The organism is Leptothrix sp. (in: b-proteobacteria), from assembly GCF_965250675.1.
Classification (GTDB): domain Bacteria; phylum Pseudomonadota; class Gammaproteobacteria; order Burkholderiales; family Burkholderiaceae_C; genus Sphaerotilus.
In genome coordinates this window covers 57,349-115,019 of the sequence record NZ_CBDFPH010000006.1, presented here as the reverse complement: position 1 = coordinate 115,019, position 57,671 = coordinate 57,349, and the positions used below count along the sequence as shown (strand labels likewise).

49 protein-coding genes, 1 tRNA gene and 2 pseudogenes (2 of these 52 only partly in view) are annotated in these 57,671 nt (G+C 65.1%); 37 read left to right on the top strand and 15 right to left on the bottom strand.

What is annotated here, in order from left to right; translation table 11 throughout:
- From AC5IG3_RS08045 to uraH, 4 genes are all read right to left on the bottom strand, one after another.
- Positions 1-517 carry the 5' portion of an ABC transporter substrate-binding protein gene (locus tag AC5IG3_RS08045; protein ID WP_491905904.1) on the bottom strand. Its footprint begins 485 nt before the window's first position, so the window shows 517 of its 1,002 coding nt (coding positions 1-517); its start codon is at positions 515-517; its stop codon lies off the left edge, out of view.
- Between the two features lie 98 nt (positions 518-615).
- A complete protein-coding gene (locus tag AC5IG3_RS08040; RefSeq protein WP_491905775.1) occupies positions 616-1,464 on the bottom strand; it encodes a hypothetical protein in 849 nt (282 codons plus the stop codon).
- Positions 1,465-1,576: 112 nt separating this feature from the next.
- On the bottom strand, positions 1,577-2,791 hold the full coding sequence (locus AC5IG3_RS08035; protein WP_491905774.1) for a urate hydroxylase PuuD: 1,215 nt from the start codon (positions 2,789-2,791) through the stop codon (positions 1,577-1,579).
- 309 nt (positions 2,792-3,100) lie between these two features.
- Positions 3,101-3,457 carry a hydroxyisourate hydrolase gene (uraH, locus tag AC5IG3_RS08030; RefSeq protein ID WP_491905773.1) on the bottom strand — a complete coding sequence of 119 codons (357 nt, stop codon included), beginning with the start codon at positions 3,455-3,457 and terminating at the stop codon, positions 3,101-3,103.
- Between the two features lie 49 nt (positions 3,458-3,506).
- Between uraH and AC5IG3_RS08025 the strand changes: the two genes are divergently transcribed.
- The 4 genes from AC5IG3_RS08025 to AC5IG3_RS08010 are packed head-to-tail and all read left to right on the top strand — an operon-like array spanning position 3,507 to position 8,246.
- On the top strand, positions 3,507-4,274 hold the full coding sequence (locus tag AC5IG3_RS08025) for a GntR family transcriptional regulator (protein WP_491905772.1): 768 nt from the start codon (positions 3,507-3,509) through the stop codon (positions 4,272-4,274).
- Positions 4,271-5,209 (top strand): allantoinase PuuE, encoded by a 939-nt coding sequence (gene puuE, locus AC5IG3_RS08020; RefSeq protein ID WP_491905771.1) that lies wholly within the window; start codon positions 4,271-4,273, stop codon positions 5,207-5,209. Before AC5IG3_RS08025 ends, puuE begins: the two co-directional genes overlap by 4 nt.
- A 2-nt stretch (positions 5,210-5,211) precedes the next feature.
- The gene (uraD, locus tag AC5IG3_RS08015; RefSeq protein WP_491905770.1) at positions 5,212-6,975 is read left to right on the top strand and encodes a 2-oxo-4-hydroxy-4-carboxy-5-ureidoimidazoline decarboxylase; all 1,764 of its coding nucleotides are present in this window, start codon (positions 5,212-5,214) and stop codon (positions 6,973-6,975) included.
- A 23-nt stretch (positions 6,976-6,998) separates the two neighbouring features.
- Positions 6,999-8,246, top strand: a complete 1,248-nt coding sequence (locus AC5IG3_RS08010; protein ID WP_491905769.1) for a M20/M25/M40 family metallo-hydrolase — start codon at positions 6,999-7,001, stop codon at positions 8,244-8,246.
- A gap of 33 nt (positions 8,247-8,279) precedes the next feature.
- Here AC5IG3_RS08010 and AC5IG3_RS08005 read toward each other — a convergent pair whose 3' ends face one another.
- Genes AC5IG3_RS08005 through AC5IG3_RS07990 form a run of 4 tightly spaced genes read right to left on the bottom strand, consistent with a single transcriptional unit; the run spans position 8,280 to position 12,202 of the window.
- A complete protein-coding gene (locus AC5IG3_RS08005) occupies positions 8,280-9,038 on the bottom strand; it encodes an amino acid ABC transporter ATP-binding protein (RefSeq protein WP_491905768.1) in 759 nt (252 codons plus the stop codon).
- Between the two features lie 31 nt (positions 9,039-9,069).
- On the bottom strand, positions 9,070-10,143 hold the full coding sequence (locus AC5IG3_RS08000; protein ID WP_491905767.1) for an amino acid ABC transporter permease: 1,074 nt from the start codon (positions 10,141-10,143) through the stop codon (positions 9,070-9,072).
- Positions 10,143-11,180, bottom strand: a complete 1,038-nt coding sequence (locus AC5IG3_RS07995) for an amino acid ABC transporter permease (protein WP_491905766.1) — start codon at positions 11,178-11,180, stop codon at positions 10,143-10,145. The genes AC5IG3_RS08000 and AC5IG3_RS07995 overlap by 1 nt, the downstream gene beginning before the upstream one ends.
- Positions 11,180-12,202: an amino acid ABC transporter substrate-binding protein gene (locus AC5IG3_RS07990; protein WP_491905765.1), complete on the bottom strand. Its 1,023-nt coding sequence runs from the start codon at positions 12,200-12,202 to the stop codon at positions 11,180-11,182. Before AC5IG3_RS07990 ends, AC5IG3_RS07995 begins: the two co-directional genes overlap by 1 nt.
- A 247-nt stretch (positions 12,203-12,449) precedes the next feature.
- On the opposite strand from AC5IG3_RS07990, the gene AC5IG3_RS07985 reads away from it, so the two are divergent.
- Complete coding sequence (locus tag AC5IG3_RS07985; protein WP_491905764.1) at positions 12,450-13,307, top strand: class II glutamine amidotransferase; 858 nt, start codon at positions 12,450-12,452, stop codon at positions 13,305-13,307.
- Positions 13,308-13,339: 32 nt separating this feature from the next.
- Positions 13,340-14,269, top strand: coding sequence for a ribokinase (locus AC5IG3_RS07980; protein ID WP_491905763.1), 930 nt, complete (start codon positions 13,340-13,342; stop codon positions 14,267-14,269).
- A gap of 353 nt (positions 14,270-14,622) precedes the next feature.
- Here the strand turns inward: AC5IG3_RS07980 and AC5IG3_RS07975 are convergent, their stop codons facing one another.
- Complete coding sequence (locus AC5IG3_RS07975) at positions 14,623-15,666, bottom strand: LacI family DNA-binding transcriptional regulator (protein ID WP_491905762.1); 1,044 nt, start codon at positions 15,664-15,666, stop codon at positions 14,623-14,625.
- Positions 15,667-16,046: 380 nt separating this feature from the next.
- Between AC5IG3_RS07975 and AC5IG3_RS07970 the strand changes: the two genes are divergently transcribed.
- The 30 genes and pseudogenes from AC5IG3_RS07970 to brxL all read left to right on the top strand — a co-directional run bounded on the left by AC5IG3_RS07970 (position 16,047) and on the right by brxL (position 50,743).
- A complete protein-coding gene (locus tag AC5IG3_RS07970; protein WP_491905761.1) occupies positions 16,047-17,009 on the top strand; it encodes a substrate-binding domain-containing protein in 963 nt (320 codons plus the stop codon).
- 101 nt (positions 17,010-17,110) lie between these two features.
- The gene (locus tag AC5IG3_RS07965) at positions 17,111-18,103 is read left to right on the top strand and encodes an ABC transporter permease (RefSeq protein WP_491905760.1); all 993 of its coding nucleotides are present in this window, start codon (positions 17,111-17,113) and stop codon (positions 18,101-18,103) included.
- Positions 18,103-18,939 (top strand): ATP-binding cassette domain-containing protein, encoded by an 837-nt coding sequence (locus tag AC5IG3_RS07960; RefSeq protein ID WP_491905903.1) that lies wholly within the window; start codon positions 18,103-18,105, stop codon positions 18,937-18,939. The genes AC5IG3_RS07965 and AC5IG3_RS07960 overlap by 1 nt, the downstream gene beginning before the upstream one ends.
- A 124-nt stretch (positions 18,940-19,063) precedes the next feature.
- Positions 19,064-20,074 carry a sterol desaturase family protein gene (locus tag AC5IG3_RS07955; protein WP_491905759.1) on the top strand — a complete coding sequence of 337 codons (1,011 nt, stop codon included), beginning with the start codon at positions 19,064-19,066 and terminating at the stop codon, positions 20,072-20,074.
- Positions 20,075-20,118: 44 nt separating this feature from the next.
- Positions 20,119-21,126 carry a Gfo/Idh/MocA family protein gene (locus tag AC5IG3_RS07950; RefSeq protein ID WP_491905758.1) on the top strand — a complete coding sequence of 336 codons (1,008 nt, stop codon included), beginning with the start codon at positions 20,119-20,121 and terminating at the stop codon, positions 21,124-21,126.
- 19 nt (positions 21,127-21,145) lie between these two features.
- Complete coding sequence (locus tag AC5IG3_RS07945; RefSeq protein ID WP_491905757.1) at positions 21,146-22,120, top strand: aldo/keto reductase; 975 nt, start codon at positions 21,146-21,148, stop codon at positions 22,118-22,120.
- 8 nt (positions 22,121-22,128) lie between these two features.
- Positions 22,129-22,887 (top strand): creatininase family protein, encoded by a 759-nt coding sequence (locus AC5IG3_RS07940; protein ID WP_491905756.1) that lies wholly within the window; start codon positions 22,129-22,131, stop codon positions 22,885-22,887.
- A 55-nt stretch (positions 22,888-22,942) separates the two neighbouring features.
- A complete protein-coding gene (locus AC5IG3_RS07935; RefSeq protein WP_491905755.1) occupies positions 22,943-23,902 on the top strand; it encodes a sugar phosphate isomerase/epimerase family protein in 960 nt (319 codons plus the stop codon).
- A gap of 37 nt (positions 23,903-23,939) precedes the next feature.
- A complete protein-coding gene (locus AC5IG3_RS07930) occupies positions 23,940-24,728 on the top strand; it encodes a MurR/RpiR family transcriptional regulator (RefSeq protein WP_491905754.1) in 789 nt (262 codons plus the stop codon).
- Positions 24,729-24,774: 46 nt separating this feature from the next.
- Positions 24,775-25,263: a heme-degrading domain-containing protein gene (locus AC5IG3_RS07925; RefSeq protein ID WP_491905753.1), complete on the top strand. Its 489-nt coding sequence runs from the start codon at positions 24,775-24,777 to the stop codon at positions 25,261-25,263.
- Positions 25,264-25,322: 59 nt separating this feature from the next.
- Complete coding sequence (locus AC5IG3_RS07920; protein WP_491905752.1) at positions 25,323-26,501, top strand: Gfo/Idh/MocA family protein; 1,179 nt, start codon at positions 25,323-25,325, stop codon at positions 26,499-26,501.
- Positions 26,502-26,550: 49 nt separating this feature from the next.
- The gene (locus AC5IG3_RS07915; RefSeq protein ID WP_491905751.1) at positions 26,551-26,736 is read left to right on the top strand and encodes a hypothetical protein; all 186 of its coding nucleotides are present in this window, start codon (positions 26,551-26,553) and stop codon (positions 26,734-26,736) included.
- A 356-nt stretch (positions 26,737-27,092) separates the two neighbouring features.
- Positions 27,093-28,487: a tyrosine-type recombinase/integrase gene (locus AC5IG3_RS07910; RefSeq protein ID WP_491905750.1), complete on the top strand. Its 1,395-nt coding sequence runs from the start codon at positions 27,093-27,095 to the stop codon at positions 28,485-28,487.
- 433 nt (positions 28,488-28,920) lie between these two features.
- On the top strand, positions 28,921-29,157 hold the full coding sequence (locus AC5IG3_RS07905; RefSeq protein ID WP_491905749.1) for a helix-turn-helix transcriptional regulator: 237 nt from the start codon (positions 28,921-28,923) through the stop codon (positions 29,155-29,157).
- 12 nt (positions 29,158-29,169) lie between these two features.
- The gene (locus AC5IG3_RS07900; protein ID WP_491905748.1) at positions 29,170-29,424 is read left to right on the top strand and encodes a hypothetical protein; all 255 of its coding nucleotides are present in this window, start codon (positions 29,170-29,172) and stop codon (positions 29,422-29,424) included.
- Complete coding sequence (locus AC5IG3_RS07895) at positions 29,421-31,865, top strand: DUF3987 domain-containing protein (protein ID WP_491905747.1); 2,445 nt, start codon at positions 29,421-29,423, stop codon at positions 31,863-31,865. Before AC5IG3_RS07900 ends, AC5IG3_RS07895 begins: the two co-directional genes overlap by 4 nt.
- Positions 31,862-32,581 (top strand): hypothetical protein, encoded by a 720-nt coding sequence (locus AC5IG3_RS07890; protein ID WP_491905746.1) that lies wholly within the window; start codon positions 31,862-31,864, stop codon positions 32,579-32,581. The genes AC5IG3_RS07895 and AC5IG3_RS07890 overlap by 4 nt, the downstream gene beginning before the upstream one ends.
- 4 nt (positions 32,582-32,585) lie before the next feature.
- Positions 32,586-33,128 carry a hypothetical protein gene (locus AC5IG3_RS07885; protein ID WP_491905745.1) on the top strand — a complete coding sequence of 181 codons (543 nt, stop codon included), beginning with the start codon at positions 32,586-32,588 and terminating at the stop codon, positions 33,126-33,128.
- On the top strand, positions 33,125-33,679 hold the full coding sequence (locus AC5IG3_RS07880; protein ID WP_491905744.1) for a hypothetical protein: 555 nt from the start codon (positions 33,125-33,127) through the stop codon (positions 33,677-33,679). Before AC5IG3_RS07885 ends, AC5IG3_RS07880 begins: the two co-directional genes overlap by 4 nt.
- 450 nt (positions 33,680-34,129) lie before the next feature.
- Positions 34,130-34,723, top strand: a complete 594-nt coding sequence (locus AC5IG3_RS07875; RefSeq protein ID WP_491905743.1) for a DUF1819 family protein — start codon at positions 34,130-34,132, stop codon at positions 34,721-34,723.
- Complete coding sequence (locus tag AC5IG3_RS07870) at positions 34,720-35,298, top strand: DUF1788 domain-containing protein (RefSeq protein ID WP_491905742.1); 579 nt, start codon at positions 34,720-34,722, stop codon at positions 35,296-35,298. Before AC5IG3_RS07875 ends, AC5IG3_RS07870 begins: the two co-directional genes overlap by 4 nt.
- A 26-nt stretch (positions 35,299-35,324) precedes the next feature.
- Positions 35,325-38,996: a BREX system P-loop protein BrxC gene (gene brxC / locus AC5IG3_RS07865; protein WP_491905741.1), complete on the top strand. Its 3,672-nt coding sequence runs from the start codon at positions 35,325-35,327 to the stop codon at positions 38,994-38,996.
- 196 nt (positions 38,997-39,192) lie between these two features.
- Positions 39,193-42,774 carry a BREX-1 system adenine-specific DNA-methyltransferase PglX gene (gene pglX, locus AC5IG3_RS07860; RefSeq protein WP_491905740.1) on the top strand — a complete coding sequence of 1,194 codons (3,582 nt, stop codon included), beginning with the start codon at positions 39,193-39,195 and terminating at the stop codon, positions 42,772-42,774.
- Positions 42,775-42,800: 26 nt separating this feature from the next.
- Entirely contained in the window at positions 42,801-43,844 is a 1,044-nt protein-coding gene (locus AC5IG3_RS07855) for an AAA family ATPase (protein ID WP_491905739.1), read from the top strand.
- Complete coding sequence (locus AC5IG3_RS07850) at positions 43,831-44,646, top strand: hypothetical protein (protein WP_491905738.1); 816 nt, start codon at positions 43,831-43,833, stop codon at positions 44,644-44,646. The genes AC5IG3_RS07855 and AC5IG3_RS07850 overlap by 14 nt, the downstream gene beginning before the upstream one ends.
- 41 nt (positions 44,647-44,687) lie before the next feature.
- Positions 44,688-44,879, top strand: a pseudogene (locus tag AC5IG3_RS07845) (DUF1016 N-terminal domain-containing protein); the annotation flags it as partial.
- Positions 44,875-44,988 (top strand): annotated as a pseudogene (locus AC5IG3_RS07840) (PDDEXK nuclease domain-containing protein); the annotation flags it as partial. The pseudogenes AC5IG3_RS07845 and AC5IG3_RS07840, both read left to right, overlap by 5 nt.
- Positions 44,989-45,171: 183 nt before the next feature.
- On the top strand, positions 45,172-46,071 hold the full coding sequence (locus AC5IG3_RS07835; RefSeq protein WP_491905737.1) for a hypothetical protein: 900 nt from the start codon (positions 45,172-45,174) through the stop codon (positions 46,069-46,071).
- Between the two features lie 2 nt (positions 46,072-46,073).
- Entirely contained in the window at positions 46,074-48,683 is a 2,610-nt protein-coding gene (gene pglZ, locus AC5IG3_RS07830; RefSeq protein ID WP_491905736.1) for a BREX-1 system phosphatase PglZ type A, read from the top strand.
- 11 nt (positions 48,684-48,694) lie between these two features.
- Positions 48,695-50,743, top strand: a complete 2,049-nt coding sequence (brxL, locus tag AC5IG3_RS07825; protein ID WP_491905735.1) for a protease Lon-related BREX system protein BrxL — start codon at positions 48,695-48,697, stop codon at positions 50,741-50,743.
- A gap of 425 nt (positions 50,744-51,168) precedes the next feature.
- Here the strand turns inward: brxL and AC5IG3_RS07820 are convergent.
- The 6 genes from AC5IG3_RS07820 to AC5IG3_RS07795 form a co-directional block, all read right to left on the bottom strand.
- Positions 51,169-51,245: transfer RNA gene (locus tag AC5IG3_RS07820), tRNA-Arg, on the bottom strand.
- 43 nt (positions 51,246-51,288) lie between these two features.
- Positions 51,289-52,536 (bottom strand): heme biosynthesis HemY N-terminal domain-containing protein, encoded by a 1,248-nt coding sequence (locus AC5IG3_RS07815; RefSeq protein WP_491905734.1) that lies wholly within the window; start codon positions 52,534-52,536, stop codon positions 51,289-51,291.
- Between the two features lie 11 nt (positions 52,537-52,547).
- On the bottom strand, positions 52,548-53,756 hold the full coding sequence (locus AC5IG3_RS07810) for a uroporphyrinogen-III C-methyltransferase (RefSeq protein WP_491905733.1): 1,209 nt from the start codon (positions 53,754-53,756) through the stop codon (positions 52,548-52,550).
- Between the two features lie 83 nt (positions 53,757-53,839).
- Complete coding sequence (locus AC5IG3_RS07805; protein WP_491905732.1) at positions 53,840-54,649, bottom strand: uroporphyrinogen-III synthase; 810 nt, start codon at positions 54,647-54,649, stop codon at positions 53,840-53,842.
- The gene (gene hemC / locus AC5IG3_RS07800) at positions 54,642-55,619 is read right to left on the bottom strand and encodes a hydroxymethylbilane synthase (RefSeq protein ID WP_491905731.1); all 978 of its coding nucleotides are present in this window, start codon (positions 55,617-55,619) and stop codon (positions 54,642-54,644) included. The genes AC5IG3_RS07805 and hemC overlap by 8 nt, the downstream gene beginning before the upstream one ends.
- Before the next feature lie 120 nt (positions 55,620-55,739).
- Positions 55,740-55,904 carry a hypothetical protein gene (locus tag AC5IG3_RS07795; protein ID WP_491905730.1) on the bottom strand — a complete coding sequence of 55 codons (165 nt, stop codon included), beginning with the start codon at positions 55,902-55,904 and terminating at the stop codon, positions 55,740-55,742.
- On the opposite strand from AC5IG3_RS07795, the gene ppc reads away from it, so the two are divergent.
- Positions 55,894-57,671: the 5' portion of a phosphoenolpyruvate carboxylase gene (gene ppc / locus AC5IG3_RS07790; RefSeq protein ID WP_491905729.1), read on the top strand. 958 nt of this gene lie beyond the right edge of the window; only the first 1,778 of its 2,736 coding nucleotides appear in the window; its start codon is at positions 55,894-55,896; its stop codon lies beyond the right edge, outside the window. The genes AC5IG3_RS07795 and ppc overlap by 11 nt on opposite strands.

Here is a 57,671-nt window from a genome sequence, read left to right as displayed (position 1 = left end):
CGTCCACGTCGCCGCGCACCAGCATGGTTTCGCGCAGCGGCGGGTCCATGGCGGTCCAGGCGACGTTGCCGATGCCGTTCGCCTTGGCGAAGATCGGCCAGGCCTTGCGGCCGGCATCGAACACCGGCGCGCCGAGCTTCTTGCCGGCCAGATCAGCCGGGGTCTTGATGCCCGACTTCTTGAGCGCCAGCACCGCCGCCGGCGTGTTGTTGTAGACCATCATCACCGCCACCGGCTTGTTGGGCGCGGTGGGGTTGTTGGCGTGGAACTCCATCAGCGCCGCCAGATCCGCCAGACCCATGTCGTAGCTGCCCGAAGCCACCCGCGTGACCGTGCCGCCCGAGCCGTTGCCGGCGTCGATGCTGACGTTGAGCTTCTCGGCCTTGAAGTAGCCCTTGGCCGCTGGCGTCACGAACAACGCCGCCGGGCCTTCGAAGCGCCAGTCGAGCTGGAACTTGAGCGCAGTTTCCTGCGCCTGGGCAGGCAGCACGGCGCCCAGACTCAGGGTGGCCGCCATGACGGCAGACAGGGCAAGCGCGGCGCGGCGGGTGGTCAGGCAGGTAGGCATCGGACAGTCCTTGGAGGTGGGGGTGGGGGTGATGGAGCGTTCTTGACTCAGAAGTGGTATTCGAGCTGTGCCTGGGCCGCGTTGACCTTGGTGCCCGTGCCCGGCTGGTTGCCGAACTTGTTTTTCCAGTACTCGTAGCCGATGCCCGCCCACAGCGTGTTCTTCTTGTCGAAGGCGAGTTGGCCGACGTCAAGCATCACCGAGGTGCGCATCAGCGTCTCGGGCGCGGTCTTGACGTTCTGGTAGTCGAGGCCCTTCTCGGCGGTGTAGTTGATGAAGCCCTGGAACTTCATCGGCAGGCCGGCGGGCTGGAACGGAATGCCCCAGCTGGCGCTGAGCATGGTGGTGTCGTCGAAGCGGATGTCCGAGCGGATCGTGCCGGGAATGCCGCGGTGATTGCTCTCGCGGTAGTACAGCAGGCTCACGTCCAGGAAGCCGGGCACGTTGAACTTGAGGGTCGGGCCGAACACGGCAGCGCGCTTGCGCGGCGCGAAGGTGGTGTCCTTGCTATTGAGGTCCACGCCGGCCGTCAGCGCGACGTCCCGCAACGGACCGAAGGCGGTCGGCAGGCCGGTGGTCTTGCCCAGCGACACCTGGGTGCGGTAGAGCACGTAGATTTCCTGTGCACCGGCCGTGGAGTTGTGCGCACGATCCGCCTTGTCGGAGATCAGCGTGTCGACGTTGAAGTAGTTGCTGCCGTACTTGTAGCCGCTGACGTGCGTGAGCTGGAGGATGTTCTTTTCGATGTTGTTGGGGTTGTTCGGCTCGCGGAAGGTAGTGCCGTGGCGGTAGCCGATAAAGGTGTCGCTGAAGTCAGCAGCAGACGCGCCGCCGGCGCTGAACGCGGTCAGGAAAACGGCCGCCGTGGCGGTGAGTCGAAATGCGGTGGAAGTCATGAAGGGCTTGTCCTGAAAAGGTGAAGTCACGAAACGAGGGTAGGAACCGAACGGGTTATTGCAAACCGTATGCCACCCTGTATGCAATCCTGCAAAGTTCTTCAGAATGCCTTCAATTCAGTGCTGCACCGGCCTCGAACCAGCGCTTGATCAGCGCGCGCTCGGCCTCGGTGATGCCGGTGGCGTTGTTCATCGGCATGAGCTTGAGCACCACGGCCTGCTGGTAGACGGCCTGCGCGTGCTGGCCGATCAGCGCCGGCGTGTGCAGCGCAATGCCCTTGTTCTGCAGCTGCGCGTTGTGGCACATCACGCAACGCTGGTCGATGACGGCCTGCACCTGGGACAGGCTCACAGATTGAGCCATGCCGGCCTTCTCTTGCGCGGAGGGCGGTACCGGCGCCAGCCAGATCGCCAGACCCAGCAGCAGCAGCGTGCCGACCACCGCTGTCTCCCACGGCACGCGACGGCCCTGCACCAGCGCCTTGTGGCGGGCGACGAAGCTGTGGCGGATCAGCGCGCCGGCCAGCATCAGCAGCACCAGCACGGCCCAGTTGTTTGCCCCCTGATAGAGCCAGCCGTAGTGGTTGGACAGCATCGCGATCAACACCGGCAGCGTGAAGTAGGTGTTGTGCACGCTGCGCTGCTTGGCGCGCTGGCCGTGAATGGCCTCGACCGGCTGACCTGCCTTCATCTGCGCGATCACGGTCTTCTGGCCGGGAATGATCCAGAAGAACACGTTGCCGCTCATGGTGGTGGCGAGCATTGCGCCCACCAGCAGAAAGGCCGCGCGCCCAGCGAACAGCTGGCACGCCAGCCACGCGGCAAACACCACGAAGACCGTCACGCCACACGCCACGATCAGGTCGCCGTTCTTCTTCTGGCCGAAGCTGCGGCAGATGGCGTCGTAGACGATCCAGAACGCCGCCAGAAAGCCCAGCGCCGCGCCGATGGCCGCCGCAGGCGACCAGTCGAACACGCTCTTGTCGATCAGGAAGGTGCCGGCGTTGAAGAGGTAGAGCACCGTGAACAGCGCAAAACCGGTCAGCCAGGTGCTGTAGCTCTCCCAGTAGAACCAGTGCAGGTTCTCGGGCAGCGCGCGCGGCGCGACCATGTACTTCTGCGGGTGGTAGAAGCCGCCGCCGTGTACGGCCCACAGCTCGCCGTTGACCCCCTTGGCCTGCAGCGCCGGATCGACAGGCGGCGTCAGGCTGTTGTCCAGAAAGACGAAGTAGAACGACGAGCCGATCCAGGCGATCGCGACCACCACGTGCGCCCAGCGCAGCAGCAGGTTGGCCCAGTCCAGGGCATAGGGCAGAAACACTTCCATCACATCCTCCAAGCCAAGGGAAACCCCACCGACAGAATCCGGCTGGGTTTCCCCTCACCACAGCGGGCTCTGTGAGGAGTGAACGTCGCGACCGGATGCAGGCGATGAACCGGCACGCGGGCTCCGCGGCGACGTGAATGAACTGTATGCAGTTTGGTGCACGCCGATGATCCGGTTTTTCCCGAATCGGGGCATGGCACCCAAGTCTGGTGCATCAGGGATGCACCGGCCTCGACAACAAGTCAGACGGCAGTCACTAAGCAACCGTCATGCCTGGTGTCAGGCAGGCAGGCAAAGCGACGCAGCCGGTCAGGAACCACGGTAGGTCGAGTAGGCCCAGGGGCTGACCAGCAGCGGCACGTGATAGTGGCCGGCGGCGTCGGCGATGCCGAAATCGATCGGCACGGTATCGAGGAACGCCGGCTCCGGCAAGACCACGCCTCGGCTGGCGAAGTACGGCGCCACGTCGAACAGCAGCCGATAGCGGCCGGCGACCATCGCTGCCGCATCCAGCAGCGGGCCGCCATCGGTGCGGCCGTCATGGTTGAGCGTGAGGGTCTTGAGCGTCTCGACCTGCGCGCCGCCCAGGCGCTGCAGCGTGACCTTCATGCCGGCGGCCGGGCAGCCGTTCATGGTGTCGAGCACGTGGGTGCTGAGGTGTCCCATCGCTGTCTTTCTGGCTTGATTTGAAAATCAAAGTGTATACACTTATTCCATGAAATCAGCGCCTGAGAGTCATCCGCCGCACAAACCGCCGAGCACCCCGGAGAGCAGCACGCAGCGCATCGCGCTGGCCATCACCACCGCCATCGTCGAGCGCCGCCTGATGCCTGGCACCAAACTGGCCGAGCAGAAGATCGCCGACGTCTTCCAGGTCTCGCGCACCCTCGTGCGCCAGGCGCTCAACCAGCTGAGCCGCGACCACCTGGTGACGCTGGAGCCGGCGCGCGGCGCCTTCGTCGCCCAGCCCAGCGTCGACGAGGCGCAGCAGGTCTTCGCGGTACGCAGCATGCTGGAGTCGGCGATGGTCGAGCAGCTCTGCGCCGTCATCACGCCCGTGCAGATCGCGCAGCTGCGCCAGCACCTGAAGGCCGAAGTGGCGGCGGTGGCGCGCACCGATGTCTCGGGCCGCACCCGGCTGCTGGCCGACTTCCACGTGCTGCTGGCGCGCATGCTGGGCAACGAGGTGCTGGCGCAACTGCTGGCCGACTTGCTGCACCGCAGTTCGCTGATCGCGCTGATGTACCAGAGCGCCCATTCGGCTGAACACTCGCAGGACGAGCACCGCCAGATCGTCGACGCGCTGGAGCAGCGCGACGCGCCCGCCGCCGTGGGCCTGATGGCCGCGCACCTGGGCAATGTCGAGCGCAATCTGCGCCTGCACCCGCGCATGCCGGATCTGGCGAGCGTGTTGCTGCCCACCGAGCTGAAAGCCCCCGCCTCATCGCCCCAACCCAGAACCCGGAGCACGCGCAAGCCATGACCTACCCCCGCGACCTGATCGGCTACGGCCGCAACCCGCCGCAAGCGCAATGGCCGAACGGCGCGCGCATCGCCGTGCAGTTCGTCCTCAATTACGAGGAAGGCGGCGAGAACAGCGTGCTGCATGGCGACGCCGGCAGCGAGCAGTTCCTGTCCGAGATGTTCAGCCCGCCGGCTTTCCCGGATCGGCACCTGAGCATGGAGGGCATCTACGAATACGGCAGCCGCGTCGGCGTGTGGCGCCTGCTGCGGGAGTTCGAGCGGCGCGGTCTGCCGCTCACCGTCTTCGGCGTCAGCATGGCGCTGCAGCGGCATCCCGAGTTGACGGCCGCCTTCGGTGAACTCGGCCACGAGATCGCCTGCCACGGCTGGCGCTGGATCTCCTACCAGAACACGCCGCCCGAGGTCGAAGCTGAACACCTGCGCACCGGCCTGCAGATCATCCGCGACCTGACCGGCCACACGCCCACCGGCTGGTACACCGGCCGCGACAGCCCCCACACCCGCCGCCTGGTCGCCGACCACGGCGGCTTCGAGTACGACAGCGACTACTACGGCGACGACCTGCCCTTCTGGCTGCAGGTGAAGAAGAGCAATGGCGACCTGGCGCCGCACCTGGTCGTGCCCTACACGCTCGACTGCAACGACATGCGCTTTGCGCTGCCGCAGGGCTACAGCCATGGCGACGAGTTCTTCGAATACCTGCGCGATGCCTTTGACGTGCAGTACGCCGAAGGTCTGGAGCGGCCATCAATGATGTCGATCGGCATGCACTGCCGCCTGCTCGGCCGGCCCGGACGCATGAAGGCGCTGCAACGCTTTCTGGACCATGTGCAGGCACACGACAAGGTCTGGATCTGCCGCCGCATCGACATCGCGCGGCACTGGCGCGCGACGCACCCCTTCGATGCCAAAACCGCCTTCGTCTGGGAATGACCATGCTGACGCTCGACACGCTCAACGCACTGAACCAGGCCGCCTTCACTGCGGCGCTGGACGGCACCTACGAACACTCCCCCTGGATCGCCGAACGAGCCTGGCCGCGCCGGCCCTTTGCCAGCCTGTCCGCGCTCAAGCACGCGATGGTCGAGGTGCTGCGCGAGGCTGGCACCGACGCGCAACTCGCGCTGATCCGCGCCCACCCCGAGTTGGCTGGCAAGGCGATGGTCAGCCAGACGCTCACCGCTGAATCGACCAACGAGCAAGGCAAGGCCGGCCTGACCGACTGCACGCCAGAAGAGTTCGCCCACATCCAGCAGCTCAACGCGGCCTACAACGCCAAGTTCGGCTTTCCCTTCATCCTGGCGGTGCGCGGCCCGCGCGGTGTGGGGCTGAACCGGCAGCAGATCATCCGCACCTTCGAGCGCCGCCTGGCTCACCCGGTGGACTACGAGCGCGCCGAGTGCCTGCGCAACATCCACCGCATCGCCGAGATCCGCCTCAACGACAAGTTCGGCGTCACGCCCACGCTGGGCCAGCAGGTCTGGGACTGGGCCGAGCAGTTGGCCGAATACAGTGATGCCGCTCATGCCGAACAAGGTCATCTCACCGTCACCTACCTGACCGACGCCCACCGCGCCTGCGCTCAGCGACTGAGCCATTGGATGCGCGAGGACTGCGGCTTCGACCGCGTGGAGATCGACGCCGTCGGCAACGTCGTCGGTGTCTACGAAGGCAACAACCCGGGCGCGCCACGCCTGCTCACTGGCAGCCACTACGACACCGTACGCAATGGCGGCAAGTACGACGGCCGGCTCGGCATCCTGGTGCCGATGGCCTGCGTGCGCGAGTTGCACCGCGCCGGGCGGCGCCTGCCGTTTGGCATTGAGGTGGTGGGCTTTGCCGAGGAAGAAGGCCAGCGCTACAAGGCGACTTTCCTGGGCTCGGGTGCGCTGGTCGGGCAGTTCGACCCGGCGTGGCTGGAGCAGACCGATGCCGATGGCATCACGATGCGCCAGGCCATGCAGCACGCCGGCCTGTGCGTCGACGACATCGCCGCGCTGAAGCGCGACCCGGCGCGCTACCAGGGCTTTGTCGAGGTGCACATCGAGCAAGGCCCGGTGCTCAACGAGCTGGACCTGCCACTGGGCGTGGTCACGTCGATCAACGGCAGCGTGCGCTTTTTAGGCGAGGTCATCGGCATGGCCAGCCACGCGGGTACCACGCCGATGGACCGCCGCCGCGATGCTGCGCTCGCCGTGGCCGAACTGGCGCTGTACGTGGAGCGCCGCGCGGCAGCGGTGCCTGATGTGGTCGGCACCGTCGGCATGCTGGAAGTGCCCAACGGCTCGATCAACGTCGTGCCTGGTCGCTGCCGCTTCAGCCTCGATCTGCGCGCCACCACCGATGCGGCGCGCGATGCGCTGGAAGCCGATGTGCGCGCCGAACTGGCCGCCATCTGCAAGCGTCGCGGTGTGAGCTACACGCTGGACGAAACGATGCGCGCCAGCGCCGCGCCCAGCAACGACGCCTTGCAGCAGCGCTGGGAAGCGGCTGTGCAAGCCTCAGGTTTGCCCATCCATCGCCTGCCCAGCGGCGCCGGTCATGACGCGATGAAGCTGCACGAAGTCATGCCGCAGGCGATGCTGTTCGTGCGCGGCGAGAACGCCGGCATCAGCCATAACCCGCTCGAATCGAGCACCTGCGACGACATGCAGCTGGCGGTGGAGGCCTTCAGCCATCTGCTGCAACAGCTCGCCTGAATCGACGCCCACAAGCTCAAGGAATGACCGTGACCCCTTACGCCCAACTCGACGCCTGGATCGCAAGCCATTTCGACGAACAGGTCCGCACCCTGCAGGCGCTGGTGCAGGTGCCGACCGACACGCCGCCCGGCAACAACGCGCCGCATGCCGAGCGCACCGCGCAGATCCTGGCCGACTTCGGCCTGACCGCTGAAAAGCACCCGGTGCCGGCGCAGGAAGTGCACGACTACGGCCTGGAATCGATCACCAACCTGATCGTGCGCCGCGCGTATGCGCCCGGCGGCCCGACGCTGGCGCTCAACGCCCATGGCGACGTGGTGCCGCCCGGCGAAGGCTGGACGCACGACCCGTACGGCGGCGAGGTGGTCGACGGCCAGCTCTACGGCCGCGCCAGCGCGGTCAGCAAGAGCGATTTCACGACCTTCATCTTTGCGCTGCGGGCGCTGGAGGCTGTGAAGGATCAGCTCGCCCTGCCGCTCAGGGGCGCGCTGGAACTGCACTTCACCTACGACGAAGAATTCGGCGGCGAACTCGGCCCCGGCTGGTTGCTGAAACACGGCCTGACCCAGCCCGACTACCTGATCGCTGCCGGCTTCAGCTACCAGGTGGTGACCGCGCACAACGGCTGCCTGCAGCTGGAAGTCACGGTGCACGGCCTGGCCTCGCACGCAGCCTACCCGCACACCGGCGTCGACGCGCTGCAGGCCACGACGAAGCTGCTGACCGCGCTCTACGCCCACAACGAGGTGCTGAAGACGCGCCTGTCAGCAGTCGAAGGCATCACGCATCCCTACCTGAACGTGGGCCGCATCGAAGGCGGCAGCAACACCAATGTGGTGCCGGGCAAGGTGGTGCTGAAGCTGGATCGCCGCATGATCCCTGAGGAGGATGCAGCGGCAGTCGAGGCTGAAGTGCGCGCACTCATCACCGACACGCTGGCTGGCTGCCCCGGCATCCACGTCGACATCCGGCGCCTGCTGCTGGCCAAGTCGCTGCAGCCGCAGACCGCCAACCAGCCGCTGGTGGACGCGATCCAGCGCCATGGCAAAGAAATTTTCGGCGAGCCGATCCCGACGTCCGGCACGCCGCTATACACCGACGTGCGGCTCTATGGCGAGTACGGCGTCGCGGCGGTGATCTACGGCGCCGGCCCGCGCACCGTGCTGGAGAGCAACGCCAAGCGCGCCGATGAACACGTCGCGCTGGCCGACCTGCAGCGCGCCACGCAGGTGGTGGCGCGCACGCTCTACGACCTGCTCAAGGCATGAGCCTGCCACCGCACACCGTCAACCCCCGCGCATTCAATGCGCGAGCAGCTGCGCCAGGAAGCTGCGCGTGCGCTCGTGCTGCGGCGCGTTGAAGAAGGCCTCGGGCGCGGCCTGCTCGACGATCTGGCCCTGGTCCATGAACACCACCCGGTCGGCCACCTGACGGGCAAAGCCCATCTCGTGCGTGACACAGACCATGGTGATGCCTTGACTAGCCAGCTCGGTCATGACATCGAGCACCTCGCGGATCATTTCGGGGTCGAGCGCCGAGGTCGGCTCGTCGAACAGCAGCACGTGCGGTCGCAGGCACAGCGCACGCGCAATCGCCACGCGCTGCTGCTGACCGCCCGAGAGTTGCAGCGGGTATTTGTGCGCCTGCTCGGCGATGTGCACACGTTCCAGTTGTGCCAGCGCGCGGGCCTCGGCTTCCGGTTTGGCGATGCGCTCGACGTTCAGCGGCCCGAGCGTCAGGTTCTCCAGCACTGTGAGGTGCGGAAACAGGTTGAACTGCTGGAACACCATGCCGACCTGGCGGCGCACCTGCTGCACGGCGCGGCTGTTCTCGCGCCCTTCGACACCCAGCTCGATGCCGTCGACCACGATGCGGCCTTCCTGGTAGCCCTCCAGCGCGTTGATGCAGCGGATCAGCGTCGATTTGCCCGAACCGGACGGCCCGCAGATGACGATGCGCTCGCCGCGCGCCACGTCCAGATCAATGTCGCGCAGCACATGGAACGCATCGCCGTACCACTTGTTGACGCGCTCAAAGCGGAGGATGGAGTCGTTGTTCATGCAGGGGTTCAGCGGAAATTTCAGCGGCACTTCAGCGCGCATGGCTGCGGTGGAGTTGCGCCTCGATCCACAGGCTGTAGCGCGACATCGCAAAGCAGACGGCGAAGTAGATCGCGGTGATGAAGAGGTAGCCTTCGATCAGGTAAGGCCGCCAGAGCGGATCGCCGTTGAGGGCGAGTCCGAGCGAGCCGGTCAGCTCGTAGAGGCTGACGATGGTGATCAGTGAGGTGTCCTTGAAGATCGAGATGAAGCTGTTCATCAGCGCCGGCACCACCGCCGCCAGCGCCTGCGGCAGCAGCACGCGGCGCTGGGCCTGCCACCACGTCAGGCCGATGGCGGCAGCGGCTTCCTGCTGGCCGGCGGGCAGCGATTGCAGGCCGCCGCGCACGATCTCGGCCAGGTAGGCGGCGGCGAACAGCGTGATGCCGACCAGCACGCGCAGCAGCACGTCGGGCGAGGTGCCGCTGGGCAGCAGCAGCGGGAACATGAAGCTGGCCATGAACAGCACCGAGATCAGCGGCACGCCCCGGATCAGCTCCACGTACAGCCCGCACAACGCGCGGATCAGCGGCAGCTGCGAGCGCCGGCCCAGCGCCAGCGCCACCGCCAGCGGAAACGCCAGCACGATGGCGAGCGTGGACAGCATCAGCGTCAGCGGCAGGCCACCCCACAGCTCGGTCGGCACGGGTGCCAGGCCCAGGCCGCCGCCCATCAGCACGAAGAACGCCAGCAGCACCGCGCCCCAGGCCGGCAGCAGCCAGGCGCGCCAGGCCCGGCGAATGCAGCTCAGCACCAGCATGGCGGCCATCAGCACGGTGGCGGCGATCGGGCGCCATTGCGCCTCGAACGGATAGCGGCCGAGCAGGATCAGGCGGTGCTTCTCGGTCACCACGCCCCAGCAGGCGCCCGTGCCACGCGCGGCCTGGCAGGCGTCGGCATCGGCCGCCCAGACGGCGTGCGCCACCGCCCATTGCCACAGCAGCGGCGCGGCCCAGATCAGGCCGGCCAGCAGCGCCAGCGTGGCGGCGCTGCTGGGCACGCCATCGAACAGGTGGCGGCGTGCCCAGGTCCAGGCGCTGGGGTGGCGTCGGGGTGCGGCACGCATCAACGCTCCCGGATCGCCACGCGGCGGTTGTAGAGGTGCATCAGCGCGGCGGTGGTGAGCGAGGTGGTCAGGTAGACCGCCATGATGAGTGCGATGCATTCGACCGCGCGACCGGTCTGGTTGAGCGTGGTGTTGGCGATCGACACCACGTCCGGGTAGCCGATGGCCACCGCCAGCGAGGAGTTCTTGGTCAGGTTCAGGTATTGATTGGTCAGCGGCGGCACGATCACGCGCAGCGCCTGCGGCAGCACCACCAGACGCATCGTCTGGCGCCGGCTCAGGCCGATGCTCTGCGCCGCCTCGACCTGGCCGCGCGGCACGGCGGCGATACCGCCGCGCACGATCTCGGCCACGAAGGCGGCGGTGTAGCAGCTCAGGCCCAGCAGCAGCGCCAGGAATTCGGGCGTCAGCGTCACACCACCTTCGGGCGAGAAGTCGCCCTGCACCGGCAGGCTCAGGTGCCAGCCGGCTTCAGCCGTGTGCGCCAGCCAGGGCAGCACCAGGCCGGCCTTGCTGAGCAGCACGGAGGCGCCAAGGTGCAGCGGCTCGGCCGGGTCGGGCAGAAACTCCACCAGCAGCACGTACCAGATCAGCAGTTGCACCAGCACCGGCACGTTGCGGAACAGCTCGACATAGACCTGGCACAGCCCGCGCACCAGCGTGTTGCGCGCCGAGCGGCCCACGCCCAGCGCCACGCCCGCGAGCGTGACCAACACAATGCCGATCACCGCCACGCGCAGCGTGTTGAGCACGCCGACCACGAAGGCCTTCCAGTACGGATCGATCGACTCGAAGGCGATCAGCGACTCGCCGATGTCAAAGCCGGCCGTATCCGCCAGAAAGCCCCAGCCGCTCTGGATGCCGCGTGCGGCCATGTTGGTGCGCAGGTTGTGCACCAGCACCACCAGCAACCCGACCAGCACACCCAGCGCCAGCGCCTGCCAGACCCGCGCCCGGGTGGTCGGGTTGGACCACGACCAGGCGCTGCCACGCGGCGCTGCGGGCCGGCGCCGGCCCGCCGATGCGCCTGGCGCCATCAGCGCACCGGCCAGGCGTAATGCAGGCCGCCGTTGGTCCACAGCGCGTTCTTGCCGCGCACCAGACCGACAGGGGTTTTCTCGCCGACGTTGCGCTCGTAGATCTCGCCGTAGTTGCCGCCCGCCTTGATGGCGCGTGCCAGCCAGTCACGGTCGAGGCCCAGCAGCTTGCCGATGTCGTCGCCCTTGCCGAGCAGGCGCTGCACCACCGGGTCGGTGCTGTCGGCCTTGAGCTGGTCGACGTTGGCCTGGGTAATGCCGTTCTCTTCGGCTTCCAGCAGGCCGTAGACCACCCACTTGACGATGGTGAACCACTCGTCGTCGCCACGGCGCACCAGCGGGCCGAGCGGCTCCTTGCTGATCAGCTCGGGCAGGATGACGTGCTCTTTGGCGTCCTTGGCTTCCTTGGCGCGCACCGAGGCGAGGCCCGAGGTGTCGGTGGTGTAGGCCTGGCAGCGGCCGGCGAAGTAGGCGGCGTTGGCGGCCTCGAACTTCTCGAACACCACCGGCTTGATGTTGAGCTTGTTGGCGCGCGAGAAATCGGTCAGGTTCTTCTCGGTCGTGGTGCCGGACTGCACGCAGACCGTGGCGCCCTTCAACTGCTTGGCGCTCTTGATCTTGCTCCTGGCCGGCACCATGAAGCCCTGGCCGTCGTAGAACACCACGGCGGTCTGCACCAGGCCCAGCGACGCATCGCGCGTCAACGTGAAGGTGGTGTTGCGCGACAGCACGTCCACTTCGCCCGACTGCAGCGCGGTGAAGCGCTGGGCCGAGCTCAGCGGCACCCAGCGCACCTTGTCGGCGTCGCTCAGCACGGCGGCGGCAATCGCCCGGGCCACGTCCACATCCAGCCCGGCCCACTTGCCCTGGCTGTCGGCGGCCGAGAAGCCGGCCACGCCGGTGCTCACGCCCACGGCGATCTGGTCACGCTGCCGGATGGTGTCGAGCGTCTTGCCGGCCAGCGCCGGGACAGCGGCGAGCGCCAGCGCAGCGGCCAGCACGGAGGTTTGAATGCGGTTCATGCGAGAGTCCTCAGGGTGAGTCGAATCGGATTTCTGGCGCGATCGTAAGAGCAAAACGAGACCAGCCGCCCGACCGTCCGCGCACAACCGCGCATAAGCAAATTCGGTGCATCCACCACGCCAGCCGGCGGGGCTGCGCACAAAGCCACATCAGGGCAGTTTTCATACGGTTTATATGAAGAAGGCATGAAGCCTGCATGGGCAGGATACGGACAACCCCTCTCGCCTTCCGGACGTTGACTCCAACATGTGTCAGTTGTTTGCGCTCAGCGCCAATGTGCCCACCGCCGTGAACTTCGCCTTCACCGGCTTCTCGGCGCGCGGCGGCCAGACCGGCGAGCATGCCGACGGCTTCGGCCTGGCCTTCCACGATGACAGCGGCTGCCGCGTCTTCGTCGACCCGGCCCGGGCCTGCGATTCACCCTTGGCCGAATTCCTGCGCCGCCAGCCGATCCGCGCCCGCCAGGTGCTGGCCCATGTGCGCCGCGCCACGCAGGGGCAGGTGCAGCTCTCCAATTGCCACCCCTTCGTGCGCGAATGGGGCGGCCGGCACTGGTCGTTCTGCCACAACGGCGACCTGCAGGACTTTCATCCCGACCTGCACGGCAGCGACCTGCCGGTGGGCAGCACCGACAGCGAACGCGCCTTCTGCTGGATGCTGCAGGAGTTGCGCAGCCGCTTCGGCCTGCGTCAGCCACCGCACTGGCAGCAGCTCGCGCCGGAGGTGGCCGAACTGGCCGACCGGATCGCCCGGCACGGCCGCTTCAACTTCCTGCTCTGCGACGGCGAGGCGCTCTACGCCCACGCCTCCACGCAGCTGTGCTGGACCCAGCGCGCCTACCCCTTCGCCACCGCCCACCTGGTGGATCACGACCTGAGCCTGGACCTGAGCGTGGCCAACGGCCGCAGCGACCGCATGGTGCTGATCGCCACCGAGCCCCTCACCCGCAACGAAGTCTGGACGCCTTTTGCCGCCGGCGAGTTGCAGGTGTTTGTCGACGGGGCATCGGTGTGGCAGCACCACCGCGTGCCGGCGCCGACAATGGCGCGGCCCGACACTGGATTCAGCCGGCAGCACTGGCCTGCCAGCCTCGCGGCACGCTGAGCCGGCACAAAGCAAAACTTGACGGAAAACCCATGCCTGAAGTCGTCTGCATCGCCAGCTGGAACGCTGACCTGGTCGTTCACGTCCCGCGCCCGCCAGGCCGGGGCGAAACCGCGCTGGGCGCGGGCTTCATCGTTCAACCCGGCGGCAAAGGCAGCAACGCAGCGGTCGCGTGCGCCCGGCAAGGCACCCAGGTGGCGGTGGTTGCGCGCATCGGGGATGACGACTTCGGCCGCCGTGCGCTGGCGCTCTGGCGCGACGAAGGCATCGACGCCCACTGCGTGGCCATCGCGCCCGGCGAGCCCAGCGGCATCGCCCAGATCTGGGTCTACGAGGATGGCGACAACAGCATCGTCGTGGCACCCGGTGCGGGCGCGGGACTCGGCGCCGATGAGGTAGCGCGGGCCGATGCGCTGATCACCGCCGCGTCAGTGGTCATGGCGTCATGCGAAGTGCCGCTGGCGGCCACGCAGGCGGCCTTCGAGCGGGCGCGCCAGGCCGGCGCCATCACGATCCTGAACCCGGCGCCATTCATGACCCTGCCGCCCGGCCTGCTGGCCTTGTGCACCTGCGTGACGCCCAACGAAGGCGAACTGCGGGCCCTGGCCGGACTCGCGCCCGATGCGCCGCTGGAGGCCGCCGCCCAGGTGGTGCTGGCACAAGGCGCCGGGGCGGTGGCCGTCACGGTGGGCGCGGCAGGCGCCCTCCTCTTCCGGCCCGGCCACGCGCCCTTCGTGTGCACCGGCCACGCCGTCGACGTGGCAGACACCATCGGCGCGGGCGACACCTTCACCGGCGCGCTGGCGGCGGCGCTGGCACGGGGTCAATCGCTGCCGGACGGCGTCCGGCAGGCCAACGCCGCTGCGGCGCTGTCCGTGACCAGCGCCGGGGCTATCGCAGGCATGCCGACGCGAGAGGATCTGGATGCTTTTCTGAAAGAAGGCCGGATTGAGCTGAACTGAGCATGGCGACGACCAAGCCCAGGCTCTGCGCCATGCAAGCAACCGAAGCAACGGCCAGCGGATCCGTTCCTGTGCATGCGGAAGAAAGCCAACCTCACTCGATTGAACCATCAGGAACGGTGCATCCGCCTTGCCGAGGGCGACCGCAGCATGTGGACGCAGAGGGTTCGCCTTAAAACTTGGTCTGGACACCGTCATCACCGCACACAACACCGCTTCTGGCACAACAAAGAACTCGCGTCCTGGCGTGATGCGGGAATCTTCCAGCAACCTGAATAGATAGGTCTTCAGCTGCACGCACACGGGCGCTCCCATTGGCTTTCAGGGTGGGGGATCGTCAGTCAATTGGGATGTCAAACCGTCTGCGGCAGCGCGATTTCCATTGGCACGATGGTCTGCCGCAGCTTGTGGTCGTCGGGATAGGCCAGCACGTCGGCCATCTGTGCAACCAGGCCGCCGCACAGCGCCGGCAGCGGGTGGGACAGCACCGCATGGAAATGACCGGAAAGCATGCCCGAGCGCGTGATGCTGGTCAGTTCATTGCCGACGCCGATCAGCCGGCGCCGGGGCCGGTGAGCCCGCAGCGCGCGCAGCATGCCTTCGATGCCGCTGCCGCCCATGTAGAAGCCGCACAGGTCAGGGTGCTTCTGGAGCAGGTCGTAGGTGTGTTCCTCGCCGAACTCCTCGCTCTCCAGCGTCGTGATGGTTTCGAGCAGCTCGAACTCGGGCGCGTGCTCGCGCATGTAGCTGCGAAACGAGATCTCGCTCATCTCCTGGCACTGGAAGCGCGGGCTGCCGACGTACATCACGACCTGGCCGGGCTCACGTGCCAGCTCGGTGATCAGCCAGGCGGCGGTGCGCCCCAGCTTGCGGTTGTCCATGCCCGCATAGCCGGCGCGTTGCGAGGCACTCAGGTCCGAGATCAGCGCGAAAACCGGCACGCCACGCACCTTGAGCTGGTCGATCGCCTCGGTCACCAGCGGGTGGTCGGCCACCACCACGGCCAGCGCGTCGACCTGGCTGCCCAGGCGCACGATGCTCTCGGCCGCATGGTCGGGCGACTGGCTGTGCAGGTAATCGACCACCGCCTTGCCGCGGAGGTCGGTCGACGCGGCCGTGGCACGCTGCAGTTCGTCGGTCAGGCCCTTGTAGAACACGGCATCCGGGCGCTGCAGCAAAAAGCCCAGCGTGCGCGGCTGGCGCACATCGCGCAGACGCTCGCGGATCACGCCGGCGGCGAAATAGCCCAGCGACTCGGCTGCATCGCGAATGTGTTCGGCCGTGCTCGAGCGAACGCTGGCCCGCCCATTGAGCACCCGGTCGACCGTGGAGACGCTGTGCCCTGACGCCCGGGCGACGTCTTCCATCGTGGCACGTACCGCTTTTTTTCCTGCCATTTTTATGTCAGATTTTGATTTATTGATTGTCAATAAATGTCAATGATGACACAGCTTATACGGCTTGGACAAGATCATTTTCAGCGACGAGTTGTGGGTTTCTGGAAGCCTCATCGCCTCATTCGGGAGAACCCTTCCTAGGGAAAATTCTTATTTCTCTCCTGCTATTCAGGCGTAGCGGTGATCACTTCATAGCTTGACATGAAAATGCCATATGACATTTATTGCAAGATAGTTTTTGATAGGTAATTGACAACGCCACTCAACAGAATCCCCGTGATTCAGTAAAGTTATTCCACGCACAAAGCGAAATGAAAACGCAGTGCGAAACGATCGCCTGGCCCCCGGGTGATTGCCATCCCAGAAACGAGGAGACAGACATGAAGACCTTCAAGAAGATCGCCATCGCAGCCGCCATCACCGCCGCAACGCTCGCCAGCGGTGCCGCCATGGCCGCCAACATCGCCGTGATCGCCGGCTCGGAGCAGGACGGCTTCTTCAACCTGATCAAGAAGGGTGTGGACGACGCCACCCTGGTGGTCAAGGCCAACGGGGGCAAGGTCAACTACATGCGGACGAAGAACTACGACAACTTCGGTCCCGACCTGGCTCAACTGATCAACACCGCAGTCAGCCAGGGCGTGCAGGGCATCGCCATTCCCGTCTGGGTGGCCGAGTCCCAGGTGCCGGCTCTGCAGGCCGCCGCCAAGAAGGGCATCAAGATCATGATGTACAACTCGGGCGCCGACCAAAAGAACGCCGTCAGCGGCCTGAACTACTTCGGCTCCGACGAGTTCGTCGCGGGCGTGGCGGCCGGTGACTACATGGCCAAGAACGGCGCCAAGCATGTGCTTTGCCACATCCAGCTGCCCGGTGCGGTGAACCTGGAGACCCGCTGCAAGGGCGTGGCTGAAGGTGCACAGAAGAAGGGTGCCAAGGTCACCATCCTGCGTGTGCCGGCCAACCTGGACGGCAACCAAGCGGCCACGGCCGAAGCCATCAAGGCCGAGATGATCAAGGACGGCAGCATCGATGCCGTCATCAATCTGGCGGCTTGGGCTTCCGATGCCGCAGCCACCGCAGCCAAGCAGGCGGGCAAGAAGGTCAAGCTCGGCACCTTCGATCTGAGCCCCGCCGTGGCCAACCGCATCAAGAGCGGTGAGCTCACGATGGCGATCGACCAGCAGCCCTACCTGCAGGGCTTCCTGGCGACGTCGATGCTGGCTGCCCACATCGACTTCGGCACGGACATCGCCACCGATCCGGTGCTGACCGGCCCGAACATCGTCGACGCCGCCAACATCGAGACGGTGCTGGCGGGCATCAAGAAGGGCGCTCGCTGAGCTGAAGTCGCGGGCCGATGAGTCGGCTCGCTTCTCGGCCTCGCCGCCACGGCACTGGGTTGCCGTGGCACGCCAGGCAGGTGCTGCACAAGGACTTCCTCATGTTTGCCAATCTCTTCCGGCGGCCCGAAGCGGGCGCCATCTTGGGGATGGTGTTCGTCACCGTCTTCTTCGCCGCCTTCGGTGGCGTCAACTTCCTGTCGCTGGGTGGCATCGCCAGTTGGCTGAATGTGGCGGCAAGCCTGGGCATCATCGCCATCCCCATCGGCTTCCTGATGATTGCCGGCGAGCTCGATATCTCGATTGGCGCGATGGTGCCGGCCGCTTCGATGACGATCGGCGTGACCTCTGGCTACTTCGAGCTGCCCATCGTCGCCGGCATGGCCATCACGATGGTGATGTCCTTGTTGGTCGGACTGCTCAATGGCTACCTGGTGATCAGGACCAATGTGCCTTCTTTGATCGTCACCATGGGCACGCTGTTCGGCACCCTCGGCCTGACCCTGTTCGGCTCGCTGCTGCTCACGGGCAACACCGCAGTCGCGCTGCAGGCGCCGACCTGGGCCAAGGCGGCGCTGGGTGATTTCGTGCTCGGCGATGTGTTCCAGGTCACCATCTTGTGGTGGCTGGGCTTCGCAGCGCTGTGCTACTACCTGCTGCACCTGTCACCGTGGGGCAACTGGGTGTTCGCGCTGGGCGGTGACCGAGTCAGCGCACGCAATGCCGGCATTCCGACGGACAAGCTGACCGTTGGCCTGTTCGTGCTGTCGTCCATGAGTGCAGGCTTCGTCGGCATGTGCCAGACGCTCTTGTACAACTCGGCGCAAGTGTCGTCGGGCATGTCCTTCATCTTCAACTCGATCATCTCGGCGGTGATCGGTGGCGTGCTGCTGACGGGGGGCTTTGGCTCGGTGCTGGGGATCTTCTTCGGCACGATCACCTTCGCCATCGTCAATCAGGGCATCTATTTCACCGACTTCGACCGCAACCTCTCCAGCCTCATCATCGGCGTGATGCTGCTTGCTGCCGTGATGCTCAACAACACCTTTCGGCGCGCAGCCCTGAGCTACCGCCCCAAGAAGGACGGGAAGTGATCATGACCGCCACCCCAAAAGCGCCCATCTTTGAACTGCGCAACGTCAACAAGTCCTTCGGTCCGGTCGACGTCCTGCACGACATCTCACTGAAGGTCCATGCCGGAGAAGTCCTGTGCCTGCTGGGCGACAACGGCGCCGGTAAGTCCACCTTGATCAAGACGCTCTCGGGCGTGCACCAGCCGACCTCGGGCGAGATCCTGATGGACGGCCAGAACGTGGTCTTCGACGTCCCGCGCGACGCGGTGGACCGTGGCATCGCCACCGTGCACCAGTTCGGCGGCACCTTCCCGCTGATGACGATCGGCCGCTCCTTCTTCGTCGGCATGGAGCCGTACAAGTACATCGGCCCGTTCAAGGTCTTCGACAGGAAGAAGGCCAACGCCATCGCGGTGGAGGCGGTGCGGCAGTTCGGCATCACGCGCATCGACGACGGCGACCGGTTGATTGGCGGCCTCTCCGGCGGCGAGCGCCAGTCGCTGGCGATTGCCCGCGCGCTGCACTTCGGCGCCCGCGTGCTGATCCTGGACGAACCGACCGCGGCCCTGGGCGTCAAGGAAGCCACCCATGTGCTGCGGGTGGTGCTCGAGGCCAAGAAGCGCGGCCTGGCCGTCATCTTCATCACCCACAACGTGACGCACGCAATGACAGTCGGCGACCACTTTGCGGTGCTGATCCACGGCGCCAAGGCGGCCGACTTCCGCCGCGGCGAGAAGACCCGCGAGCAGATCACCGACCTGATGGCCGGTGGCGAGGCGATGGCCGAACTGGAGGCCGAGATCGAAAGCCACATGCAGGTTCACGACGGCCATCCGCCCGCGGTAGAAGCCCGCTGATACCGGCGCGCCGGCTGCGGCGCTGTCCATCCATACCGCGAGCACCTGACGCGGTGCGGCTCCGGCCGCGCCGTGCGGGCCAACTCATCTCCACGCCCGGGAAGGGCCTACGCAGAGCAGCACCATGAACGACCTCGACTACGGCACCCGCAACAAGCGGGGCGACTTCCGGCCCAAGCAGGCCATCGCCCTGCCGCCCTTCGCCAACAGCGCCCACAAAGTCAGCTGGTTGGGCTGGCTCAAAGGCCTGCTGTGGCCGTGGAATGCCCTCATCATCGGCATCAGCGTGTTCTGGTGGTTCGTCGTGGTGCCCGACTTCGAGACCATGAAGACGCTGCAGCTCGGCTGGATCGCCCGGCTGTTCGTGGCCAAGTGGGTCGCGCTGTTCCTATGGACAGGGGTCTTCGAGTGGCGGCTGTTCGTGCAGCGCAAGCAGGCCAACCGCTTCAAGTACAACGGCAAGTTCCCGGCCGACCAGCCCTCCGAATACTTCTGGTTCAAGAACCAGAACCTGGACAACTTCCTGCGCTCGATGTTCGTCACGGTGCCCATCTGTGTGGCCTTCGAGGTGCTGATTTTCTGGACCTTCGCCAACGGCCATGCGAACTGGATCGACGCCTCGGCGCACCCTGTCTACATCGCTGCCATCGTCGTCTTGACGGCGGTGTTCCACGAAGGCTATTTCTTCTTCGTCCACCGGGGCATGCACTGGAAGCCGTTCTACGACTGGTGCCACAAGATCCACCACAACTCGATCAACGTGTCACCGTGGACCGCCATGTCCAACCACCCGCTGGAAAGTGCGCTGCAGTTCGCCCCGGCCTTCCTCTACCTGCTGCTGCCGGCCACGCCCTTCCTGGCCATGCACCACCTGAACTTCGTCGCCTTCAGCGCGCTGATCGGCCACATCGGCTTCGAGAAGATCGAGCTGGGCGAGCACACCGCCGTCGACAGCTCCTGCTACTCGCACTACCTGCACCACAAGCACTTCGAGGTGAACTACTGCGACAACGGCTCGCTGCCTTGGGACCAGTGGTTCGGCAGCTTCCATGACGGCACGGCCGAAGGCGACCGCCTGATGGGCGAGCGCTACCAGCGCAAGGTCGAGAAGATGAATGCCAACAAGGCCGGCTGACCCCGCCGGACACCCACCTTCCTCCCTTTTTGAAAGACAACCACATGAGCATCCGCATCGCCCTGATCGGCACCGGTGTCATGGGCATGGACCATGCCCGCCTGTTCGCCGAGGAACTACCTGGCGCTGAACTCGCCGTCATCTGCGACGTCTCGAAGGATCGTGCCGAACAGGTCGCCCGCCAGTTCAGCGTGCCGCACGTGATGACCGACGCGGTTGAGGCTGCGACCAGCGACCTGGTCGACGCCGTCGTCATCGCCAGCCCCGACGAGACCCACGCGCCGCTGACCCTGGCCGCGCTCAGGGCTGGCAAGCAGGTGCTGTGCGAGAAGCCGCTGTCGCCGTCTTCCGCCGAATGCCTGCAGGTCATGGCGCTGGAGGAAAGCCTGGGCCGGCAGCGCGTGCAGATCGGCTTCATGCGCCGCTTTGACCCCGCCTACACCGAGATGAAGGCCGCACTGGCGCGTGGCGATATCGGCCGTGCGGTGATGCTGCACTGCTTCCACCGCAACGTCACCGCGCCGGCCAACTTCACCGGCCAGATGGCGATCTCCAACTCGGCGCCACACGAGTTCGATGCTGCGCGCTTCCTGCTGGACGACGAGATGACCGCGATCTCGGTGTTCCAGCCCAAGGCCGTGGACGCCAGCCGCACCGGCGCGCCGGTGGTGATGGTGCTGGAGTCGCGCGGTGGCCGTCTGGTGACCATCGAGGTCAACAACAACGCCGGCTATGGCTACGACGTGCGTGGCGAGCTGGTGGGCGAGTCCGGCAGCGTCTTCCTGCGCGCGCCGGTGCATGTGGAGGTGCATGCCCAGCTGCGCGCCAGCGAGGCCTACGCGCCCGACTGGCGGCCGCGTTTTGCCGAGGCCTACCGGCTGCAGAACCTGGCCTGGCTGCGCAGCATCGTCAGCGGCGTGCCGTCGCCGATCGCCTCCAACGCCTGGGACGCCTACTGCGCCACCCGCGTCGCCGAAACCGGCGTGCAGGCGCTGGCCAGCGGCTCGCGCCAGGCCATCGACTTGATCGACAAGCCAGCGCTCTATCGCTGAGCAGTAGAAAGGAATCCCCATGCAGTACCGACCCTTTGGCCGCACAGGCTGGCAGGTCAGCGAGATCGCCTTCGGCGGCTGGCAGATCGGCGGCGACTGGGGCGCGGTGGACGACGACGCGTCCATCCGCACCCTGCTGCACGCCTATGAGCGCGGCATCAATTTCGTCGACACCGCCGAGCTCTACGGCAAGGGCCACAGCGAGGCGGTGATCGGCCGTTCGCTCAAGGCGTGGCGCGGCGCCAAGGTCTACGTCGCCACCAAGGCCCAGCCGGTGCCCTGGCCGGACAAGACCGACGAGAACCCGTCGATGCGCCAGCGCTACCCGGACGCCTACCTGCGCGAGCAGGTCGACGGCTCGCTCCAACGCCTGGGCGTCGAGCGCCTGGACCTGTTCCAGCTGCACTGCTGGGTGCCGCGCGGCACGGTCGAACTCGACTGGCTGGAAACGCTCAACGACCTGCGACAGCAGGGCAAGATCGACCAGATCGGCGTCTCCATTCGCGACTACCGCGCCGACGAGGGCGTGGACCTGGCCCGGCTGGGCCTGGTCGCCTCGCAGCAGGTGATCTTCAACGCCTTTGAGCAGACGCCGGCCCAGCGCCTGTTCCCGGCCGGCGCGGACACGGGCCAGGCCTACATCGCCCGCGTGCCGCTGGACTCCGGCGCGCTGACCGGCGCCTGGACGTCCGACACCTATGCCAGCTGGGCGCCGGGCTCCATTCCCCATTGGCTGTACCGCGGTGAGCGCTTCATGGCCACCTATGCGCGGGTGGAGAAGCTCAAGGCGCTGTGCGCGCCTTACTACGCCACGCTGGCCGAGGCAGCCATGCGCTACGCGCTGAGCGAGCCGCAGGTCTCCACGCTCATCCCCGGCATGAAGAACCCGGCCGAGGTGGACATGAACGTCGCCTATTCGGACGGCCAGCCCTTCCCGGCCGAGCTGAAGGCGCAACTGGCCGAGCACCTGTGGGTGCGGGACTACTACCAATGAACGCGGTGATGAACGACGCCACGGTGCAGATCGAGCTGCTGCGACCCAGCCAGATCCGTGCCGCGCTGGCCGCCTGCCCGGTGGTCTACCAGCCGCTGGGCACGCTGGAGTACCACCAGGAACACCTGCCCATCGGCCTGGACGCGCTGACCGCCCAAGGCCTGTGCCGCAAGGCCGCCGAGCAGGTCGGCGGCCTAGTCTGCCCACCGCTGTACTACGGCACCGGCGGCGACCACGGCGACATGCCTTTCACGGTGATGATGCCCGGCGCCGCCGAGATCGAAGGTCTGCTGCGGCTGAGCTTCCGGCGCTTCGCCGCCAGCGGCGCCCAGTTGCTGGTGCTGCTGAGCGGCCACTTTGCCGACGAGCAGATCGCCATGATCCAGCAGCTGGCCGCCGAGTGGAATGCTGGCAATGCCGGCGAATCTGGCATGCAGGTGCTGGCCCTGGCCATGAACATGGGCGAGGCCATCCCGATGAAGCCCGACCATGCGGGGCTGTTCGAGACCACGCTGCTGGCGTCGTTCTGGCCGCAGACGGTGGACATCGCCGCGCTGGCGCCGCTCGACCCGTCGCAGGACGTGGACGCCGGCCGCAGCCCCTACGGCCGCCAGCGCCTCGACCCGGCGCATCCGCTGTGGAGCATCTTCGGCGCCGACCCACGGCCTTTCGACGCGGCGCAATGCGGCCCGCTGCAAGCCGCCATGACCGGCTGGTTCAACGCCCGCGTGCGCGCCGCGCTGGCCGAGGCCACGGCTGGTGGCTGACCCGGCTCCGCGCCCATCACACCGTTCCACCCATCGAACCCCTGGAGACCTCACCATGAAACTCGGCTTTGTATCCGACAGCCTCGGCGGCCTGCCGCTGGACACCCTGCTTGACCACGCCGCCCGCCTGGGCGTGCAAGGCATCGAGGTCAACACCGGTGGCTGGTCCACCGCACCGCACTTCGACCTGGCCGAGATGAAGGCCAGCCCGGCGGCGCGCGCAGCGTTTGCGAAGAAGTTCAGCGACCGCGGCCTGGAGGTCATCAGCCTCAACGCCAACGGCAACCCGCTGCATCCGACCGACCGCAAGCAAAGCGATTGCCTGAAGGACACGATCCGCGTCGCCGGCGAGATGGGCATCAAGACCGTCTGCACCATGTCCGGCCTGCCGGCCGGCGGGCCCGGCGACAGCCTGCCGAACTGGGTGGTGGCCTCCTGGCCGCCCGAGACCCAGACCATCCTGAAGTACCAGTGGAACGAGGTGCTGCTGCCCTACTGGGACGAGGTCGTCACGCTGGCCAAGTCCTGCGGCGTCGAGCGCATCGCGCTGGAACTGCACGGCAACCAGTGCGTCTACAACGTGCCCAGCCTGCTGAAGCTGCGCGCAGCGGTCGGCCCGGTGGTGGGTGCGAACCTGGACCCGTCCCACCTGTTCTGGATGGGCGCCGACCCGCTGGCCGCCATCGACGCGCTGGGTTCAGCGCTGTACCACGTGCACGCCAAAGACACGATGCTGAACGCGCCCGTGCAGGCGGTCACCAGCCTGCTGGAAAACGGCAGCCTGACCGACATCCCCGCCCGCGCCTGGTCCTACATCACCTTGGGCCATGGCCACGGCGAGACTTGGTGGCGGCAGTTCTGCTACCGCCTGCTGATGGTGGGCTACGGAGGCTGGCTGAGCATTGAGCACGAGGACGTGCTGCTCAACTCGCTGGAAGGGCTGGAGAAGTCGGTCGCGCTGCTGCAGAGCGTCATGCCGTCGCGACCAGCCGACTTCAAGCCGCAGGCGATCTGAGAATCCGGGCGCGGCGACCCGCCAACGGTGATCGATCATGGACACCTGCACCGCGCCGACCGCCGCGCCCGTAGGCCAGGAATTGATCGGGCAGATCCAGGCCCGGCTGCCCAGGCTCAGCCCGACCATGCGGTCCATCGGCGGCTACTGCGTGCGCACCCACGCGTGGCTGCACGAGAGATCGATCGACGACGTGGCTGAGCACTGCGGCACCGTACCGTCCAGCGTGGTGCGCTTTGCGCGCCTGTTCGGCCACAAGGGCTTTCACGACCTGAAGCAGGCCTTCCTGGATCCAGGCGCGACGCCGTTCGCCTTGGGTAAGGACGGCCTGGCAGGCTCACGTTCAAGACTGTTGAGCCGCCTGGACGAGGACGTCTACCAGCTGTCAGAGCTTCAGACCCTGATCCAGGACGGTGCCTTCCCCATGGCGCTGGCCTGGATTCGCGAACAACCCAAGCTGTCCCTGACCTTCCACGGCGAGCTCGACCGCATGGCGGCCATGCACCTGGGTGACGCGCTGCAGCGAGTGGGCAAGTGCGTGCTGTTGGCCGACCAGTTGCAGTTGCGCGCGCATCGGGCTGATGCGTCAGTCACCTGCATCCATCTGGATCTGGAACGACCCGGTCTGCAGGCCGACCCGTCGATCGAGACACGCTGCCTGGCAGGCTTCGTCGGCCACCAGATCCACCTGTTGGGCACCGACCGGCTGCGCGGCTCGAACGTGCACCACCACCAACTGACGCTGCCAGTGTTCGGCAGCACGCTGGGCCGGCGCCTGCAGAAGGCGCTGTCGATCGCCGACATGATCGAGACGGCGCTGCATTGAGCCGCTTGACTACACACCACGGCACTTGGCCGAAAGGGAACACCTCTTGACCCCCAACGAACTCATCCTCGCGATCGAACAGCAGGAGTTGGCGCTCGTGCTGCCTGGCTTCGACGAGACGACCGCCTTTGAGATCGGCTCTGCCTTGCGGGCCGCCGCGCTGGCCCGTAACGCGCCGGTGGCGATCGACGTACGCACTGCGTCGCGCCGTATGTATTTCACGGCACTGCCCGGCTCGACGCCCGACAACGAGGACTGGGCACGCCGCAAGGGCAACCTGGTGCTGCGCTGCCATGCGTCGTCGATGCGAGTCGGCCTGATGCTGCAGGAGCAAGGTCGCTCGACCTGGCCAGATGCCGTGCTGAAAACTGAGGAGTACGCCGCGCACGGCGGTGGCTTCCCGGTCCGCGTGCAGGGCACGGGTATCGTCGGCTGCATCGCCGTGTCCGGGCTACCGTCGCAAGAGGATCATGAGCTGATCGTTTCCGTTCTGGCCGCACGACTGGACATGTCCGGCCTGGCGCTGCCTGGCTGAGCGGTGCGAAGTACGGCACCTCCCCCATCGACATGCCACGCCCCGCATAAGGAATCTCCATGAACACGTACAAGATCGGTGTCATCGGTATCGGCGACATCAGCGACGTCTACATCGCCAACCTGAGGCAGTACGGCGACATCGTCGAGGTGGTGGCCTGCGCCGGCCGCAGCCTGGAGAAAGCGCAGAGCAAGGCCGCCCAGCACGGCATTCCGAAGGCCTATGCCGATGCGGCCGGGCTGATCGCGGACCCTGAAGTACAGATCGTGCTGAACCTTGCCGTACCGGCCGCGCACGCAGAAATCAACCTGGCCGCGCTGAGGGCCGGCAAGCACGTCTACACCGAGAAGCCGCTGGCTGCAACGGTGGCCGAAGGCGCACAAATCCTGGCACTGGCGCGTGAGCGAGGCCTGTACGTCGGCTGCGCGCCCGACACCATCCTCGGTGGCCGGCTACAGACCTGCAGGCGCCTCATCGACGACGGCACGATTGGCGATATCGTCGGCGCCAGCGCCTTCGTCGTCAGCCATGGCCACGAGTCGTTTCACCCGAATCCGGATTTTTTCTACCAGCCCGGCGGCGGACCGCTGCTGGACATCGGGCCGTACTACATGGTGGCGCTACTGTCGCTGCTGGGTCCGGCCAGGCGCTGCTGCGGCATGGCACGGCGCACTTTCCCGACCCGTACGATTGGCAGCCAGCCACGGCGCGGCGAGGTGATCGACGTGACGATGGACACGCATGTCAGCGGCAACATCGAGTTCGCCAGCGGCGCCATCGGCGCCTTCATCGCCAGCTTTGACGTCTGGGACTCCGAGCTGCCGCGGCTGGAGATCTACGGCACCAAGGGCACGCTGTGCCTGCGCGATATCGACCCGCTGTCGGGCCCCAACCTGTTCGGCGGCGAGGTGCTGCTGCGCACGGCCGCAGAGTACCGCTGGGCTGACATGCCACGTCCGGCAGAACTGCCTGGCTGGGTATCGGTGCCGATCGCACACCGTTTCAACGAGACCAGCCACCGCGTCAACAGCCGTGGCATCGGCCTGGTCGACATGGCTTACGCCATCCGCGACCAGCGTCCCGAGCGCGCGAGCGGCCAGATGGCCTACCACTGCCTGGAGCTGATGGAAGGCCTGCTGGCCTCGGCGGCGCAGGGGCGCTTCGTCGACGTCGCCAGCACCTGTGCCCGGCCGGAGCCGATGCCGGTGGACTTTCCAGGTGTGCTGCGTTCAGCATGAAGGCTGGATGCGTCTTGCGGCAGGCCCGAAGGTCTGTTTTCGCACAACTGTGGCTCGCCGGGTCCCCTCACAGGCCAGCGAGTGGGTCGGTGACACCGAGATCCTGACGCTGGCCGGCACGCTCGGGCCGGGCCTGTCGCACCTGCACGCGACCATCGCCCTGGCCGACTGCCGCGTCATCGGCGACTACCTCGGACCAGAACGACTTCGAGACCCACAAAGCCAAACGGGTTAGCTCTTTGTGAGAGCTAACCCGTTGATTTATATGGTGCGGCTGGCAGGATTCGAACCCACTACCCCTTGGTTCGTAGGCAACAAAAGATATGTTTTCCTAAGTCCACAGAATACCAACGCCAAGAAAATAATCATTAAAAATCAATAGCTTGAAGCAATTCATTGTCCAGAGCAGTCCAGCCCAGTACACTAAGTGCCACATCAAGTGTGGGGGCAAATGTGGGGGCAAAAACTCAAGCTGAAGGTGCGAAGCCGGTCACGACTCTGGAGCTCAAGGCTCTGGGAGTCAATGACGACGGGCGAACGATCCGGTTCGGGCATTCGATGACAGGAGCCGTCCGCGTAGGTCGAGACGGCATGGTGAGCGTGCATGCAACATGGCGCTATCGCATCGACGGCAAGGTGCGAGAAATTCGCATTGGCACTTGGCGCGATAAGGATGGGATGTCACTCAAGGCGCTGCGTGATGAGCGCGACCGGCTGGAAGCGGAGTTGCGGGCGGGTGTTGATCCCATCGAACGCAAAGCCGCCGATAAGCTCAAAGCCGAGTTTGAGCAAGCAGAGCAGGTGCGCCAGCATCGCGAGCACATAGAAGCCACTCAGGCCGCAGAACTGGCCCAGGCCCGGCGCTTGACAGTACGTCACCTGTTCGATGACTGGCGTGCCACTGATCTTCAGCCTCGCACCCGAGCCGATGGCAAGCGCTCAGGTCGAGTAGACGGTGGGCAGTATGTCTTCGAGCAGTTCGCCCGGTATGTGTTTCCAGTCATCGGCGCCGTGGCCTTAGAGGATGTACGCAAGGCGGATCTGATGGCGCTGCTGGATGCCCAGAAGTCAGCCGACAAGATGAGAACAGCGAACGTGCTTTTGGCTGAACTCAAGCAGATGTTCGACTTTGCTTTGGAGCGCGAGTTGATCCCGGGCAACCCACTGGCAACCGTCAAGAAGTCCAAAGTAGGTGGCGCCGATGTGGCGCGGGATCGGGCCCTGAGCGATGAGGAAATCAGTCTCTTGGTGCAGGCCATCGCATCGGCCCGGATGCATCCCCGCAACGCGACGGCCATCTGGCTGACGCTTGCCACGGGTGTGCGTGCGGGCGAACTGATGGGCGCGGTGTGGGTTGATGCGCTCCCGAACACTTCAGAGCCGGCCTACAGGGCGCGTGAGGCCGCACTGCGGGCCACTGCTGACACACAGGGCATCAAGTACGGAGTGATCGACACTCGCGACCACACTTGGTACTTGCCCGACACCAAGAACCAGCGCGACCACACCATCCATCTGTCGGCCTTCGCGCTGGCTCAGTTGGAGGTGCTGCGCTCATACCGTGAGGTGCTGACCGACTCGACCACGGGCGAGTTGTCGCCTTGGGTATTCCCAGCCACCGACAACAGCCGGCCCGTGTGCGTCAAGTCGTTCGGCAAGCAGTTGGCGGATCGACAGCGAACGCCCGAAGAACGTATGAGCAACCGCACCAAGGCAGTGACATCGCTGATGCTGCCGGGCGGCCGATGGACCGCCCATGATCTGCGTCGTACGGCCGCCACCGTCATGGCTCGCATGGGTTTTCCCAGCGACACGATCAACGAATGTCTGAACCATGTCCAGTCCGACAAGATGGCCCGGGTCTACATCCAAGACCGGCGCGAGGCCGACCAGATGCGGGCCTTCGATGCGCTGGGCAAACGCCTGGAGGAACTGCAAACCGGGGAGGCGGGCGAATCGAATGTCATGATGATCAAATCGTCATGATAAATATTTATCAACGATTAAATTTTCATAGCCCTACCGAATCGAAGCTATGAATTCAAGCTAGATTGAACTCAATGGCACTTATTGTGCCAGACCATGGACGGTGGGGCGACGCTGCGTGCAGCGTTGAAAGTCAACCGCGACGCCGAACTATTCAACTCTGCGATGGAGAACGCTACAGTCCTATAGCGCTTGGAGAACACCTCTGAACGCAACAACTAGTTGCCCAAAACGAAAAGAACCCAACGCTACCAACGATGGGTTTTTTCGGTGAACTGAACTACGTAATCTTGAAGTTAATCACGAGAGAGTTGGAAGCCCTCGGTTCCCAATGTAGCGACTTAAATGTGCTACAGGAGAAATAACCTTAATTTTGATGTGGTTTTGTTCGCCAGTTTTGAGCTTTCCTGATCACCACTGAGAAAGCATCACCATGTCCGAACAACAGCCTCGAACACGAATCCAGCCAGACCAGACCATCCGCTACCTGCTGCGCATTGAGTCAGTGAAAGCCCGCACGGGCATGGCGCGATCCTCGATCTACGCAGCCATCAAGACCGGCGACTTCCCCGCAAGCATCCCGCTCTATGGGCGCGTGGTGGCTTGGGACAGTTTGGCCGTTGACGCCTGGATTCACGCTCGCATCAACGCCGCTGCAGCGTCGGCCTGACCGGAGGCCACCATGCAAATCAACGACCTGTTCACCGGGTCGGGCGGCAGCCTGCCCACCAAAAACGAAACCCCCGGCGCTGGCGGCACCGAGGGCTTGAATCAACGTACGAACGAGACCGACTTTAAGGCGCAGCGGCACCTCGCGCACCGCGTCATCACGGCGCTGGAGCCGGCGCTGCGCGTGCTGTGGGACGCCAGCATGGGCGCACTCTGCATGGCGGTGTTCATCATCAGCATGCAGGAACTGGTGGAGGTGCTGCTGTGATCGCCACCCACACCCTCGACGCCTTCCGCGACGCCATCGCGGCAGCGGGCCTGACGCCCCCCGACGACATCGTGGCCGATGGCAAGCTGCACCGCTTCAGCCCCACCGGCAAGCGCGGTGACGACGCAGGCTGGTACGTGCTGCACGAAGACGGCGTGGCCGCTGGTTCAATCGGCTGCTGGAGCACGGGCCTGCACTCGACCTGGTGCAGCAAGTCACCCGACAAGATGACCCAGGCAGAAAAAGACGCCCACCAGCAGCGCGTCAAGGCCATGCAGGCGCAGCGCGAGGCCGACACCCTGCAGCGCCAGCAGCAGGCCAGAGAGTCCGTCGCGGCACTGTGGCAGCAGGCCGACCCGGCAGGCGACCACCCGTATCTCGGCAGCAAGGGGGTGAAGGCCTACGGGCTGAAGTCATTCGGCGGTCGGCTGTTGGTCCCGCTTCGGGACTCAACCGGTACGCTGCAGAGCCTGCAGACCATCAGCGCCGACGGAACCAAGCTATTTCACCCTGGCGGCAAGGTCTCGGGTTGCTATTACGCCATCGGTAAGCCCATCGACACCCTGGTGGTGTGCGAGGGCTTCGCGACCGGCGCCAGCATCCATGAAGCCACCGGCCACGCTGTCGCCATCGCCTTCAACGCCGGCAACCTGCAGGCCGTGGCCGTGGCGCTGCGGGCGAAGCTGCCCACCGCAAAGATCATCCTGGCCGGTGACGATGACCACCAGACCGAGGGCAACCCAGGCCGCACCAAGGCGACGTCGGCAGCTCAGGCCATCGGTGCGCTGCTGGCGCTGCCGGTGTTCCCTGCCGGCAGGCCCGACAAGGCGACCGACTTCAACGACCTGCACCAGATCGCGGGCTTGGAGGCGGTGCGCCAGGGCATCGGCGCGGCTGTGGCCGTCGGCCAGCAGGCGGCAGCACAGACCGATGACAGGTGGCCCGACCCGATGCCGCTGCCCGACGCCCTGCCACCTGTGCAACCCTTCGACCCCGACTTGATGCCCTACGCCTTGCGCGCCTGGATCATGGACATCAGCCACCGGATGCAATGCCCCCCGGACTTCTCGGCAGTGGCTGCCGTGGCGGCGCTCTCGAGCCTGATCGGTGCTCGGGCTGTGGTGGCACCGAAGGCCCGCGACGACTGGCAAGTGGTACCGAACCTGTGGGGGCTGGCCGTCGGAAGGCCCGGCGTCATGAAGTCGCCAGCCATCGGCGAGGCGCTCCGCCCGCTGTCACGCCTGCAGACCGCAGAGCGTGAGCAGTGGCAGCAAGCGGTGAAGGACTGGAAACTCGACGCCAAGGTGGCTGAGCTGGTCAGCGAACAGCGCGAAAAGCAAGCCCGCAAGCTGGCCGACACCGACCCCGACAAGGCCCGAGCGCTGCTCGACACGGACGACTCCAGCGATGCACCTACCCAGCGGCGCTTCATCGTCAACGACACCACCGTGGAGGCTCTGGGCGTCATTCTGGCCGACAACGAGTGGGGCACACTGGCCTTCCGCGACGAGCTGTATGGACTGCTGACCAGCCTGGATAAGCCCGGCCAGGAAGGATCGCGGGCCTTCTACCTGACTGGCTATGACGGCGACAAGGGCCACCAGTTCGACCGCATCATCCGGGGCGAGACTTACCTGCCCCGCGTGTGCATCGCCATGCTGGGGGGCATTCAGCCGGGTCGCGTCCAAGAGTACGTGCGCGGTGCCGTGGCGGGCGGTGCGGGCGACGATGGCCTGATGCAACGCTTCGGGCTGACCGTGTGGCCCGACATCAGCGGCGACTTCCGGTACGTCGACCAGTGGCCCGACACGCCGGCCAAACAGACCGCATGGGCGGTGTTCGAACGGCTGGCCGCCCTGCAGCCTGCCAACGACGACGAGCCTGTGGTGTGGCGCTTTTCGCCTGCGGCGCAAGAGCTGTTCATCGAGTGGTACGCCCCGAGCCGGGCCGAACTCAAGCGCGGCGAGCTGCACCCGGCGCTTGAGTCGCACCTGAGCAAGTACGCCAAGCTGATCCCGGCGCTGGCGCTGATCTTCGCCCTGGTGGACACCCCCGAGGCCGACGGCGTGATCCATGAGGCCGAACTGATCCGGGCGTTGGCCTGGGGCGACTACCTGCGCAGCCATGCCGAACGTCTGTACTCGGCAGCCACCACCCCGGAAACCGGCGCGGCGCAGACGCTGCTGAACAAGCTCAAGACGGGCAAGCTGGCCGACGGCGACGGCGTGATCCAGCAGTCGTTCAAGCCCAGCGAGATCGCACGTAAGGGATGGACTGGACTCGCCAGCCCCGAGGCCGTGCGCAAGGCGGCCGACCTGCTGGTGGACTTCGACTGGCTGAGGCGGGAATCGGTCAAGTCGACTGACGAGCGCGGACGCGGCAGGCCGAGCGACCGCTACCTCATCAGCCCGGCGCTGCTGGGCAAGGTGGGCGCACCATGAGCAAGTGGCTTGAGCGACTGAAACGCCAGAAAGGCCCGGACGCCGACCCTACGAAAACGACGAAAACCGTTTCTGTCGTTTCTGTAGGGGGCCTGCCGGGCACTTCTGAGATTTTCGAGCGGGCCGCAGCGCCTGCCGTCACGGTGCAGGACAGGCAGACCCTGCCGGCCAATGACCCGGCCACGGCGGCGCCAGCAGCGACGAGTCCAGCGCCATCAACCTCATGCGCCACCTGCTCCCACGTTACCAAGGCTCGCACTTGCGGCGAGCCTGAAGCGGCGGGCCTATGTACGCCGGGGCGCTTCACCGTCAACTTCATCGACATGCTGGGCAACCACGGCGCCACCTGCCCGGCGCACCAGCAGCGCCCGACTCGACCACTCCCGGCTGACGACCTGCCCAGACTGACCCCGGACGAGTTGCGCCAGGTGATCGGCTGGAACGATGCCGAGATCGCCAGGGCGGGTAGCTACATGCAGCAAGCCGATCGCCACGGCTTCGATGTTGATGTGGCCGAACGCATCACCGACCGGCTGATCCTGCGCGACCGCCAAGGCGATGACCGGCGCTTTTGCATCGAGTGTCGGCACCTGAACCCGGCAGGCCAATGCAACGCCGCCCGGTCGGGTCGGCTGCCCGGCGCTGACCGTGATCTGGAGCCGGTCAAGGTCACGCTGCACCGCTGCCCGAGCTTTCACTCTAATTCGAGGACCTGATGCTATGAACTCTCTCTTGATCGAAGCGCTCTGCGAAGAGCTCAGCGTTTTCCCCCTCGACTGTGATGTCGCTGCCGCGAATCTGGCAGCGCTCCCAACCGGTGCGAAGGTGGCGGCCTACGAAGCAGCCGTACTGGCAGCGCTGCCGCCCGGCACCGCGCTCGCGCCCGCCGAGCTCGAGTCGCTGCAGTCGTTGCTGAAATTTGTTCACTCCATGGACAAATCCGAGCGCCGGCGCAGCCAGAAGATGTTCGCCAAGGTCAGGCGCCTGATGGACCTCTACGGTGAGGATGATCCTCATGCGAGGTTGGCTTTCATGGCCGCCATCGCCAGGGCGGACCCCGACCGCAAGCATCAGGTGCTGGTGTCATGCGGCGTCCGCCTGCCAGCACCGTCCCACCAAACGAAACATGGATCGGGGTTGACCCGCGTCTCCGATGTCGCTCGAATGCTGCGCGTGAGCCAGGAGGACGTGCTCGCCATCCTCGACAAGCTGGGTGACATTGGCCTGTCCCTGCATTACGGACCGGTGGAGCGGCGCTCATGAACAACAAGCTCACACCCCCTGCAGACGTGGATAAGGCCACCGCCGTCGTGCCTGCAACGGCCTCGGCCGAGATGGTCAGCGCGCGAGCCCTCACCGGCGGGCTGATCAGCAGCACGGTCGTTCGAACCTACCTGCCCGCCAGCAGCGGACCCGATGAAGTCGCGCTTGCCGCTGCGGTAAAAGAGCAGGCTGCCGCAGTCGGCGCTGGCGACATGAGCCCGATTGAAGAGTTGCTCCTGGCCCAGAGCGCGGCGCTGACGGCGATGTTTGTCGACCTGGCCAACCGCGCTCGAAAGCAAAGCCAGCCCACCAGCGCTCAGGCCATGACGGCGCTGGCCCTCAAGGCCGCTGCCGGTGCCCGCCAGGCTCTCGTGGCGGCTGCTGAACTGCGGGTGCCCCGAATGACGGTGATCGCGAAACAGGCAAACATGACTTCAGCGGCCCTGCAGGTCAACAACAACCCGCCGCTGCCAGCAGCGGTCGATCACGTCAGCGACGATGCGCTCCCGCGCCCGCGAGAAAAACAACGGCAAACCCGCCGATCAAACTGAAAGCGCAATCAACCCATGGCAGCACGTCAATGGACACCCGAGCAGCGTCGTGCCCAGGCTGAACGGATCCGTCACCATCAGCCTTGGAGGTGCTCAACCGGGCCGAAGAGCGCAGCGGGCAAGCAGAGGGTGGCCCAGAACGCGAAGCGCCCGTGCTCACGTGCTGAACTGCGTCGGCTCGCGGCTGAAATCAGAGCCTTGCTCGAAGGGGTCGCAGTTTTGACCGGGAAGTGACGGGTGTATTGCGGATTTTCCAAATCCACGATTTGTTGCACTGAGCGAATCTTGTGTTCCGTCAATACTTCCGCATTGGCGGAACCTGCAGTCTGGCGACGAAGTAGAGCTCACGCTTCTGGCTAAGATCCAGCCCCGATATGGGGCTGGTATCGCAGGGAGATGACTGCGCAGCCGACAGCAACCAGCCACCCCACCCCCTCAAGCGGAGATGAGATGAGCCGCTACAGCGCCACCCTGACCGGTGGCCCCTTGATGCTGCCGGAGAGCAGACGTATTGCAGCTCTGTTGCTGGGATCGCCTTCGCGCGAGGTCTGGCTGCACGCCATCCGCGTCGAGAACCTGCTGCAGAAAAACACACCGGCCACGGCGATGCGCCAGGCCCGGCTCATTCGAGATCGGCTTGAACTGATGCCGCCTGCCGCGCTGCAGTTGGTTGCCACCGGCTCGCAAGAAGCGGCGGTGCAGACATTGCTGGCTGCAGCCGTGCGCCACAGTGCGCTGTTGGCCGACTTTCTGCACGACGTGGTCGCGGCACACCATCGCAGGCTCGATACCGCCCTGACACCGCGCGCATGGGAGCCTTTCCTGGCCGACTGCGCTGCGCGTGACCCTGGTGTTCAGGCCTGGACCGCCTCGACACGCACCAAGCTCTGGCAGGTCATCGTGCGCATGCTCATCGAGGCGCGTTATCTGGAGTCCGCCAGAACCCGCAAGCTGCTCGTGCCTCACCTTCACCCCGACGTGCTGCGCCTGCTCAAGACTCTGGGAGACACCCATTTGATCAACACCTTGGAACTGCGTTCATGAGCCTGAGTTTTGAAGAGCGGCTCAACCGCATCCTGCCCCGGATCACCTCGGACGATTTCCTGCAGAGCAAGGGCATCGGCAACGAGATCGGCTTCTGGCTATTCGACTACCCGCCCGAGCGTGAATTGGAGATGCGCGCCTTCATTGCTGATGTACTGCTGCCGGCGCTCCAAAAACGCACGCCACCGATCCGTGTCGCCAACGTCAACCTGTTCGAGCTGGTGATCGGCTTGCTCACGGAGCGTGGGCTGCTCGACAAGGTGCTGCAGATGCAGGCCGACAAGGGCAATGACGCGGTGGCCGCGCCGCTGCGCTCGGTGCTCAAGGAAGACAAGCTCGCCCAGCGCATCGTCGACCAGATCGACCTCGGTCAGCTGGACCTGCTCATGCTCACGGGCGTGGGTGCCGCCTACCCGATGCTGCGCACGCACACGCTGCTGTCGGCCCTGCACCCTGTCATGAACAACACCCCCTTGCTGATGTTCTACCCCGGCCGCTACGACGGCTACTCGCTTAGCCTGTTCAACCAGCTGGCCGACGATCACTACTACCGCGCCTTCCGACTCGTCGAATAAGAAAACAGATTCAGGGACCACCCGTCATGCAGATCAAAGACCTTTTCACCAAGTCCATCAACCGCCCGATCAACGGCGTCATCAAGGCCGACCAGCGCGATGCCGAGAGCATCTGGCAAGAGCTCGATGAATACGTCGTCACCAAGCAGCTGACCGAATATTTCCGCAAGTTCTTCGACGCCTACCTCGCCGCAGCCGACAACCCCAAGGACCCCGTGCTGGCCACGCGCATGGGCGTCTGGGTGTCGGGCTTCTTCGGCTCCGGTAAGTCGCACTTCATCAAGATCCTGTCCTACCTGCTGGAAAACCTGGAGGCGCATGACCCCGCCACCGGCACCAGCCGCCGCGCGTCTGAATTCTTCGACGAGCACAAGATCAAGGACGTGATGCTGCTGGCCGATGTGCAGCGCGCCACGCGGGGCAGTGCCGATGTCATCCTGTTCAACATCGACGCCAAGGCCGACAGCAAGTCCGACCGCGACGTGATCCTGCAGGTCTTCCTGCGCGTGTTCAACGAGAAGTTGGGCTACTCGGGCGAGGCACCGCATATCGCCGAGATGGAGCGCTACCTCGTCGCCAAGGGCGCGTATGACACCTTCCAGCAGGAATTCCACCAGCGCAAGGGCGCCACCTGGCGAGCCGAGCGCGATGCGGTCGACTTCCACCGTGACGAGGTGATCGAGTCGCTGGCCATCGCCCTCAAGATGACCCCCGCCTCGGCCGCCGTCTGGTTCGACAAGGCCCGCGACAGCTACAAGATCAACATCGAGAGCTTTGCCCGCCTGCTGTGCGGCTACCTTGACAGCCAGCCTGCGGGTCACCGCATCATTTTTCTGGTCGATGAAGTCGGCCAGTTCATTGGCGCCAACACCCAGTTGATGCTGACGCTGCAGACCATTACCGAGCAGCTTGGCACTTTGTGTGGCGGGCGTGCCTGGGTCATCGTCACCAGTCAGGAGGACATCGACGCAGCGCTCGGCGACGCCAACAAGGCCAAGAGCCAGGATTTCTCCAAGATCCAGGGCCGCTTCCACACACGGCTGTCGCTGGCGAGCTCCAACACCGACGAGGTCATCGGCGAGCGCCTGCTGGCCAAGACCGAAGCCGCCCACCAGGCGCTGCGGGTGGTGTTCGAGCGCCAGGTCGACATCATCAACAACCAGCTCAGCTTCGTCGGCAGCACCGTCAACCTGCGCGGCTACCGGGACGCGGCCGAGTTCGTTGCCTACTACCCCTTCGTCCCCTACCAGTTCACGCTGCTGCAGAAGATCTTCGAGTCGATCCGCCGCGTCGGCGCCACCGGCAAGCACTTGTCACGCGGCGAGCGTTCGCTGCTCGACGCCTTCCAGTCCGCCACCCTCAGCAACGCCCGCCGCAACATCGATGCCCTGGTGCCGCTGCATGACTTCTATCCCAGCATCGAGAGCTTCCTCGACACCAGCGTCAAGCGAGCCATCGACCAAGCTGCCGAGAATGGCGCGCTCGAGCCAGCCGATCTGCCGCTGCTTAAAGCGCTGTTCCTGATCCGCTACGTCGCCGAGGTACTCAAGCCCACCGTCGACAACTTGGCCACGCTCTGCCTGGACCAGATCGACGCTGACAAGCTCGCGCTCAAGCGCCGCATCCAAGCCAGCCTGGAGCGCCTCGAAGCGCAGCGCCTCGTCAACCGCAGCGGCGACCAGTGGTTCTTCCTCACCAATGAAGAGCGCGATGTCGCCCGCGAGATCGGCCATGTCGACGTCGCCGCCAGCGAGAAATCGCGCCTGCTGAGCGAAATCGTCTTCGACGAAATCCTCTCCGGCCAGACCAAGGTGCGCCACAAGGACACCAAGGCCGACTACGAATTCAACCGCCTGCTCGACGGCGTGCCCTACAAGCAGGCTCACCACCAGCTTGCCCTGGAAGTCGTCACACCCCTGGGCGATGACTACGAGCAACTCACCGAAGCCCGCTGCGTCCTGCGCAGTTCAGACGGCCATGGCCGCGCACTGATACGCCTGGACGAAGGCACCCGGCTCGACGTGGAGCTGACGCTCTACCTGCAGATCGAGAAGTACGTCGACGGCCCCAAGGCCAGCACCGCCACGCCCTCGCTCAAGAAGATCATGGCCGAGCGCAAGGAAGAAAACCGTGAGCGGCGCAACCGTCTGGTCGGCCAGATCGGTGAGCTGATGACCGGCGGCACCTTCTACACCAAGGGCCAGAAGTTCAGCAGCCGCGCCGCCAGCCCCAGCACCTTGCTCGACGAGTTGGTCAACTACCTCATCACCAACACCTTTCACAAGCTGCGGCTGCTGAAGGTCCGCTGCATCGACCCGCAGGCTGAAATCCGCGCCGTGCTGTCGGCTGACGACCTCGCCCAGCGCGGCCTGGCCCTCGGTGGCGAAGAAGGCAATCCGCAGGCCATTGCCGACGTGCGCGAGTACCTCCACCTCGTCGCGCGCGACAAGCGCCTGCTCCTGTCCGAACTGGTTGACCGCTACACCGCCATTCCCTACGGCTGGAAGCCTGATCACGAGGTGGTGCTCATCGTTGCCCGCCTGTTCATGGCTGGCGAGATCAAGCTCACGCTCGAAGGCTCTGACCTCGATGCCAAGACCGCCCTCGACGCCCTGACCAAGCCCGCGCGCTTCAAGCAGGTGGCCCTCCTCAAGCGCAAGCTGGCCGATGCCGGCAGCCTCAAGCGCGCCCGCGACCTGTACAAGGACCTGTTCTCCTCGCTCGCCCGCGACGACGAAGACGGCCTGGTCGCCGACTGGCGCACCCAGCTCAACGACTGGGCCCAAGGCCTGCGCGGTCACAGCAGTCTGGCCAACCAGCCGCACCATCCCGGCAAGGCCAAGCTGGAGGCGCTGCTCACCCGCGTCGCGCAGCAGTTGTCCATCCGCGATGCGTTCGAGTTCATCGAGGCCCTCAACCGCGACCGCGATGACTGGCTCGACGTCAGCGACGACCACGCCGATCTCAGCGCCTTCTACGGCAAGCAGTTGCCCACCTGGCGCAAGCTGCTCGTGGCACTGCCCCTGTTTGCGGCCAACCGGCAGGCGCTGGTCGAAGACGCCAAGGCCAGCGCCGCGCTCAAGTCGCTCGTAGCCATCCGCGACAACCCTGTGCCTTACGGCCAGATCAGCCAGATCGACCCGCTGATCGCCACCGTCCAGGCCGTCAACGACGCGCTGGCCCGCGACAAGCGCGAGCGGGCCCTGCAGTCCATTGACGCCAAGCTCGCCGAACTGCAGGCTGAGCTCACCCGCAGCACCTCGCCGGTCGACCTGTGCAACCGGGCCCTCAAGCCGCTGCAAGACCTGAAGCTGGAAGTAGCGCGCCAGGAACAGATCCCGCAAATCCTCTACCTTCAGAACCACGCCGGTGACCTGCTGGACCAGGGCATGGATCTGATCACCGTCGCAGCCAACGCCGCCGCCAAGGCCGCAGCAGAGGAAGCCGAGCGGCTCGCCCGGCTGGCCGAACTTCACAAGAAGCTCCCGCCCGATGGCGGCAAGCCACCACCGCCGCCGCCCCCACCGGTCCAGCCCCCGCCGCCGGCCGGCCCCAAGCCCAGCCAGACCGTCCACGCCGCCAACTTCTCGCCCAAGTCCTACCTTGAGACCGAGGCCGAGGTCGAGGCCTACCTGGCCGCGCTGCGCAAGAAATTGATGGGCGTGATCGAGACCGGGCAGCGGGTGCGCATCCAGTGAGGCTGATGGGCTGACTTTCCCGATCTGGAAGCCAGCCATCAGGGCTGCGCAGCGCCGCAGCACATCCTGATTGCCAACTTGCAGGCACCGCCAATGCCTTGTTTTCAAATCACTTTCACCTTGGTTTGTGCATCGGTTTGCCAACTTTTTTGCCAAGTTGCCAATGCACCTTTGAGCTGATTCACCCCCTCGCCCCATGAACAAATCCAACCTCAAGCGCTACGCCCCCGCCGCCCGACGTGACTTCATCGCCGCCGTCACCCAGCGCGCCCAGTTGCTGGGCCTGAGCCTGGGGGCAGGCGGTCGCATTGCGCTCGAACCCTGCGCCGTGCAAGGCGATGTGGCCGTGATCGCCGGCCGGGCCTGGCCCGCCAAAGTCAGCAGCCAGCGTGACGCGCTGTACGAGCGCATGGTGTTCGACGGCTACCACGCCACGCTCGAAGCCATCGCCTACACCTGGTTCAACCGCCTGGCCGCCCTGCGCTACATGGAGCTGCACGACTACCTGGGCCACGGCCGCCGCGTGCTCAGCCACCCCGAAGGCGGCCCGCTGCCCGAGGTGCTGGCCCATGCGCTGGACCTGGCCGAAGCCGGCAACCTGCCCGGCCTGCGGCCCGAGCAGGTGCGCGAACTCAAGCTCGCCAACCAGGACGGCGAGCTGTACCGCCGCGCCCTCATCGCCCAGTGCAACGCCCTGCACCAGGCCATGCCCTTTTTGTTCGAGGCGCTGGATGACGAAACCGAGCTGCTGCTGCCCGACAACCTGCTGCTGAGTGATTCGATTGTCGCCAAGCTGGTGGCGCAGATCCCCGAGGAAGACTGGGCCGAAGTCGAAGCCATCGGCTGGCTCTACCAGTTCTACATCAGCGAGAAGAAGGACGAAGTCATCGGCAAGGTGGTCAAGAGCGAGGACATCCCCGCCGCCACCCAGCTCTTCACGCCCAACTGGATCGTGCAGTACCTGGTGCAGAACAGCGTCGGCCGCCTGTGGCTGATGGCCAACCCCACCAGCACGTTGGCCAGCCAGTGGCCCTACTACATCCAGCCGGCCGAGCAGACGCCCGAGGTGCAGGCGCAACTCGACGCGCTGATCCAGACCCGCATCCGCGAGGACGGCGAGGCGCTCAACCCCGAGTCCATCACCGTGCTCGACCCGGCCTGCGGCAGCGGCCACATCCTGGTGGTGGCCTACGACGTGCTCAAGGCCATCTACCTGGAGCGCGGCTACCAGCCCCGCGCCATTCCGCGCCTGATCTTGGAGAAGAACCTCTACGGCCTGGACATCGACGACCGCGCCGCCCAGCTCGCCGCCTTCGCCCTGCTGATGAAGGCCCGCGCCGACGACCGCCGCCTGTTCAACGATCCGCCCAAGCTCAACGTGCTGAGCCTGCAGGAAAGCAAGGGCCTGGACGCTGACGAACTCGCCACCCACCTGGCGCCCTTCGGCCTGCAGCGCGCGGCGCTCGCGTCGCTGGTCGATACCTTCGAACACGCCAAGACCTTCGGCTCGCTGATCCAGATTCCGGCGGCGCTGAACGGGCAACTGGCGGCGATGACGGCGGGGTTGCAGCAGGCGTTGCAGGATGGAGATCTATATGCGCGGCAGGCGGCCAAGGATGTGTTGCCACTGGTTTGGCAGGGATTGGTGCTGGGGATGCAGTTTGATGCGGTGGTGGCGAACCCTCCTTATATGGGCAACAAGGGAATGAGTCAATTCCTAAAAGATCACGTAAAGGCTGCATATCCGAATAACAAATCAGATCTATTTGCAGCATTTATCGGACGCGGATTTTATTGGTGCAAGCCGTTCGGATTTAATAGCTTGGTGACAATGCAGAGCTGGATGTTTCTGTCATCTTTTGAAGAAATGCGAGGCGAGTTAATCTCAGAACGAACTCTTATCACATTAGCTCACCTTGGAGCAAGAGCATTCTCTGAAATATCTGGCGAGGTAGTGCAAACAGTCGCGTTTGTTTTTCAAGCCAGTAGTCAGTTGGAGTATATCCCCTCATTCTTCAGGCTGATTGATGGTCAGGAGGACGAGAAGAAAAATACACTATTGCGTGCCGATAATAAATACACCAATTCTCCACAGTCTGATTTTAGAAAGATTCCAGGTCAACCAATCGCGTATTGGGTCGGCAAGCATGTTAGGGATATATTTCAGTGGGCCGATAATGTCGGGTTGGTTGGCGTTACTAAACAGGGGTTGGCGACCGGTGATAATGGCGCATTTTTGCGCTATTGGCACGAAATTCCGGAGCACTCGTTGAATCGCACATCCAAGTCAAGAGATGATGCAAAAGCGTCAGGAATGAAATGGTTTCCATGCAACAAAGGCGGAACCTACAGAAAATGGTATGGAAATAACGAGTATGTTGTAGATTGGAAGAATGATGGCCAGAATATTAGGGCAGACAAATTGCGAAGACTCAACGATGGCCTGATACTCGCAAGCAATTCAAAGCCAAAGAATACCGATTACTATTTTAAAGAAGGAATAACTTGGTCGGCAATTGCAACCGGAAGCATCTCGATGAGATACTCTCCCAGTTCATTCATGTTCGAAACCAAGGGGGCGATGTACTTCAGCGAAGAGCACGCGTGTCTAATGTACGTCATGGCTCTATCCAACTCAAAACTTGCGTCAACCTTCCTGAATATATTATCACCCACGCTGGACTTTCATGAGGGGCCGTTCTTAAAAATGCCTCTCATTATTAGAGATCGAGATCGAATTTCTACTCTCACCGAAAAATGCATCGCTATATCTAAGAGTGACTGGGATTCATTCGAAGAGTCGTGGGACTTTCAAAGAATTGCCGTTTCGGCTGGTGCCAGCAATGATACTTTACTATCTGCATCCTTTGAGATATGGAAGAATGAATGTAAGGCTAGACTCCGCCAGATGACAGAGTTAGAGGAGGCAATAAATTCGCATTTGATCGATACCTACGGACTCGAAAGTGAGATCTCCAGCGATATTCCAGAGAACCAAATCACCCTCGCCCGCGCCGACCGAGAGAAAGACTGCCAGCGCCTGATTTCTTATGCCATCGGCTGCATGATGGGCCGATACAGCCTCGACAAACCGGGGCTGATCTACGCGCACGCCGGCAACGTCGGGTTCGACCCGAGCCGCTACGAAAAGAAATTCCCGGCCGACGCCGACGGCATCGTGCCGATCACCGACGAACGCTGGTTCGAGGACGACGCCGCCAGCCGCGTGCGCGAGTTCCTGCGCGCCGTGTGGGGCGCCGACACGCTGGAAGAAAACATGGCCTGGCTGGCCGAGAGCTTGGGGCAAAAGGGCTCGGAAACCCCGGATGAAACCATCCGCCGCTACCTGGCCGACAAGTTCTTCAAGGACCACCTGCAGACCTACAAGAAGCGCCCGATCTACTGGCTCTTCAGCAGCGGCAAACAAGGCGCCTTCCAGGCCCTGGTCTACCTGCACCGCTACCACGACGGCACCCTGGCCCGCCTGCGCGCCGAATACGTGCTGCCCCTCACCGGCAAGATGCAAAGCCGCATCGACAGCCTGCAAGCCGACATCCGCGCCGCCAGTTCCACGGCCGCCCGCACCAAGCTCACCAAGCAGCTCGACAAGCTCAAGAAACAGCACCTCGAACTGCTCGCCTACGACGAGAAACTGCGACACCACGCCGACATGCGCATCTCGCTCGACCTCGATGACGGGGTGAAGGTGAACTATGGGAAATTCGGGGATCTGCTGGCCGAGGTGAAGGCCGTCACAGGTGGAAAGGAAGAAGAATGAAGATTGAATCGCTGCACTTCAGCGACGTGGGCCCGCTGCTGAACAGGCGCTTCGACTTCGCCGACGAGTGGACTGGCGACATGGGCCAGCGCATCTTGTTCTCTGGCACTAATGGCTGCGGCAAGACCACCGTGCTGCGTGCAGTGGCCATGCTGTGGGAAGCGGCTGGCGCCTGGCTAGACCACCGAAAGCCGCTGTCCAGGCCCAACCCCGTTCGCGAGTGGCTGCAACGCTGGGCCGGCATGGCGGTAGTGTTGACGGACACCGGGTTGACCGGCTCTGACAACGCGCCAGTCGGGCTGATTTTTGGTGAAGCCGATTGGTGCGCCGCCCTCATGGCACAGCACCCGGCGGTGCAATGGCTGGGTGAAAGCGTGGTGCGCACCGGAAAACCCGGCAGCCCCAAGCGCGACCTGATTTTGCCCCTGGGTGAATGGCTGCAGGCTTGGTCAGACGCGCGCAAGAAGTTGATCCTGGCGTTTGAGCCCACGACCGTACCCAACGTGATTTTCATGGACGCGGAAGAACGCCGTTGGGTGGCGCCCAAGCGCAACGTGGGTGAGAGCTTGGCCGAGCAGCCGGCCTTGCGCTGGGCGCCGCGCTACATCGCCACAGAGGATTGGCGCGGCCAGCTGGAGGCTTCACTGATCAACCTGAAGGTCACGCAGCCGAAGAAGTTCTTCCATGTGATGGGCGAGCTGAATGCCTTCTTGGTGGGCAAGACCATCGAGACCGACATCAAGCCTGGCGAGAACCGGATGCGGGTCAAGCTCAAGGGGCAGCGCGGCCAGTTCCACACGCTGGACGACCTCAGCGCGGGCGAGCATCAGGTGCTGATCATTCTTTACCTGATTGCGCGTTGGGCTGAGAAGGGCTGCCTGGTGCTGATCGACGAACCCGACCTCTACCTGCACCCTTCATTGATCAGTAGCCTGCTGTCGCGCATCGAGAACATGGTTCGTGAGCTTGACGGGCAGTTGCTGATCACTTCCCACATTCCGGAGGTCTGGAACCGGTACGAGAGCACAGGCCGACGGATTGACTTGGGGGCCGGCCATGAGCAACGCTAAAAAGCGTGTCGCGGAGATCCGCGAAGTGCAAGTCGGCGCTTCAGGCAAACGGGTACTGCTGCTGGAGGGCTCGGACGATGTCAGTGCCTTGACCCAGTTTTTGGGTCGCCGCGCGCCCAACTGGGAGCTCAGCTGGGTCTTGGCTGACGCTGGAAGCAAGCGCATGGCGTTGACGATGGCGCCGCTGGAGCCAGACTGGTTAGTGTTGACGGATCGCGACGAGTGGACGCCCGTGGAGGTGGCGCAGCATGAGGCTGCACATCCCAACTTCTTCGTGCTGCCCAGGTTTTGCATGGAGAGTTATCTGGTCGATCCCAGCGAATTGTGGTTGGCCTTGCCGCCAACGCAAAGGGAAAAGCCCGGTGTCAGCGAGCAGGCACTTCAGCAGGCGATGCTGGCCAACATCGATGAATGGCAGTGGCACGCTGCGTTGTGGCAGGTCATCAACCCCATGTGGTCAGGACTGCGGGCCCTTGGCTTCAAGGAGGGCTTGCTGACAACCAACCCTGTGGCGAACGACGCCAGCGTCCAGCAAACATTGCGGGCCTGGGCTGCCTACATCGATGAGACGAGGGTTTACGCGGAGGTCCAGGCAGCGATGGTCGCCATGAGGGCAATTGCTCAGGACAAATTCCTGCACCAGCACCTGTACGCCAAATCGTTTTATCCGCAGGTGGTGCACCGGGCACTTGACCGGTTGCTGGGTGCCAAAGCGTCTAAGGACCGCCGAGTAGCGCTCTTCCGAACTTTGCCGTTGCCTTCCGATCTGGAACCCTTGTGGCAGCGCATGGGGCTGGCCTGATGAAGCAACTGTCAGTAGCCATTCCTCGGGTCGACCGGTAGATGTCGGATAAGCGCATCCTGCCAGCGAACTACGCAAGGTGGCATTTGCAACTAAAACAGCGAATCCAGGCAAACCAGCAGCGAGCGGTTCTGGCTATAAACCGCGAACTGGTGCTGCTGTATTGGCAGATCGGCCGTGACATCCTCGATCGGCAGCAGGCGCAGGGCCGGGGTGCCAAGGTGATCGATCAGCAACTTTGCCGAGCGCCTGAAAAGCGAGGCCGACGCGCTTACGCTGGGCCTGCTGTCATGCCGCCAGCGCCACCGTGTGGTGGCCGAATACGCGCTGCGTGGCAGGACACAGTCGATGGGCATTGCCGAATACCACCTGCAGTTCCTGCCCAGCATCGAGCAGATCGAGGCAGAGTTGGTGACCAACGGTACCAACGACCTCGGCGCTGAAGTTCGGGACAAACTGGGTGGATAACACCAAAATTGGGAAGGCATTCTGCCTGCATCATGTTTTTTACATTAAGGGATGAAGATGAAAAAGAAATATTCGCCTTTGAGCAACGCCCAGTTGCCAGCCTCGCTTGAAGTCCTGACGGCGCTGGAGGCGTCGATGACGCTGCCGTGGGCCAAGACCTATATGGCTGAGTACAAAAAAACAGGTCGAGTGTTTTGTGCGCCAAAATTTGTCAAAAATAATGGAAAAACAAGATCGGATCGAGTGGCCGATCAGGTTTTTGGATTTCACTTCACCAGCGCTTCCTGGCCTTGGCCCAAGTCTTCAAAGAATGTTTTTCTGACGCCGTTGGTGCAACTTGACTTGCTGAACGCGGGCGCGCTGCTAGGCGCAAATCTGGGGGATGGGTTGCTTCAGGTCTGGTTTGATGAGATAGCCCAGGAATGCCAATTGCGCGTCATTCCCGCCAGCGACCTTGACGAGGATCTGGACGTTTTCTTTCCGGACCAAGCGCCCTGGCTCGACGCGGTCCCCACATTTCCATTGGGCATCAATAAAAATGGCTGGCATGGTGTGAAATGGCAAGCGGCCGGGGTGATGTACCCGATCGTCTCACGCTGTTTCTCGGACTTCAGAAAATCTCTTTTTGGGCCTGACGTGGAAGACGGCGAGATTGACTGGTGTAATGCATCTGAATATTTAGATGAGTACCTCATGAAGACCGGAATCTGCATCGATCCAGGCATTAAACATCAATCACGTGATCAACTTTATCTGGGCGGTTACTTGTTTCTCTATGGAAATGAATCTGGTAGAGATGAATGGCCTAAGAACCTTGAGGCGAAGAACTTTGGCATGGCCACCAATACGCTGTTTCACCTGCAAGGAAGCAATGCCTTTTGCAATGTGACGGTTCGATACCGAGAAGACGCTGCAGGCAAGGTCACATTTGAGTGCTCCATGATGAACAATTACTGAATATGGCCACGGATGCACGCGTCAATGACGCACTCACCGCCGCTTTTTCGCACCACGACACCACCTTCTGGCACGACTTGGAGGGTGAGTTTTCTACTGTGATCGACCACCTGGCGTTGGGCGACCGAGTGCGAGTTGTCAAACTGGACGAGCAGCCCGCATTACAGGTAAAGCTTGATGTCGAATCGAGCGTCGTCGCCGGCAACGGCATTCAGTGGCTGTTCTACAGCACCCAGCCCGAGCCGGAACCCGAGCGCGACTGGCTGCTCGACATCCGCCTGCGCTCGCGCACCTTCCGTGCGGACAGCACTTCGATGTTGCTGGAAGACCTGGGCCTGACCGCGCTGTCGCTGGCGCCGCACCTGAAGCTGCGGGGCAAGTTCCTGCGTGCCAAGGACCGAGTCGAGCGCCTCAAGCGGCTGGTGCTGCCAGGTGACGATGCCGAGGCGCTGGACCGCAAGATGATGGCGGTGCTGCTGCGCAGCGACGAGGCCGACCCGCTGGCGCTGGCGCAACGGCTGCTGCACGGGCTGTGGGTGGCGGGCGAGCCACAACTGGCGGCCGAGCCCAAGGGCTGGGCGGAACTTGTCAGCCTGGACCTGGATGCGGCGTTCTGGGTGCTGATGAAGCTGCACCTGGGCTATGACGAATCCAAGCCGTCGTTGGCCGATTTGCTGCGGCGGGTGTTGGTGACGGACTTCGGGCGCGGGCTGGTGGGTGAGGCACCGGCGGCGCTGCAGCACCTGATGCTGCCCAACCGGGTGCTGGCGGCCAATGCCTCGGTGCTGGCGGGGCGCTGGCGCAGCGACCTGAACCTGCACAAGTCCTACGCCGATCTGTCGGCGGCGGTGAGCGATGCGCTGCAGCTGCCGACCCATCTGGCGGGACTGCCAGCCGAGGCCCTGGCCGACTGCGTGACGTTTGCGGTGGTGGAGCGGCAGATTCTGGCAGTGCTCAAGCAGCGCGTGATCGCCCAGGGCGGCGCGGCCTTGCCCGGCCTGCGCCCGCTGGTGGCACGGCGGCGCGATGGCCCCTGGGTCAGCCGGCTGATGGCCGAGGGCAGCGACGAGACGCGCGCACTGGCAGCCTGCTACGACGCGCTGGAGGCGGCGGCCGAGTTCATGGCACTGAAGGAGCAGCACGCCGAGGGCATCAGCTTTGCCGACGCGGCCGAGGGCGCAGCGCAGTACCGCACGGAGCTGTTTGCCTTTGACCAGCTGTACCGGCGCTTTCATTACGCGGCCGGCCGGGTCGAGCCGATGGGCTGGGCGGTGTTGCACGACCTGCGCGACGCGGTGGAGCAGGCCTACAGCGGCTGGTTCATGCCACAGCTGGCATCAGCCTGGTCGCGCGTGGTGGAAGGCCCTGCAGGCCTGCTGAGCCACTGGACACTGGCGGACCTACCGCCGCAGCAGAAGTTCTTCAACGACCGGATCGGTGGCAGGAACAACAAGGTGTTCGTGGTGATCTCGGACGCTTTCCGCTACGAAGCGGCCGAAGAACTAGCCCGCGAAATCAACAGCAAGAACCGCCTCACCGCCCAGCTGGATGCCATGCTGGGCGTGCTGCCGAGCTACACCACGCTGGGCATGGCCGCGCTGCTGCCGCACCAGCGGCTGGCCTACCGGGCCGATGGCAACGTCTGGGCTGACGGACAACCCACCGCCACGCTGGAGGCGCGCCACGCCATCCTGGCGCGCTACGGCGGCATGGCGATCAAAGCCGATGAACTGCTGGCGCTGGGCAAGATCAAGGGCCGTGAGCGGGTGGCGGAGCAGCGGGTGGTCTACGTCTATCACGACCGCATCGACATGCTGGGCGACAAGCAGGCCAGCGAGGGCCAGACCTTCGAGGCGGTGGCTGACACGCTGGGCGAGCTGCAGGCTATCGTCACCTTCATCGTCAACAACCTGAACGGCTCGACGGTACTGGTGACGGCAGACCACGGCTTCGTCTATCAGGAGTCGGCACTGGACGAGGCGGACAAGGCCGCGCTGGGCGACAAGCCCGAGGGCACGGTCAAGGCCAAGAAGCGCTACCTGCTGGGCCGCGATCTGCCGGCCAACGCCAAGACCTGGATGGGTAATACGGCGACCACGGCGGGCACGCATGTGGGTGAGGACAGCTTGGACTTCTGGCTGCCCAAGGGCACGTCCCGCTTCCACTTTGCGGGTGGTGCGCGCTTTGTGCATGGCAGCGCCATGCCGCAGGAGGTGATCGTGCCGGTGGTGACGGTGCGTGAGAACGAGAGCGCCTCGGCCAAGACCCGGCAGGTGGAGTTGAGCCTGCTGGGCGCGTCCAACAAGGTGGTCACCAACACGCAGCGCTTCGAGTTCATCCAGAGCGAGCAGGTGTCGGCGCGGGTGCTTGCGCGCACGGTGCTGGTGTCGCTGCGCGATGGTCAGAGGCTGATCAGCAACGAGCAGGCGCTGACGCTCGACAGCGCCTCGGACAGCATGAACGAGCGCGTGCGCTCGGTGTTCCTGACCATCCGCTCCGGCCAGTACGACCGCCTGCGCGACTACCACCTGGTGGCGCGTGACGCGCAGACCCAGGTTGAGGTGCTGCGCGTGCCGGTGCGCGTGGACCTGGCGTTCTCCAACGATTTCTGAGCCTATCCGCCATGACTGAAACCGCATCCGCAGCCGCCGCACCTGTCGACGTCGATTCACTGCTGAACCGCCACTTTGCCGGCAAGGTGGTCCGCAAGGACCTGACCAAGCTGATCAAGGAGGGCGCCAACGTCCCGGTCTACGTGCTGGAGTACCTGCTGGGCATGTACTGCGCCTCTGACGACGAGGCCACGATCCAGACCGGCCTGACCACCGTCAAGCGCATCCTGGCCGAGAACTATGTGCGGCCCGACGAGGCCGAGAAGGTCAAGTCCAAGATCCGCGAGAGCGGCAGCTACAAGGTGATCGACAAGGTCACCGTCAAGCTCAATGAGAAGCGCGATGTGTACGAGGCGCTGCTGTCCAACCTGGGGGTCAAGAGCGCGGAGATCTCGGACCGCATCGTGCGGCAGTTCGAGAAGCTGCTGGTGGGCGGTATCTGGTGCATCGTGACGCTGCGCTACAGCTTCGAGGAGAACCAGAAGGGCTCGCCCTTTCTGGTCGAGGACTTGAAGCCGATCCAGATGCCCAACATGGACATGGCCGCGCTGTTCGAGGGCCGCAAGGGCTTCAGCGATGAGCAGTGGATCGACGCGCTGATCCGCTCCACCGGCATGGAGCCGACCGCCTTCAAGTCGCGCGTGAAGTGGCACCTGCTGGCGCGCATGATCCCGCTGGTCGAGAACAACTACAACTTCTGCGAGCTGGGGCCGCGAGGCACGGGCAAGAGCCACATCTACAAAGAAATCAGCCCGAACAGCATCCTGGTCTCGGGCGGGCAGACGACGGTGGCCAACCTGTTCTACAACATGGCGGCGCGCAAGGTCGGACTGGTCGGACTGTGGGACTGCGTGGCTTTCGACGAGGTGGCCGGCATCAACTTCAAGGATCAGGACGGCGTCCAGATCATGAAGGACTACATGGCCTCGGGCAGCTTCAGCCGGGGTCGGGAGTCGATCAACGCGAACGCCTCGATGGTGTTCGTCGGCAACCTGCCGCAGGGGCAGACGGTGGAGACCCTGGTCAAGACCAGCCACCTGTTCAGCCCCTTCCCGGACGTGATGATCGACTCGGCATTTTTTGACCGCTTCCACGCCTACGTGCCGGGCTGGGAGATCCCGAAGATGCGGCCGGAGTTCTTCACCAATCAGTTCGGCCTGATCGTCGACTACCTGGCCGAGGCGCTGCGCGAGTTGCGCAAGACCAGCTTTGCCGATGCGATCGACAAGTTCTTCAAGCTGGGCAACCAGCTCAACCAGCGCGACACCATCGCCGTGCGCCGCACGACATCGGGCCTGCTCAAGCTGCTGTGTCCGCACGGCGACTACAACAAGGAACAGGTGCAGCTCTGCCTGGAGTACGCGCTGGAGGCCCGACGTCGCGTCAAGGAGCAGCTCAAGAAGATCGGCGGCATGGAGTTCTACGACGTGCACTTCTCCTACATCGATCTGGAGGACCAGCAGGAGCGGTTCATCACGGTGCCGGAGCAAGGCGGCGGCGGCCTGATTCCTGAAGGGCGCCTGCAGCCCGGCGTGCTGCACACCATCAGCACCGGCACTGGCGGCATGCCGGGGACCTACCGGGCCGAGATCCAGGCGCTGGCGGGCAGCGGCAAGCTGTCGGTGTCGGGTTCGCTTTCGCGCGAGCCGGTGCGGGTGGCGTTCGACTACTTCAAGGCCAACGCCGGCCGGGTCAGTGCTTCCATCAAGCCGACCGAGCGAGACTTTCACGTCCACATCGTCGAGTTGCAGAACAGCGGCAACAACGATGCGCTGACCCTGCCAGCTTTCATCGCGATGTGCTCCGCCGCACTGGCCAAGCCGGTGCAGGCACAAATGGCCGTCATGGGCGACATGAGCCTGGGCGGCACCATCACCAAGGCCAGCAACCTGGCCGAGAGCCTGCAGGTGGCCTTCGATGCCGGCGTCAAGCGCATCTTGCTGCCGATGTCGAGCGTGATGGATCTGCCCACCGTTCCCGGCGAGCTGTTCGCCAAGTTCCAGACCAGCTTCTATTCGGATCCGGTGGATGCGGCGTTCAAGGCGCTGGGAGTGGAGTGAGTTAGGTGCCCGATGGGGTCGCGACACGCATTGCGGTCATCGGATGCCTGCACGGCAAGTACACCTCAAGCTTCGGTATGTCGAGTTCCGGAGCCCTGTCATCCCATCAAGGAGAACCCATGCTGGGCGCCAACACCCCAACCTCGCCGAGATCCTCGAGCAGGAAGACCTGCTGACGCCCAACGACCTGAACACGATGTTGTCGCCAGAGCACGTGGACAGGTAGCTTGAGCCGATGGCAATGTCAGTCGATCGAGCGCAGGTGGGAATTCACCCGAGCAAAGAGTGCCTCCCGTCGACGATCACAACACCCGTCGCAGCCACAGCACGGCGAGGTGTGAGGGCAACTGTGGGGGCAAAAAAGATACCGAACCCACAAAGCCAAACGGGTTAGCTCTTTGTGAGAGCTAACCCGTTGATTTATATGGTGCGGCTGGCAGGATTCGAACCCACGACCCCTTGGTTCGTAGCCAAGTACTCTATCCAACTGAGCTACAGCCGCTTTGCTGCAAGAACGCTAGTATATACCGGCTTTTGAAACGCGGTCAAGCATTTCGCGAAATTTCTTTGTAGCACTCTTGCGCACGGGCTTCGTCGCCTTCTTCTTCGGCAATGCGGGCCAGGGCGCGCCAGGCTTGGCCGCGCAGCGCCGTGTCGGCGCCCCGGGCGCTGGTGACGCCGTCAAGCAAGCGACGGGCGCGGCCCCAGAGTTGACGCTCGGCCATCGCGCGGCCCACAGCGTAGGCCAGCGGAGCATCCTGGGGCTGCGCGGACATGGCAGTTTCCAGCACGGGCAACCAGTCGGCCGGCAAGCCGGGCACGACCAGGATGAAGGCGTCCAGCACGGCCTGGCGTTCACGCTCGCCCAGTTGCGCGAGGCTGTCCCAGTGCGGGCGCAGCCAGTTGCGGCCATCGGCGGCGGCATCCATCTCGACGGCACGACTCACGGCACGGGCGCACACATAGGGATCGCGCCGGTCAGCGGTTTCCAGCTGGGTCCAGACGCGGCGAAGTTGGTCGGCATCACGCGCGGTGTCGACCGCTTCGACAGCCAGCGTGCGCACAATGCCCTGGGCCGCCGTCGGGGCGAAGCCCTGGTGCTTGGCCAGCAGGCGCGCGGTCTTGAGCGCTTCCAGCGGCTGGCGGGCGAGGCGGGCAGCCTGCAGGCGCAGGCGCAGGGCCTGGGTGCGGCGGGCGACGCCAGCGGGCAATTGCGAGAGTTGCTCCAGGCTGCGCTCGGCATCGCGGTCGTCGATCGCCCATTCGGCGGCCAGCAGCAAGACCCCCTCACCCACCGGACGCTGGGCAGCCTGGCTGCCGAGTGCGCTCTGCGCGAGTGCAAGTTGCTCGTCGCGCCGGGTACGGTCTTGCAGGCGATGCAGGCTGCTGGCGGCCAGCATATGCGCCAGCGCGGTGAAATCGCGGTCCACGCCGATCTCAGGCGTCAGCGCATGGATTTCCAGCGCCTGCTGCGCCGCCTTGTGGGCACGGCCATATCGACCGGCAAACAACAGGCCCAGTGCTTCACGCAGCGCCGACTGCGCCGCCTGTTCACGCCGCTGCACACGCCACAGGCGCGCACGCTCGGGCAGGCCGACCAGCCGGTTGAGGGTGCCGAGCGCGTAATAGAGCGCCGCCGTGGCCGCCACCAACAGCAGCAGGAAGAAGTTGAGCGACAGGTCGACCCGCCACGGCGCCCAGTAGATGGACACCAGGCCGTCGTTGGCACCAAGAGTGGCCGCCGCCAGAACGGCGACGATGGAAAGCAGCAGCAGCCAGATCACCGCACGCATGGTCTTGTCCTTCAGCGGCCGGCGAGCGTCGCGGCGATGGCAGCCAGCGTCTCATCCGGTCGGGGCAGCGTGGTCTGGCGACTTTGCGCGGCGATCTGGCGCAGCAGTTCATCGGTGACCTGGGTCTTGCGCGAGTCGGGGTCGAAGTAGCGCGTCAGCGTGGCCTGGGCGCTGCGCAGATCGGCCACCGCCGGATCGAGCTGGCGCGACAGCAGCGACAGGCGCGCATTGAGCAGCCGCAGCTTGAGGTTCTCGCGCACGAAATAGGCCTGCTCGGGTGCGATCAGCATGGCTTCGGGCTCGGCGATGCGCGTGACGCGCAGGAGGCCACGCACCTCGGTCCAGACCTGCGTCAGCGGGCTGCTCCAGGCGTAGAAGCGCGCCGCCCAGCCATCCATCAGCGCTGGCGTTTCCGCCGTTGATGCGCGGGCCGATGCGTGGCGGGCCACGACCGAGGCGCTGCGGGCCACCGGGCTGGCCGCCGCCGCAGGTTCGGAAGCCGCAGACGCCGCAGCCGCAGCGTTGCGCGGCCGCATGGCAGGGGCGGATTGCGAGATCAGCGTCAGTTCATCGACCAGGCGCACCGCCTCGTCGATCTTGATGAGCAGCTGGCCGATATCGGGCACGCCCACCGCACGCACGCGGTCCAGGTCGCGTGCCAGCGCGCGGCGCAGGCGCTCCAGGCGCGGCTGGTTGATGCGCGCCAGGCGCTCGTCGGCGCTGCGCAGCGCAGCGACCAGCGGCTCGGCGCTGCCGGTGATGGCGCTCTGTTGCAGCGCGACGCGGATGCCCGAGTCGATGTCGGTCACCGCGTTCTCATCACGCGAGCGTGACAGCGACTGGATCAGGTCTTCCAGCTGACTGCGCTGCAGCGCCACTTCGGCCAGACGCTGCTCCAGCAAGGCGGATTTGGCAGCCGTGTCGCGGGCGATTTCCTGCGCCTGCTTGGCCAGCACCTGCGCTTCCTGCGCGTTCTGGCTGCTGTCCTGCTGGCGGCGCACCAGTTCCAGCTCCAGGCCGCGCAAGTTCTCGTGCGTGGTCCAGGCCAGCCAGATACCGGCCAGCGCGGCCAGCAGCGTCACCAACGCCACGGCCCAGACCCAGGCGGGCAGATGGGGCAGCGCGGAAGCAACTGGAGAAGCAGCCGGTGCGGCGGACACCACAACCGGCGCAGTTTCAGCAGGCGGCGGGCTGACAGCAGGTGGGGAGGATTCGTTCACGGCGTGATGGATGAGGCAAACATGGGGCGGACATGAGGCGCATACCCCTGCGCAGCCATTGTATAGACGGGTTTCCGACGCACTCAGGCCGTATCGCGCAAGGAATCCACCACGGCGGATGGCGCTGGCGTGATCTGCCTCACGGCGTAAAAACCGGCGGTCATGGCCGTTTGCGCGATGCGCGGGTGCGTGGCCAACACCGGCACCGCCCAGAGGCCGGCCCAGCGGGTGGCGTCGGTGGCGATGAAGTCGCGCAGATGGCCGATGGCCTCGGAGCTGCTGAACAGCCAGGCCGACCGATCCGGCGCGGCTTGCACCGCCTGCAACAGCGCAACCGTGGCCGCGTTCCAGTCGGGTGCGCAACGCCGGTAGGCGGCCAGGCAGTCGACGTGAGCACCCGCCTGGCGCAGCGTGGCGGCGAGCCAGTCGCGCCCGTCGGTGCCACGCACGATCAGCACGGGCTGCGCCGCCCACGGCAGCGCGGCCAGCCGCTGGGTCCAGAGCGCCTCCGCATCGAACTGCGCCGCGTCGGCGTCCGGCGCAGCGATCTGCGCCACATCCAACCCTTGCGCCTGCAACGCCGCCACCGTACCCGGCCCGGTGGCGCCGGCCAGCGTCGACATCGGCCAGACCTGACCCGCTGCACGGGCGCTGAAGAACTGCAGCACCGCGTTCGGGCTGACAAACATCACCAGGCGATAACACCCTGCAGCCAGTGCGGACCAAGCCTCGGCCAGGGCAGCGGCGTGCGCCGGGTCCGCCTCGATGCGCAGCAGCGGCAGCGCCTGCGCCGGCTGGCGCAGGGCCTGCAGGCGCGCGACCCATTCATCGGCCTGCGGCTGGGGCCGTGTCACCAGGACGCACGGCCGCCGCGCGACGAAGGCCTCAGGCATCGGCGGTGGCCGAGGGCAGCGCGGCCAGCAAGGCTTCGCCACCCGCAACGCGCAACTGCGCCACCACGGCCAGGCCGAGCGCCTCAGCGGCAGCCACATCGGCCACCGGCCCTTGGGCCTGCGCGCAGATCAGCGCCACACTGGCGTCCAGCGGATGGCCCAAGCGCGCTTGCAGCTGCAACTCGGCACCGCGCCACTGCGCAAACGCCGCCAGCGGCATGCTGCAGCTGCCGCCCAAGGCGCGCGACACGGCCCGCTCGGCGTGCACCGCCAGCCAGGTCGGCGTGTGCGTCATGGCGGCCAGCGCGGCGCGCAGCGCGGTGGCGTCTTCGCGCACCTCGATGCCCAGCGCGCCCTGGCCAGCCGCGGGCAGCATCCAGTCCGGATCGATCACGGCGCGGATGCGCTCGGCCAGGCCCAGGCGCTTGAGGCCGGCCGCTGCCAGTACGATGCCGTCGTACTGGCCTTCGTCGAGCTTGCGCAGGCGGGTGTCCAGATTGCCGCGCAGCGGCTGCACGTCCAGATCGGGCCGTTGCGCCTTGAGTTGCACCACCCGGCGCAGGCTGGAGGTGCCCACGCGCGCGCCCTGCGGCAGCGCGGCGACGCTCTCGAAGCGCGGCGACACCCAGGCGTCACGCGGGTCTTCGCGCTCCAGCACAGCCGCCAGCACGAAGCCGGCGGGCAGCTCCATCGGCACGTCCTTGAGCGAATGCACGGCCAGCTGGGCGCGGCCTTCTTCCAGTGCAGTTTCGAGTTCCTTGACGAACAGGCCCTTGCCGCCGACCTTGGACAAGGCGCGGTCGAGGATCTGGTCGCCGCGGGTCGTCATGCCCAGCAGGTCGACCGTCACGCCGTGGCGGCGCTGCAGCAGGTCGCGGACGTGTTCGGCCTGCCAGAGCGCCAGACGGCTTTCGCGGGTGGCGATGATGCAAGGCAGGGGCAGGGTTTCAAGGCGCGTGTTCAGGCTCATGTCCGGATTGTCTCGCATGGCCGAAGGGCCTCCGGCACAGGCGAGACACCGCAGCCGTGTGGCCTTGATCTTGCTCGACCCTCTGAAAAGTCGGGTGATACCATCTCGGCTGTAACCAAGTTACCAACCCCACAGCACCGAGGTTTCAATGCCGAGCGCCGTTTCCCGCCCCCGCCCCGCCCCCGCCGTTGCAGCCAAAAAGGCCACCGCAAAGCGCAGTCCGGCCAGTCTGGAACGTCGCAACAGCGACGCCGCCGAGAAGAACCGCCCGCTGATGGAAGACATCCGTCTGCTCGGCCGCATTCTGGGTGACGTGATCCGCGAGCAGGAAGGCCAGGAGGCGTTCGACCTGATCGAGCGCGTGCGCCAGCTGTCGGTGGGCTACCGCCTCAAGCAGGACGCCACCGCCGGCAAGGCGCTGGACCGGCTGCTGAAGAACCTCAGCGGCGACCAGACGGTGAGCGTGATCCGCGCGTTCAGCTACTTCTCGCACCTGGCCAACATCGCCGAAGACCGCCACCACGTGCGCCGCCGCGAAGTGCACGAGGCCCAGGGCGACCTGCAGGAAGGCTCGCTGGCGATGACGTTCGACCGGCTGGCCGAGGCCGACATCCGCGCCTCCGACATTGCCAGGACCCTGCAGCACGCCTACATCTCGCCGGTGCTGACCGCGCACCCGACCGAAGTCCAGCGCAAGAGCATCCTGGACGCCGAGCGCGCCGTGGCCGAGCTGGTGGGCGAGCGCGACGACCTGCGCACCGCCACGCAGAAGGCCGACAACGAGGCCCTGCTGCGCGCCCGCGTCACCCAGCTCTGGCAGACGCGCATGCTGCGCCACGCCAAGCTGACGGTGGCCGACGAGATCGAGAACGCGCTCAGCTACTACCGCAGCACCTTCCTGCGCCAGATTCCGCGCATGTACCGCGCGGTCGAGAAAGCGCTGCCGGGCCACGACATCGCCAGCTTCTTCCGCATGGGCAACTGGATCGGCGGCGACCGCGACGGCAACCCCTTCGTGACCGCCGAGACGCTGACCCGCGCGCTGTCGCGCCAGAGCGAGACCGCACTGCGCCACTACCTGACCGAGGTGCACGCGCTGGGCGGCGAGCTGTCGATCTCGCAGCTGCTGGCCCCGGTGACGCCCGAGATGCAGGCGCTGGCCGAGCGCTCGCCGGACAAGAACGCCCACCGCCAGGACGAGCCGTATCGCCGCGCGCTCATCGGCGTGTACGCCCGACTGGCGGCGACGCTGGAAGAGTTCACCGGCACCGAGGCCCTGCGCCACGCCGTGCCGCCGCAGAACGCCTACACCAGCGCCGCGCAGCTGCTGGACGACCTGCGCATCATCGAAGCCTCGCTGCACAGCCACCACGCCCAGGCGCTGATCGCCCCGCGCTTGGCGCCGCTGATGCGCGCGGTGCAGGTCTTTGGTTTCCACCTCGCCACGGTCGACTTGCGCCAGAGCTCCGACAAGCACGAGGCCGTGGTGGCAGAACTGCTGGCCACCGCGCAGGTCGAGGCCGACTACAGCGCCCTGGATGAAGCCGCGCGCCGCACGCTGCTGGTGCGTCTGCTCAACGAAACGCGCCCGCTGCGCGTGATCGGTGCCGATTACTCCGAGCACAGCCGCAGCGAGCTGGGAATCTTCGAAGCCGCGCGCGCCATGCTGGCGCAGTACGGCCGCGACGCGATCCGCCACTACATCATCAGCCACACCGAGGACGTCTCCGACCTGCTGGAAGTGCTGCTGCTGCAGAAGGAAGTCGGCCTGATGCGCGGCACGCTCAGCGGCGACGCCGTCAACGACCTGATCGTCTCGCCGCTGTTCGAGACCATCGGCGACCTGCGCAACGCCGCGCCGATCATGCGCGACTTCTATGCCCTGCCCGGCATGACCGAGATGATCGTGCGCTCCGGGTCCGAGCAGGACATCATGCTCGGCTACAGCGACAGCAACAAGGACGGCGGCTTCTTCACCAGCAACTGGGAGCTGTACGCGGCCGAGCTGGCACTGGTCGAGCAATTCCAGGCGCTGGGCCAGAGCCACGGCAT

Excerpts from the sequence above, each read along its gene's own strand:
- AC5IG3_RS08040 (WP_491905775.1), bottom strand. The coding sequence starts at position 1,464 with ATGACTTCCACCGCATTTCGACTCACCGCCACGGCGGCCGTTTTCCTG.
- AC5IG3_RS07970 (WP_491905761.1), top strand. The coding sequence starts at position 16,047 with ATGAAGACCTTCAAGAAGATCGCCATCGCAGCCGCCATCACCGCCGCA.
- uraD (WP_491905770.1), top strand. The coding sequence starts at position 5,212 with ATGCTGACGCTCGACACGCTCAACGCACTGAACCAGGCCGCCTTCACT.
- AC5IG3_RS07995 (WP_491905766.1), bottom strand. The coding sequence starts at position 11,180 with ATGGCGCCAGGCGCATCGGCGGGCCGGCGCCGGCCCGCAGCGCCGCGT.
- AC5IG3_RS07975 (WP_491905762.1), bottom strand. The coding sequence starts at position 15,666 with ATGGCAGGAAAAAAAGCGGTACGTGCCACGATGGAAGACGTCGCCCGG.
- AC5IG3_RS08005 (WP_491905768.1), bottom strand. The coding sequence starts at position 9,038 with ATGAACAACGACTCCATCCTCCGCTTTGAGCGCGTCAACAAGTGGTAC.
- AC5IG3_RS07835 (WP_491905737.1), top strand. The coding sequence starts at position 45,172 with ATGAAAAAGAAATATTCGCCTTTGAGCAACGCCCAGTTGCCAGCCTCG.
- AC5IG3_RS07930 (WP_491905754.1), top strand. The coding sequence starts at position 23,940 with ATGGACACCTGCACCGCGCCGACCGCCGCGCCCGTAGGCCAGGAATTG.
- AC5IG3_RS07805 (WP_491905732.1), bottom strand. The coding sequence starts at position 54,649 with ATGCCTGAGGCCTTCGTCGCGCGGCGGCCGTGCGTCCTGGTGACACGG.
- AC5IG3_RS07920 (WP_491905752.1), top strand. The coding sequence starts at position 25,323 with ATGAACACGTACAAGATCGGTGTCATCGGTATCGGCGACATCAGCGAC.
- AC5IG3_RS07905 (WP_491905749.1), top strand. The coding sequence starts at position 28,921 with ATGTCCGAACAACAGCCTCGAACACGAATCCAGCCAGACCAGACCATC.
- AC5IG3_RS07910 (WP_491905750.1), top strand. The coding sequence starts at position 27,093 with ATGGTGAGCGTGCATGCAACATGGCGCTATCGCATCGACGGCAAGGTG.
- AC5IG3_RS07890 (WP_491905746.1), top strand. The coding sequence starts at position 31,862 with ATGAGCAAGTGGCTTGAGCGACTGAAACGCCAGAAAGGCCCGGACGCC.
- AC5IG3_RS07985 (WP_491905764.1), top strand. The coding sequence starts at position 12,450 with ATGTGTCAGTTGTTTGCGCTCAGCGCCAATGTGCCCACCGCCGTGAAC.
- AC5IG3_RS07885 (WP_491905745.1), top strand. The coding sequence starts at position 32,586 with ATGAACTCTCTCTTGATCGAAGCGCTCTGCGAAGAGCTCAGCGTTTTC.
- AC5IG3_RS08035 (WP_491905774.1), bottom strand. The coding sequence starts at position 2,791 with ATGGAAGTGTTTCTGCCCTATGCCCTGGACTGGGCCAACCTGCTGCTG.
- AC5IG3_RS07990 (WP_491905765.1), bottom strand. The coding sequence starts at position 12,202 with ATGAACCGCATTCAAACCTCCGTGCTGGCCGCTGCGCTGGCGCTCGCC.
- AC5IG3_RS07940 (WP_491905756.1), top strand. The coding sequence starts at position 22,129 with ATGAACGACGCCACGGTGCAGATCGAGCTGCTGCGACCCAGCCAGATC.
- AC5IG3_RS07875 (WP_491905743.1), top strand. The coding sequence starts at position 34,130 with ATGAGCCGCTACAGCGCCACCCTGACCGGTGGCCCCTTGATGCTGCCG.
- AC5IG3_RS07815 (WP_491905734.1), bottom strand. The coding sequence starts at position 52,536 with ATGCGTGCGGTGATCTGGCTGCTGCTGCTTTCCATCGTCGCCGTTCTG.
- AC5IG3_RS07900 (WP_491905748.1), top strand. The coding sequence starts at position 29,170 with ATGCAAATCAACGACCTGTTCACCGGGTCGGGCGGCAGCCTGCCCACC.
- puuE (WP_491905771.1), top strand. The coding sequence starts at position 4,271 with ATGACCTACCCCCGCGACCTGATCGGCTACGGCCGCAACCCGCCGCAA.
- AC5IG3_RS07870 (WP_491905742.1), top strand. The coding sequence starts at position 34,720 with ATGAGCCTGAGTTTTGAAGAGCGGCTCAACCGCATCCTGCCCCGGATC.
- AC5IG3_RS07850 (WP_491905738.1), top strand. The coding sequence starts at position 43,831 with ATGAGCAACGCTAAAAAGCGTGTCGCGGAGATCCGCGAAGTGCAAGTC.
- brxL (WP_491905735.1), top strand. The coding sequence starts at position 48,695 with ATGACTGAAACCGCATCCGCAGCCGCCGCACCTGTCGACGTCGATTCA.
- AC5IG3_RS07880 (WP_491905744.1), top strand. The coding sequence starts at position 33,125 with ATGAACAACAAGCTCACACCCCCTGCAGACGTGGATAAGGCCACCGCC.
- AC5IG3_RS07935 (WP_491905755.1), top strand. The coding sequence starts at position 22,943 with ATGAAACTCGGCTTTGTATCCGACAGCCTCGGCGGCCTGCCGCTGGAC.
- AC5IG3_RS07795 (WP_491905730.1), bottom strand. The coding sequence starts at position 55,904 with ATGTCTTCCATCAGCGGGCGGTTCTTCTCGGCGGCGTCGCTGTTGCGA.
- brxC (WP_491905741.1), top strand. The coding sequence starts at position 35,325 with ATGCAGATCAAAGACCTTTTCACCAAGTCCATCAACCGCCCGATCAAC.
- pglX (WP_491905740.1), top strand. The coding sequence starts at position 39,193 with ATGAACAAATCCAACCTCAAGCGCTACGCCCCCGCCGCCCGACGTGAC.
- AC5IG3_RS07945 (WP_491905757.1), top strand. The coding sequence starts at position 21,146 with ATGCAGTACCGACCCTTTGGCCGCACAGGCTGGCAGGTCAGCGAGATC.
- AC5IG3_RS07950 (WP_491905758.1), top strand. The coding sequence starts at position 20,119 with ATGAGCATCCGCATCGCCCTGATCGGCACCGGTGTCATGGGCATGGAC.
- uraH (WP_491905773.1), bottom strand. The coding sequence starts at position 3,457 with ATGGGACACCTCAGCACCCACGTGCTCGACACCATGAACGGCTGCCCG.
- pglZ (WP_491905736.1), top strand. The coding sequence starts at position 46,074 with ATGGCCACGGATGCACGCGTCAATGACGCACTCACCGCCGCTTTTTCG.
- hemC (WP_491905731.1), bottom strand. The coding sequence starts at position 55,619 with ATGAGCCTGAACACGCGCCTTGAAACCCTGCCCCTGCCTTGCATCATC.
- AC5IG3_RS08010 (WP_491905769.1), top strand. The coding sequence starts at position 6,999 with ATGACCGTGACCCCTTACGCCCAACTCGACGCCTGGATCGCAAGCCAT.
- AC5IG3_RS07955 (WP_491905759.1), top strand. The coding sequence starts at position 19,064 with ATGAACGACCTCGACTACGGCACCCGCAACAAGCGGGGCGACTTCCGG.
- AC5IG3_RS07965 (WP_491905760.1), top strand. The coding sequence starts at position 17,111 with ATGTTTGCCAATCTCTTCCGGCGGCCCGAAGCGGGCGCCATCTTGGGG.
- AC5IG3_RS08025 (WP_491905772.1), top strand. The coding sequence starts at position 3,507 with ATGAAATCAGCGCCTGAGAGTCATCCGCCGCACAAACCGCCGAGCACC.
- AC5IG3_RS07980 (WP_491905763.1), top strand. The coding sequence starts at position 13,340 with ATGCCTGAAGTCGTCTGCATCGCCAGCTGGAACGCTGACCTGGTCGTT.
- AC5IG3_RS08000 (WP_491905767.1), bottom strand. The coding sequence starts at position 10,143 with ATGCGTGCCGCACCCCGACGCCACCCCAGCGCCTGGACCTGGGCACGC.